Raw genomic sequence first — 57,671 nt, forward strand, 5'->3', positions numbered from 1 at the left:
TTGCGCTCCACCAATCTACTTCGAAGCATATCCTCATCTGCGGAAATGAAAATAGTGTAGTCTGCCATACTTGAAATGTCCTTCCAACCATCTTCATCCAAAAGCAGATAATTGCCTTCCAGAAGCACTATATCTGAGTCAATCTGGATTGTGTCTTCCACGGGATTGTGGAGATTTCTGTCGTAGGTTGGCCAGCCGCATTTTTCGCCACTGGCTACTAGCTGTACGCGCCTTGAAAGAGCATCCAAATCGAAGGTAATTGGCGCGCCCTTTATCTCCACCATTTTGATTGTCTTTCCATCTCTGACAGTTTCATGACTAAGTAAGTAGTCCTGATAATGATGAAATCCATCCATTCCAATTGTCTGGATTTCCTTCACCCCATCTGTATTCTTAGACAAATACTCCAGAAAATCAAGAAGCGTACTCTTGCCGGCACCAGGAGGCGCTGCAAGCATCACAAGTATCCTCCGCCCCTTCTCCTGCTGCATAGCCGTGAGACGTTTTAATAGTGGCACAAATATTTTGTCTATATTCTCTTCACTATAATACGCCTCCACATCATACCCGTTTATATTTGCTGAATAAATCATAGGCGTTATTTAAATAAAGGTTTTAAAGCTTCAGCAAGCTTGTCCTTCATTGCCTGTGCTTCAGCGAGGTCTTTTCCTTTTGTGGTGAAGTAAGTCTTGATCTTTGGCTCTGTACCTGAAGGACGTACAACAACTGTGCATCCATTCTCAAGGCCGTAGATAAGAACATTTGAAGAAGGAAGTCCTGTCTCTGCTGTGTTCTTGTAATCTGTAACCTTTGTAACAGCGATACCTGCAATATCCTTTGGTGGATTCTCACGAAGTGATGTCATGATACCAGCCATTGTGTCCATACCTGAAAGGCCTGGGAACTCAAATGAATCTACCTTGTTGAGATAACGGCCATACTCAGCATAAATCTCCTCAAGACGCTGCTTGATAGAGCTGCCGATGCTGCGATAGTAAGCAGCCATTTCGCAGATAAGCATTGAACCGATAACTGCATCCTTATCACGAACATAAGGACCTGCAAGGTATCCATATGACTCCTCGAATCCAAAGATAAATCTATCTACTTCTCCATCAGCCTCAAGACCGGCAATCTGATCACCAATCCACTTGAAACCTGTAAGAACTGAGCGAAGCTCTACACCATAGTGCTCTGCAACTGCATCAGCAAGTGGTGTTGAAACAATAGACTTAACTGCTACAGGATTCTTTGGCATTGTGCCCTTTTCGATACGTCCTGCTGCAATGTAGTCAAGAAGAAGTACACCAACTTCATTACCAGAAACAAGCTCATAGCTTCCATCTGGGCACTTCATAGCAATACCAACACGGTCTGCATCTGGATCAGTAGCAAGCATTAAATCTGCTCCCTCTTTCTTTGCAAGCTCAAGACCAAGCTCAAGTGCTTCAAAGATTTCTGGGTTTGGATAGCTGCATGTTGTGAAGTATCCATTTGGATATTCCTGCTCTGGAACGATTGTGATATCTGTGATACCGATATCGTTAAGTACGCGTGTAACTGGAACTAAGCCAGAGCCATTAAGTGGGCTGTAAACAAGCTTGAGGCCAGCTGTCTTGCAAAGACCTGGACGAACCTGTCTGTCTTCGATTGCTGCATAAAAAGCATCCTTGCAGTCATCACCTACGAATTTAATAAGTCCCTTCTCAACGCCCTCTGCAAATGACATGTATTTAACGCCATTAAGAATATCTGTCTTTTGAATCTCTGCATAAACGATAGCTGCTGCATCGTCTGTCATCTGGCATCCATCTGGACCGTATGCCTTGTATCCATTGTATTTAGCAGGGTTATGAGATGCTGTAACCATAATACCTGCATTGCATTTATAGTAACGTGTAGCAAATGAAAGTGCAGGAACTGGCATAAGTGCATCGTAAATACGAACATTAATACCATTAGCTGCAAGAACACCTGCTGCAGTCTTTGCAAAAACATCACTCTTGATACGAGAGTCATAACTAATTGCTACTGTCTGGTTGCCGCCCTGAGTCTTAACCCAGTTTGCAAGTCCCTGTGTAGCCTGACGAACTACGTATACGTTCATGCGGTTTGTACCTGCTCCAAGTACACCACGAAGTCCTGCTGTACCAAAGGCGAGTGCTACTGCAAATCTGTCTTTGATTTCTTCGTCATTCCCCTCAATCTTTAATAATTCTGGCTTTAAATCTGGATCATCAAGATCAGCTGCAAGCCAACGCTTATATTCATCATTGTACATAATTATTTCTCCTCCATATGTCCTTAACTGTTATAATTTTAAGTTTTCCGGTTAGTGGTGTCAACCTAACCTTAGGCTTTGTCATATAGGGATATTAGATATAAAGAGCCTGCTAAGCATACAACATCAGACTGCTTTTTTATATCTTCAATGGTAGATTTTGAATCTAGAGGCTCAGCTTCAATTCCTCTTTCTTTTAACATCCCCGCCAACGCCTGTGGCTTCATTGTCCTTGGATTTGGCACAGCCACTGTGTAGCACTTCTTCATGATTGGAACCAGTGTATCTATTATCACATCCACTTCTTTGTCAGCAAGGATTCCTAGTACAAAAGTAACCTTTTTACCTGGAAAATAAGTTTCCAAGGATTCTCGCAAAACCTTTGCTCCCTGGCGATTATGCCCGCCATCAATCACCACAGGCGGGTTGTCTGATAGCAATGTAAAACGGCCAAACCACTTCGTATTTGCGATACCTTTTCTTATGGACTCCTCAGTAATATGGTATCCCTTCTCCATAAGCTTTCTTGCTGCTGCCATAGCCACCGCAGCATTATCTATCTGATATGTCCCAAGCATTGTAGTTTCATATTGGAGCCCCTCTGATACACCAAAGCTCTGGCCATGGATATCTCTTGAAATAATCTGCGCTTGTTCTACAAAGTCCAACGGTGAATTTACTGATTGGCAGGTATCTCTTAGCACCTTCTGAACCTCTGGCTCCTGGGTAGCACTTACAACTGCTGTACCAGGCTTTATGATTCCAGCTTTTTCAGTAGCTATTTCCGTTAGCGTATTTCCAAGTATAGTCATATGGTCGTAGCTGATAGGGGTGATGATAGAAACAAGTGGAGCCGGTATTACATTTGTTGTATCCATTCTGCCACCCATACTTACTTCTAAGAGCACAATCTCACAACCCTTTTTCAGGAAATACATAAATGCCATAACAGTCAGAAATTCGTATTCGCTAACAAAGACTCCATCTGCTGCAAGTTCATCGTAAGCTGGCTTTACCTCTGAGAACACCTTAGCAAATTCTTCATCAGAAATATCGATGCCATTTACCTTAAACATTTCGTTGTATCTATATAAAAATGGTGAAGTAAAGGCACCCGTAACAACGGATGCCTCATTTAAAATACTTGCTAAATATGATGTTGTGGAACCTTTACCATTTGTTCCAGCTATATGGACATATTTCAGTTTATTCTGAGGCTTGTCTAATTTTTCCAAAAGCATTAATTCTGCATCTAAAGAGAAATAATCCTTCTTGGCTCCTCCACCCTTTGGTGGAATAAAATGGGGCATGTTTTTGAAAAAATCTACGGCCTGAGAATAACTATATTCTATCATTATCTTGCGAACTCTCCTATTCTTGTTCTGCCAAATGCTTTGACGATTGAATAATAAATCACTGACATGATAGGAATCATGATAAGTTCCTTTGGAAGTCGTGCCATGATTGTTGCAAAATAACCGTTCTGGAAATATAAAACGTCCAGCCAGTAGCTGTTTAATATAATTCCAACTACTATAGTGTAAACAACCTGAGTTGCCAACACTCTTGCAAATGTAATCTTTTTGTTGTGTAGCATTAGTCCAAAGATAATACCACCAACAATACTACTAAATGTGAATCCTGGGAAGAATGGACCTGTTGGCTTAACTAGGTAGCCACCGATATCTGTGATTCCTCCTACAACTCCTGCTACAGCAGGTCCAAAAAGCTGACCTGCCATCTCAATTGGCAAAGCGCCAAATCTGATTTCTATCAGCTGATTGATTGGTATTTTGAAAAATCCCAGTACAATTCCAAGTGCTGATAACATGGCTGCAGCTGTAAGTGTTTTTGTGTTAGTTAGTTTCTTCATAAAAAATACACCTCCTTTGCAGTCTCCTTTTGTCTACAATGAAGGTGTAATAAACCTCGTATGTAGCAGCGGGATGCGACCATAAAACCGCGGATAATCCTTCGTCCATCTGCCAACTCCCTGTGCAAACGGCACTTAACGCTTTACAGTCTACTCTGCATTTCTTGTTAATAGTTGCCTAGATTATATGTGTATTCCACATAAATAGCAATACCTATTACAGAAAAAATCTCCTTCCCGTAATAGGTATAAATTATAGCCAATATTATTTAAGTTTCTCAATTACATCCAAAACGATTGCAATTGACTGCTCTGCAGCCTTACCTGCGAATGTGTTGTAATCCATTGCACTTCCATCTGCATCTGAAATAGAACGGATAAGTGTAAATGGCACTTTGTTTACGTAGCATGTTTGAGCAATGCTTGCGCCTTCCATATCTGCTGCGATTGCATCGAATCTGTTTCTGATTGTCTCACGCTGCTTGTTTGTATCTACAAATAAATCGCCTGATGCGATAACACCAACCTCGTAATTGATGCCTCTTGCAGAAAGTACATCTGTAACATTCTTTCTAAGATCGGCATCTGCTTCAAAGTTGATTACATTGATACCAGAGATAAGTCCTAATGGATCACCTACTGCTGTTGTGTTCATATCATGCTGAACAGCTGACTCTGCAACTGCCACATCAAGCACCTTAAGTGTAGGTACAAGTGAACCTGCTACTCCGATATTGATTACATGGTCTACTCCAAAATGAAGCACCATAATTTCTGTACAAATAGCAGCGAATACCTTACCGATTCCGCTAACTGCTGCAACTACAGGCACGCCGTTAACTTCACCTTCAATAAAGTTTACACCACTGATTGTTGATGTCTTATGATTCTTAATGCTTGGCTTGAGATTCTCTATCTCAATCTGCATAGCACCGATAATTCCTAATTTCATATAATCCTCCTAGTTTATTTCTCGGAAGTTACATACACAAGCCTTAGTATTTCTCCACTCGACTACATGTCTCGCTTGAGAAATCTAAGAGCTTGTGTATTACTTCCTAATCTTAATCTGGATAAGTGAATTCCATATTTGACCACGCATTAAGTACGTCTAGATATCGCTGGCACTCTGTTTTAGCGAGCTGAATATCCAGGTTCTCATAGTGGCCACACTCAATTGCACTCTTTCCGAATACGTCTCCCTCGTGGTCTACTGTCTGCTTGAAAACTTTTTTAACTACTTCGAATGTCTTTTTAGAATCTACTCCCTTAATTACAAGATAGAATCCGGTCTGGCATCCCATTGGTCCAAAGTAAATTACATGGTCCGCGATTTCTGAGTTACGCATATATGTTGCAATCATATGCTCCACTGAATGCATAGTCGCATTATCCATATAATCACCTGCGTTTGGCTTACGAGTACGTAAATCGTATGTGATTATATCTCCATCATCTACACGAGAAATGTAGAATCCAGGAGTGAGTACATTATGGTTAATTGTAAAACTTTTAATCTTTTCCATTTTAAACCTCGTTTTAATTATTATACACAATAGCCTGTGCTAGCTTATTTGCAACATCCTCACCCTTGAATGTCTTTACAATCTCAAGTGCGAATGGAATTGCTGTTCCCATACCACGGCTGGTAATGATGTGACCATCGTGGCAAACACTGTCAGTTGAAACATTTGCTCCCAGCAAATCTCCTTCCATTCCTGGATAGCATGTGGCTTTCTTTCCTTCAAGAAGTCCTGCCTTTCCAAAAACTGTTGGCGCTGCGCAAATAGCTGCAAGCCCCTTCTTTGAAGTGTTAAATCCATGTATCTGATCCATGAGAGGCTCACAAAGCCCAAGATTTAATGTACCTGGCATTCCGCCTGGAAGCACTATCATATCTGCTTTTTCAAAGTCAGTATTTTCTATCAGCTTATCACAGTATGTTGTGATTCCATGAGCTCCAGGAACCTTTTTGTTGCCTGTGATAGAAACCATGTCTATTTCAATATCAGCACGTCTCAGAATATCAACAACTGTAAGTGCTTCTATTTCCTCGTGACCTTCCGCCATAAATATAAGAACTTTGCTCATATCCGTTACCTCCCTGCTATTATCATATCAACTAAAATCTATGATAACACAAAAGAAGCCGAATTTCTCGGCTTCTTTTATCATCTACTTAATATTAAATTTATGCGTATGCATCAAATCGGCTTCCCGCCATTCCATAGCTAGCGCCTACACCTTTCATACTGTAGCTAGTATTGTTTGATGAGAACTGCATTGCTATGTTATTAAATTCATTTGAAACCTGAAGGGTTTTCTTTTGTCTCTCCAGTGGATCAATCTGAATCGCCTGGTCGTCTACATCCTGTACCTGGGCATTAGGGTACTGAACAGGAGATGCCCCATTCACCACTCCACTTTGCTTGGTAGACTCAGTATTGTAAACATCGGAAAAATCTGCATCATTATCAACTGCATAATTCATTGGCTGAACTGATGCTACATTTCCATATGAACCTATTCCCATAATTGGTGAAATCGCCATACTCATTCCCTCCGTGCTTTTTCATAATATCATGATTATGATTTTCAAAACCAAAAAACACAATCTTTATAAAGTAAAATCACAGAGAATTCATTGATACACATGATGCCAAAATATGTAGCTGGAAGTATCTACTTTCCGCTTTTATCTAAGGAATCCTGCCACAATTTGTTCTTCTGCCTCTTCTTCTGTAAGTCCTAGTGACATAAGCTTAATAAGCTGGTCGCCAGCAATCTTTCCGATGGCTGCCTCATGGATAAGTGCAGCATCCACATTCTTTGCATCAAGACGTGGAATAGCAACTACATGTGCATTCCCCATGATGATAGCATCGCAAGCTGCGTGTCCATTACAAGCAGTGTTACCTTCGATTGCTACTTCAAAAATCTGCTCAGAATCATCCTTTGCAACAGAACGAGAAACAACGTCTGCGCTTGAACCCTCTCCGTTAAGAGCAACCTTGTAATCTGATGTAGCTTTCTGTGTGCCATGTGTCATAAGAGCTTCATGGATAAGAAGTGTCGCTCCTTCTGCAAGCTCAGCAACATTTGTACGGACTGTAGAATCAACACCCTTAATCTGAACCATCTCCATCTCTACATAGCTGCCTTCTTCCTGATATACATTAGTTACAGGATTGAGGATTCTGGCACCTTTGCCATCGCCCTCGCCATAATGCTTTTCTACGTATTTAACCTTAGCATTCTTGCCAACGTGGAATGTGTGAATACCATCGTGCTGTGAGTCCTGGTCTCCGCAGTTGGAAATACCGCATCCTGCTACGATAGTAACATCTGCTCCTTCTCCAACATAAAAATCGTTGTATACCATATCCTTAAGTCCACTCTCTGTAAGAACTACAGGGATGTGAACGCTTTCGCCCTTTGTACCTGGCTTGATAATAATATCAATACCTGGCTTATCTTCTTTTGTAACGATGTCGATATTTGCTGTTGTATTTCTACCTGCGCTTGTACCGTTTGCACGGATATTGTATGCGCCCTGTGGAATACCATCTAAATCAGCGACCTCATGTAAAATGTTCTTTTGAATTGCATCTAAAGCCATTACTGGTCACCTCCTAACTTTTCGCAAGCAATATTCGCTGCTGCAGATGTACCTAAAAGTTCAGGAAGGATTTCATCCTTTGGTCCCTGCTTCTTAACCTTACCATTTTCGATAACAACGATTTCATCGGCGATATTTAAGATACGCTCCTGATGAGAAATAACAATGATTGTTCCGTTGATTGTCTTACGCATGTTCTCGAAAACCTTGATAAGGTTCTGGAAACTCCATAAATCGATACCAGCCTCTGGCTCATCGAAAATTGAAAGCTTTGTACCACGTGCAAGAACTGTGGCGATTTCGATACGCTTAAGCTCTCCACCTGAAAGTGAGCCATTAACCTCGCGCTCAACATAGTCCTTTGCGCAAAGGCCTACTCGTGAAAGATATTCACAAGCTGCAGCAACTGAAATGTTTTCTCCTGCTGCAAGACGTAATAAATCAATTACTCTAATTCCTTTGAAATGAACAGGTGCCTGGAATGCAAAACTAATTCCACGCTTTGCTCTTTCAGTAATATTCTTCTGTGAAATGTCCTCACCATCAAGAATAATCTGTCCTGATGTAAGTTGGTTTACACCCATAATAAGCTTTGCAAGTGTTGACTTACCACCACCGTTTGGTCCTGTGATAACGATAAACTTTCCATCCTCTACTGTGAGGTTAAGATTATCAATGATTTCTTTGGTAGTGTCACCCTCATCTTCAACCTTGTAACACAGGTTTTTGATTTCTAGCATATTTCTACTCCTAACTCTATAAAACTCTCCCTAACTACTATGCCAGTAGCAGTTAGGCACAACTAATTCGATTGCACAAAATTAATCGAGCTTTATTATATTACCACGTTTTGCTCTGTTTTTTTATTAAAAATTTATTAATAAAGGGCTACTGAGAAACATTCTCAGTAGCCCTACATTTTCATTAACTAATTAATTGTTCGCTTTTTCCTTTTTAGCAATCATTGGTAAGATTACGCCAAGTGCTGCAAGCACGATTGGTGTAAGGATGTTAAGGAATGTGTTGAATAAATCTCCCTCAACATACATACCAAGTAAGCAGCTAGCTGCTGTTACGAAGAAGCACCAGCATCCAGCGAAGATTGCAATACCCTGATTCTTAACAAACTTGTACTCAGGATTGAATTTCTCACCAGCCTTACGGAGCATGATGTATGCGAAGAATACCCAAAGGTAACGAAGTGGCATACATACTGAGTTAAGCTTTGTAAGCTGCTTAAGAACTACTGCTGCACCAGGAACGAATGACTGGATAAGGATGATAGCACCTGAAAGAACTGCAACCATCTTGATACCATTTACATAAGCACCTGCATCGTTCTTCTTGAGAAGCTTAGATGGGATGAACTCTCTAGCATCCTCATTGTCAAGAAGCATACGAAGTGGAGCATCAATTGAAATAACAAGTGTTGAAAGCTGACCGATAGCATTGCAAAGTGCATATATAATCATGATTGAATTTCCAACATGATAGTACTGACCAAGCTTCTGGAATGCCCAGTAAGAACCATTTGAATTGTATGCATCAAAGTTTGCATTGATTTCAGCTGGATCAAACATCATTCCCATAGCGATAGTACCAAGAATAGCACATACCATAACCATGACAGCAAGTGTAATCATTGCCTTAGGGAATCCCTTTGAAGGGTTCTCTACCTTGTTAACATATGGGGAAATCTTCTCACATCCACCTACTGCAAATACAAGGATTGAAAGTGATGTGAAGTACTTAACATTAAACTGTGGAATAAGTGTCTGTCTTGTAAATTCCATTGATACATAATCAGCATGAGGATTGATTGCAGGTGCTGCAAACATCATGATGATGTAAAGAATAGACATAACAAACATTGATGTACCTGCGATTGTAGCAAGCTTCTTAAGTGGGTTAAGACCACGAGATGCTACGTAGCAGAATAAAATCAAAATAGCGAATGTAACAAGCTGAACTGCAAGAGTTGGGAAGCTATCGTAAGTTTCACCATTTCTGAAGATTGCCCAGCTAAGAGCCTTTAAGCCACCTGATGACTTAGAAGCGATGTAAGTGATGTGGCATGCCCAGTATGTCCAACCTGCATAGTAAGCTGCCTTTGCACCAGTTGTTCCGAAGATCCATGAGCTGACACCTCCGCCTGATGTCTTGAATGCTGAACCAAGCTCACCTACCATAAGTGCGTATGGCACGAAGTAGAGTGCAAACATAAGAATCCAGCTAAAGATGCTCTGGATGCCGTTAAAGTAGATAAATCCGTTTAAAACGTTTCCGAATCCCCATACAGTGGAAAACGCCATAAACGCAAGTGTAGACCACTTGATTTTTTTTGAATCCATTAATTAAATGTCCTCCCTTTTTTCTTTATCGGTTTAAAGCGAATATCAGTATTATACAGCATCTCTTTAAAGAATTAAATCAAGAATTAAATATTCAGACAATTCGCTTTAGCACTTTAAACGGCTCATCTATTTATTAAATTGTAATTATATAGTTTTTGTAGTCCACTGACTGCAATCCCAAACGTCAGTGGCAAGGCCCTCATAAAACTCCGGCTCATGGCAAACCATAAGGATACTTCCGTTGTATTCCCTAAGGGCACGCTTTAATTCATCCTTTGCATCTACATCCAAATGGTTTGTAGGCTCGTCCAAAAGAAGAAGATTTGTCTCACGATTTAAAAGCTTGCAAAGACGAACCTTTGCCTGCTCTCCTCCTGAAAGGACTCTACACAAACTTTCAATGTGCTTTGTTGTAAGACCACATTTTGCAAGTGCCGAACGAACTTCATTTTGATTGTAAGATGGGAACTCATTCCAGATTTCCTCTATACATGTTGTGGAAATGTGCTGATCCATCTCCTGCTCAAAATATCCAATCTCCAAAAACTCTCCCTGATAAACTGTTCCAGAAAGAGGTGGAATAAGACCAAGAATACTTTTTAACAGAGTGGTTTTTCCTATACCATTTGCACCGGTAAGTACAATCTTTTGCTTGCGCTGCATTTCCAGATTAAGAGGCTTTGAAAGTGGTTCATTTTTATCGTAGCCAATAATCAAATCCTTTGTAGAGAAGATTACACGGCTTGGTGTTCTTGCCTCTTTAAAATAAAACTCTGGCTTTGGCTTTTCTGCTGCAAGCTCAATGACATCCATCTTATCAAGCTTCTTCTGACGTGACATAGCCATATTTCTTGTGGCAACATTTGCTTTATTTCTTGCAACGAAATCCTTAAGCTCTGCTATTTCCTTTTGCTGACGGTTGTAAGCAGCCTGAAGCTGACTTTGCTTCATAGCATAAACTTCCTGGAATTTATCGTAATCACCAACATAACGGTTAAGCTGCTTGTTATCCATATGATAAATAAGATTGATTACAGAGTTAAGGAATGGCACATCATGGGAGATAAGAATAAATGCATTCTCATAGTCGTTCAAATATCTCTTTAACCACTCAATATGCTCCACATCTAAATAGTTTGTAGGCTCGTCCAAAAGAAGGATGTCTGGCTTCTCCAAAAGAAGCTTTGCCATAAGCACCTTTGTACGCTGTCCACCTGAAAGTTCTGTAACATCTTTATCAAGACCTAGCTCCAAAACTCCAAGGGCTCTTGCAACCTCTTCAACCTTTGAATCGATCATGTAAAAGTCATGCATAGTAAGAAGATCAGCAATGGTTCCTGCCTCTTCCATGCGCTTATTCATCTCGTCATCGTCTGTGACCTCACCAAGACTAGCGTAGATATCATTCATCTCCTGTTCCATCTCGTAAAGGAAGTCAAATGCTGAGTGAAGCACGCTGCCAATTGTCATGCCCTTTTCAAGTACTGTGTGCTGGTCCAAATATCCAACACGAACCTTTTTTGGCCATTCAATCTTGCCTTCGTCAGGCTGAAGCTTTCCTGTGATGATGTTCATGAATGTAGACTTACCTTCACCGTTTGCACCAACAAGACCGATATGCTCGCCCTTCAATAATCTAAATGAAACATCTTCAAAAATGGCTCTATCTCCAAAACCATGGGATAAGTGTTCAACGTTTAAAATACTCATATATTACCTTTCTATCTCTAACTCTGCTTACGCATTCTACTTAAATATGATGAGGCGGCTGCCGTATAAGAAACGGCGGGCGCTTTTACCTCTGCCTTTATTGTTTCTTCTTTTTGTGGCCTCAGCTCATTTATAAATACTGATTGCTTATCAGTGTATTTGAAGATTGTAAGCTTTTCTTTTGCTCTTGTTATTCCTACATAAAAGATCCTACGCTCTTCTTCAAAGTTTTTCTTGTCTTGAGCTGTTGCCCTTGAATTAGCCCTAATAACCTTATTAGGAAAGACTCCATTTATTGCATCTATTAGAATAACATTCTCATATTCCAAACCTTTGCTGGAATGAATAGTTGAAAGAATGAATTTAGCACCTGGTGTATATTGTTTTTCCTGAAGAATCATTCTGAGCTCATTCAGTCTATTCAGGAATGATGGAATATCCTTTTCCTGCTTTGCTATCATCTTTAATATAAAGACTTTGTTGTTATCTATGTTGTTGGAAATTAGATATTCCCCGTAGCCCATAAACTTTTCGATTCGATTTATGGCCTTATATGGGTTCTCACTGGCCATGTTCTTAAAATGAGTTCTAAGGGATCTGCAATTTCCAAGCACATGTCCATTAAGATTTAGAAGCTCTGCTGCATCTAGTATTCCTGAATGATTTCTCTCTGCAAGCTGACACATTTCAATTGCATCTTTCTTACTAAGGTAAGTCTGGAATTTGAAATATATCTTCATAAATATTTCTTCATCCATAGGAACAAATGCAAAGCGAAGCATGTTTACTATATCTATAACCACTCTGTTTGTGAAGAAGGCCATATCTGCATTTTTTATGTTGTATGGAACACCTTCTCTTTCCAACAGATCTACAAGTGGCAAAACACTTTCATTATCTCTGTATAAAACAGCTGTCTTTCGATTTATTTCTTTCGCTAAGCCCAGTAAATAAGAATACTGCTTCTCACGTCCAAGCTTTACGAACTCAATATCTGTTGATGCCGCTTTAGTTGCACAGATGTGCTTTTTATGTCTGTCTTTGTTGTGCTGGATGAAAATATCCGCCGCCTCTACAATCCTTGCGTTAGAACGATAATTCTTATCCATCACAAGCACCTTTGCTCCTGGATGCTCATTTTCAAAGTTAAGAAGTGCATCAGGGTAGGCTGCTCTGAATCCATAGATACTTTGATCCTCATCGCCTACCATGAAAAGATTGCCCTTAGCACCTGCCAAAAGTGCAATAATCATATGCTGAATTTTGGAGGTATCCTGAGCTTCATCTACACAAATGTATTTGTAGATTTCTTGAAAATGATTAAGTACTACTGGCGAGTTCTTAAGCATTCTATATGCGTACATCATCTGGTCATCATAATCCATCATGTTGCGCTGCTTAAGCTCATTATTGTAGGTCTTGTAAATCTTTATTAAATCAATCCCTTCATCCTTGCCTAGCTTCTTAATCTCATCATCGGAAAGGTACATATTTTTGCAATATGTAATAAGCGTCCTAACTCCTTTGATATCACTATCTGTAGGGTATTCTCCAACTACATTTACATATATATTTGTCAGAAGCTGTCCTGTAAACTTTTCATCGGTACACAATTCAAATGGGTCTTTTCCAATCATTCGACCATAATATGCAATTATCTTTGCACATATCCCATTGATTGTTCTAAACTCCAGCCTATCAGCAAGCTCTGGCCCGAATATACTTATAAATCTTTCAGACATATCCTTTGTGGCTGCCACCGTGTAGGTAAGGATCAATATGTTTTCCGGTGCAATATCCATGCAATAAATCATATACCCTAGTCTGTTTACCAGCACTGTGGTCTTACCACTTCCTGGCACAGCAAGAAGCAGCACAGGCCCTTCTACTGTCTGTACTGCTTCTAATTGTGCAGGATTTAATTGTTTTGTATATCTATCTAAAAACTCTTTTTCTGTCATATTACTCAAAATAAAAATCTATTGTTCCCATGCCATTGTCTACATTGGCTGTAACAAGTGGCAATGATGTATCATTAGAACATTCTCCATGCATATTAATCTTGCCCATGCCATTATCACAATTGAAACTTACTCTAAAGTCCTTTGGCATGTATATTGTAAGGGCGCCTAAGCCATTATCGATATTAAGTATTGCTCCTTCTGGATCAATTGTACAGTTATTGAGATATACTGTGAGCTGTCCAAGAGCATTGTCAATATTACCGCATTTAAGATTTTGAACATTTACATACTGACTCTTTGACCCCATATTGTTATCCAAATCAAATGTGCCGTCGCCTTCTGAATATTCATCACTCATAGAACCATCTACGGCTTCATGGCACTTATCTTTAATAACACTAATCTTTGGCTTTTTATCGAATATCATAGAAAAACCGATACCAATCAAAACAAATGCTAAAATAATGACAATATAACTAACATTTTCAAGGCCAAGCTCTTTTTGGAATAAACATGCTGCTATACCCATTGGGAAGAATACACCAAAGAAGCTTTTTTCCATAAGTGCTTCGATAACAACTAGTGCAAGTATAATGCACATTCCTATTTTAACCAGTGGAAACGCTGTAAACGCTCCTGTTTTGCTAAGTAATAAACAAACAGCAAATGCAATTATTGCAAGACCTCTTGCTATAGCTTTAATTCTATAATCTTTCATCTTTTTATCCTCTTTTCATCCATGATTTCTAACAGTGCTTTAATGTAGTTTCTTGATGCATAAGCTTTTTTAGTGGCATTTCTAAATGAAATCTCACTTGCTCCGGTGATATTCTTCTTAATTGATGAAATCAACTCCGTATTTACGATAGTTGATTTAGACACCCTTAAAAAATATCTCGGGAGCATTTCTTCAAGCTCATATAGTTTTTGTCTAATCCTGTAGATGGATTTCCCCGTGTGGATTGATATGTAGTTGCCATCAGCCTCCATGAATAATATTGTTTTGACTTCCACATAATACTCCGTGTCATCAATATAGGCTGATATTTTCTGGCCCCAAGTCTGCTTGTTTGACAACAGTCGCTGCAGCTCTAATATCTCATCTGTTATCTCACGGCAGTGAATGGTTATCATATCCTGCTGTAAAGAATCATCTACGTCAATATTTATCTTCATAACTATTGGCGCCTCCTATGGTTTATATTCTACATATCTGATACTTCAAAACAACAATTTGGGATAAGAGGTGAAATATTATTTATGACGAGTTAAAAATCTTCGAGATTTGTAACCTCATCAATAAATATCTCATTATTTTCGATTGGTTTCTTTTTAGTTTTCTTTGGTTTTCTTTTGCTAAAATAAGCCTCTACCACGAAGTGCAAAATAAAGATTGCGACTATAATGTATAGGTGGCAGAAGAAGATATTTGTAATAACGCCATTATGCTTTAACAAATAAGCTGATGAATATCCCCTTAGGCAAAGTAGTCCGAGGAATGTAAGCCCCATAATCATGATGGGTATATTCTTAGCAGCATCTTTTATGCAATTCAAAAAATCTTTGAAGCTGGCATCAAAATATACAAATCGGCCTATCATCAAGGTTAAGAAATAGGTTATGAACATATCATAATTATTATCTTCATATATAAACTTAATATAGCAGAAGATGATAATCATATAGAGCATTCCTGTAAGTCGAATAGAGGCCATCTCACTTTTATTAAGACGTTTCAGCTTCACCAAGACATGGTCGCAAAATGTATTCAAAAGGATTGATATTATCATGAAAACTAACAATAAATAATCCTTATAGCTAGACCAAAATACAAAAAAAGGTCCTGCGGTTACGAATCTATTGATAAGATAATATGCGGCCATAAATCCTATAATGCTTCCGCCTGAAAAAATCAGCTCATAGAATCTTTCTGTCAAAGAGAAAAACTCATGCTGCATCTTACGAGGATTTTTGAAGCGACCCTTTGAGTAAATATAAAATACAGCATAAACAACTGCTAGTAATACCAATGCTAATACTAAGAAAATAATACAATCTGGTAATGTAAAATAATGCTTTACATATTCTGCGTAACTCATATTCAGCCTCCATTATTTACAAATAACTCATATTACGTTTCAAACATTTTAAATTTTATCAAACCTCTCCCTATTTTTAAATGTTACTTATTGTTAGAAATAATTCAATTTATGCTTTATTTTTTTATACTCTATTTACTTTAACGAGTTAAAGCGTTAAAATATCACTTAATTAATGCCTTGGTATAAGGTAAATAAACTAATAGGGAGTTCTTATATGAAACTAGTAAAAGCGTATAATAGCGTAAGTCTTATTATTAGGATTTTATGCGGATTATTGATTGGTGCAGTCCTCGGACTACTTTTTGATAATCTCCAGGTTGTTTCACTTTTAGGTACTATTTTTGTTGGCGCTTTGAAGGCTGTTGCACCTGTACTTGTATTCGTGCTTGTTGTATCTGCCCTCGCTCAGGGAAATGACAAGCTTGATAGAAGATTCGGTCTTGTTATCATCCTTTACATGGTCAGCACATTTTTAGCATCAGTGGTTGCTGTTGTAGGAAGCTATGTTTTCCCACAGACAATCATGCTTAGTGAAGCTGCCGAAGCAGACACTGTTCCTACTGGTGTAGGTGAGGTTCTTTCAAATCTTCTCGTAAACATGGTTGGCAATCCTATCGGCGCTATTGTAGATGGTCGTTATATCGGTATCCTTTTCTGGGCTGTTGTTCTTGGCCTTGCCTCTAAAAGAGTTGCTAGTGACAACACAAAGAAGGTAATGGAAGATTTTGCAAACATCGTTTCACTTGCTGTTAAATGGATTATCAATCTTGCTCCATTTGGTATCATGGGACTTGTTTATTCAAATGTTTCAACAAATGGACTTGCAATCTTTACTGACTACGGAAAGCTATTAGCTCTTTTAGTTGGATGCATGCTTGTTGTTGCACTTGTAATTGATCCACTTCTTGCAGCTATCGTACTTCGCACAAATCCTTATCCACTTGTATTCAGATGCCTTAAGGAATCAGGTGTGACCGCGTTCTTTACTAGAAGCTCTGCTGCAAACATTCCTGTAAATATGGAGCTTTGCGAAGCACTTGGCATGGACAAAGAAATGTATGCTGTATCAATTCCTCTTGGCGCTACAATCAACATGGACGGTGCAGCTATCACTATCGCTGTTATGTCCCTTGCTGCTGCCAATACTGTTGGTATCCACGTATCATTTGCAACAGCTCTTATCCTTGCATTCATTGCTACTCTTGCAGCTTGCGGTGCCTCTGGTGTTGCTGGTGGTTCATTGCTCCTTATCCCAATGGCATGCTCATTGTTCGGAGTTAACGCAGATGTTGCTATGCAGGTTGTTGCCGTAGGCTTCATCATTGGTGTAGTTCAGGATTCTGTTGAGACCGCTCTTAACTCTTCAGGCGATGTAATGTTTGCCGCTACTGCAGAATACTCACAGTGGAAGCGTGATGGTAAATCTCTTCCAACATTCCTTGGTGGAACTACTAAAGTTGATATCTAATTCTGTCTAGATATATTAAAAGCTCACCCCTTTATGAGGTGAGCTTTTTGCTTTTAGAATAAATCTAATGAGCTGTCTAAATAGATTTCTTCTCTGACTATAAGCTGATATTCTGGCTTAACCATGTAGTAGAGAATGAATTCTAATACTATCGCACTTCCCAGACTACGTCCTTCTATTTTGAAATTAGAAAATCCCATTGGCATGTATGTGTTTTGAATATCATCAATACTAATGAAACCCGGATTGTTCATTGCATCTGAGAATCGGTATCCTCTTTTAGCCTGAGGAGATTGACATATGTGATCCTCGCAATCCTCGCCAAGGCTTTTACGGCTAACATTCTCATAGCATTCTTTTCTATCTGTGCAGCCAAATGAGCAACATTCATTGCACAGAAATTCCACTTTGTCTTTCTGAATTGTGGATAACTGCCCCAGTTTATCAAGGGACTTGTTCAAACGAAAGTCCGGAACTACATATTTGAAATCTTCTCTATTAAGTTCTGCCTCTAAGTCTTTAAAATCTGTAAGGACCTTTGTGGTTGATGACACAAAGTAATACTCTGGATAGTTTTGCTTTATGTAATCCATAAGTAAGTCGGAGTATATGATAATACCGTTTTGGGTACCAGTCTTTTCAAATAACTCACACAGCCTGTTGCATCGCTTATCTGTTAGATGCTCTTCTCTGATTAATGAATTACTAAATGTAAGTCTAGCGGATATGTCGTATTCTCTCAGTAACTTGATTACATCAGTGGCCTGTTCGTCTCCAAATCCAACACGGCCGCCGCCCCACAAGCAATCTGCTGGAGCACCATAGATTGAGCCTATTTCACACCAGTCATAAAAATACTCTCTGTGGTCCCTGAATAACGGTAATAGAACTTTATAAAACTCATAAAATTCAAATAGCCCTGGTAAATGATAATATGCTTTCATTCTTGCTCCTAACAATTTTTTCTATGGCAATTATAGCATTTATTTAGCTTATTCTTGTGTAGTATTTTGTATCATCTTCATGATGAATATACGCTCCGTTTGCAAGCTGCGCTTTGAGACTTGGGGTGTTGTCTTTGTTTACTGATAAATAAACCTCTTGTATATCCTTCTTTCTAGCTTCCTCAAGGGCTAGCTTTAATCCCTTTGTAGCATATCCCTTGCCTCTATATGCTCTTCCTACACCATAACCTATGTGTCCTGAGCCTTCCCTAAGAGCATCGTTCAAACAGTGTCTCAGGTTAAAGATTGCCACATACTTATCCTCATCCACTAAAACAAAAGTAGTATCTGGCACAAATCCTTCAGGAAGATTCTTTCCCATGGACCAGTCTCTTTTTATCTCTATCCATTCAAGGAATTTGTCATAATCGTAGCCATATACCGGATTCAAGAAGCCATTCTCATCTGCCTCAAATGTCATAAACAACTCGTAAGACTTTTTGTAGTCTGAATCCTGTACTCTAATTAGTTCCATAAGTGTATCCTCCTGTTGCAAATATAGTTTTGTCATATCAAATGATATGAAATAAAGGTGTCCGCTTTATTAGCAGACACCTTTATTATTTTGTGGAAGTATACATCTATATCCTTGAATAGTCAAGCTTTTTCCTAATATTTATAGATAGTCTTTTGCATTCGATGCATCAACACTTTCAAATGGAACCCAAAGATGTAATTTATCACTTGAAATAGATTCAAAATCACTTATGGATCCGCCATTTGCAAGTTCTATTGCTGCCTTTGCAGCCTCCGCTCCCTGAGGTGCTGCTGGCTGATATACTGTAAATACCATCTCTCCTGCCAAAATAGCCTCGCAACCATCCTGTGTAGCATCAACACCTAAAATTGGCATATCACTAAGATTAATATTATTATCCTGGCACGCTTGGATTGCACCTCTTGCCATGGCATCATTATTGCAAACTATTATGTCAAATTTTATGCCTTTGCTTACTGCAAAGTTTACATATTTTCTTGCAGTATCTGTATCAAAATCAGCAAAGTCTTCGAATACATAGTTTATCTTTTTACCACTGGCATTAAGACCTTCCTTTAATGTTTTAGTTCTTCCTACTGTTGCCGAATGTCCATCAATGCCCTTCAATAATAATACATTGATTTCATCCTTTGATGAAAACATGTTCAAAATGTATTCTGCCTGAAGCTGTCCAGCAACACCTTCATCTGATGCACAGTAAATATATTTATCCTCTTTTAAAGTGGCATCATCAGGTGCATTATTACAGAAGATGATAGGTAAGTCCCCAGCTGCTGCCTCTAATTGTCTAGCAGTAGTCGCATCCTCCGCTATACACATTATTGCATCATAACCATTGCTTTGGGCTGACTTTATAGATTCTATCTGCTTCTCCAGAGAATTCTCTGCATAATCACACTCTACTACGGCACCTACACTTTCTGCATATTCCTGTGCCCCCTCAGCTAATGTATCTCTAAATGCATTTCCTTCTTCCTGCGAATATGTAAACAGTATTTTTACACCACCACCGCCAGATGAGCTGCCTTTTGAAGAAGATAATCCACAACCAGAGATGCATACTGTAACTAACAAAATTAGTGATAATATTTTCTTTCTCATCTCGATTACCTCCATTAAATCTTAAACTGGTGTACTTGTTTGTCTAATTCAACTGAGGTTGATGCTAACATCTCAGATTCCTTAGCGACCTTCTCACTGTTGCTTGTCAGCTTAGATGACTGTTTAACAATTTCTTCTGATGTAGATAGGATAATATCGGCACTTGCTGCCTGCTCCTCTGAAATTGCAGCTACATCAGTTGCTACTGCATCTACTTCACCTACTTTCTCTATCATGTCAGCAACCATTTCATTAGTCTGCTGAATGTTCTGGTAAATTAATGAGAATGTATCAACTGCATTGTTGATGTATTCGCTACTCTCATCAATACTCTTAACACTTTCTTCTGCCTTCTTTTCAGCATCTTTTACAAGATTATCAATTCCGTAAACAAGTTCTGTAATCTGCTGAACTGAATTTGTACTTGTCTGAGCTAGCTTACCAATCTCGTTAGCTACAACTGCAAATCCCTTTCCTGTTTCACCAGCTCTAGCTGCTTCAATAGATGCGTTTAATGAAAGAAGATTTGTCTCTTCCGCAATACTACCAATCAACTTAACAATTTCTGTAATTTCATTTGATGCTGTTCCTACGTCGTTAATAGCATTCTGCAAGTCATTAATTGATGAAATGATATTGCTCATTGCATCACTGACTTTTTCCATGTCCTTCTGACCCTTGTTTGCTACAGATACAGTTTCTGTCATTTGCTCGCTTACGCTTTCGCCATTTGTTCTAGTATCGGTAACAACCATCGCTAGTGTTGTTGCGCTATTTGCAATTTCATTGATTGAGCTTGCTAATCCATCTACTGTTTCATTTAAGCCCTGCATAGATGTTTCTTGCATTTTGGAAGCATCATACATTTCTCTTGATACTGAATTACTTTCATCAGCCTGATTATTCAGGTTCACAGCAATATTTCCAATCTTGCTTATCAGACCCTGCATAGTGCCAGCGAAATCTCTGATTCCCTCTGACATAGAAGTAATTTCGTTATTTCCTTTGACTTCTACTTCCATTGTGAAGTCGCCATTTGTCATTGTATTGATTACTCCTGAAAGCTTATTTACAGGATTAATTAAGATATGTACTGTTCTCTCGATTAATACAATCAATACAATTATTCCAACAGCTGCCAGAACTGCAAGTATTTTTCCTAATGTTCTAACATCGTTCAGAATAATATTTGAAGGAACAAAGGAAACAAGAATCCAATCTGTACCACTTACCTCGCAAAATGCTGTCATATTTCCATTGATTTCTTTTGTAGATAAATCAGCAGAATTAATCGATTCAGCCACACCACTATAGAACTTATCTGAGCTATAGTCTGCGATATTTGCGCCTACCTTTGCAGAATCTCTATTACTGATAATTGTTCCAGTTGTGGCTTCTACGAGAAATGTTTCAGCATTTTCCATTTCAACGTTGGAATTTACAATAACTGTTATTCTATCCAATGTTACATCAGCGCCAAGTACACTTATGCCTTCTCCAAAATTAAGCATACCCGTAGCACTTATTACATTTACGCCATCATTATTAACATATGGTTCGCCATATGCCATGTTGATTCGCGTAGAACCTTCCTTGTACCAGTTAGATTCTCTGACGTTACTTTCTGTCTTTGATGAGCCGGCACCAGTGATTAAACGGCCATCGCTTGTTCCAATATATAATCCGTCAGCAAAAGTACTGTTATAGCCCACTGTACCATCCAATATCAGTTTTAAGCTTTCCTCATCTGGAGTAGTACTTTCTATTGTGTTTTTAAAAATTTTGAAAGAATCCAAATTATCCTTCATCCATGACTCTATGTCATTTTTTTGACTTCTAATAGATGTCTGAAGTAATTCTTCCGCTTCTTTTCTTAAACTATTAGAAGAAATCTGATATGAGATTAACACTAAGCCAATCATCATAATCGCTACTATTGGAATAATAATAACTAGAAGATTAAACTTGATGGAACCTCTTCGTTTTGTTTTTTTAAGCCCTTCCATTGCACCCTCCTTCAAAATTATTCTTATATCACAATATATTTAATAATGATATTGCATATTCTTTGATACTAGTTCTTATGATACAAAAAGATTATTAATTTTCTGTGTCTCTTTGGTGTAAATATGTATATTTATCAATAAAAAAAAGCCCTCCGAGGAAAAATCCTCGAAGGGCATAATTTTATAATTTGGGTTGGGCTGTTCGCTCTCGATTATTCGATGATTGTAGCAACACGACCAGAACCTACTGTTCTACCACCCTCACGGATAGCAAATGTAAGACCCTGCTCCATAGCGATTGGGTGGATGAGCTCGATTGTCATCTCTACGTTATCGCCAGGCATGCACATCTCTGTACCTGCTGGAAGCTCGCAAACACCTGTAACGTCTGTTGTTCTGAAGTAGAACTGTGGACGATAGTTGTTGAAGAATGGAGTATGACGACCACCTTCATCCTTTGTAAGAACGTAAACCTGAGCTGTAAACTTTGTGTGGCATGTTACAGTACCTGGCTTAGCAAGTACCTGTCCACGCTGGATCTGGTCACGGTTAACACCACGAAGAAGTGCACCGATGTTATCACCAGCCTGAGCCTCATCAAGAAGCTTACGGAACATCTCGATACCAGTTACAACAGTCTTCTGTGTATCTTCCTTGATACCGATGATTTCAAGTTCGTCGTTAAGGTGAAGAACACCACGCTCTACTCTACCTGTAGCAACAGTACCACGACCTGTGATTGTGAATACGTCCTCTACTGGCATAAGGAATGGCTTATCTGTCTCACGCTGTGGATCTGGGATGTAAGAATCAACAGTATCCATAAGTTCCATGATCTTGTCGCCCCACTCGCCGTTTGGATCCTCAAGAGCCTTAAGAGCTGAACCCTTAATGATTGGGCAATCATTGAAGTCATACTCCTCAAGCTGCTCTGTAACTTCCATCTCTACGAGCTCGATAAGCTCCTCATCGTCAACCATATCACACTTGTTAAGGAATACAACGATGTAAGGTACACCTACCTGACGAGAAAGAAGGATGTGCTCCTTTGTCTGAGCCATAACACCGTCAGTTGCAGCTACTACAAGGATAGCGCCATCCATCTGAGCAGCACCAGTGATCATGTTCTTTACATAATCAGCATGGCCTGGGCAGTCAACGTGTGCGTAATGTCTCTTCTCTGTCTGATACTCAACGTGAGCTGTAGAAATTGTGATACCTCTTTCACGCTCTTCTGGAGCCTTATCGATGTTCTCGAAATCTACCTTAGCGTTACCAGCTACACGCTCAGCAAGTACCTTTGTGATAGCTGCTGTAAGAGTTGTTTTACCGTGATCTACGTGTCCGATAGTACCGATGTTACAATGTGGTTTGGTTCTGTCAAAATGCTCTTTTGCCATTTTTAAAAATCCTCCTTAATATACTGCCCCTATTTGGGCAAAGTTAGTTCTATACTCTCAGTATCTCGATTATATCGAAAATACTGAGAGTTTTCAACTATTTATGATTTATTTTGCGTGGTTAGAGATGATCTGCTCCTGAACGTTCTTTGGTACTGGCTCATACTTCTCGAAGAACATTGAGTAGTTACCACGTCCCTGTGTAGATGAACGAAGCTCTGTTGAGTATCCGAACATCTCTGCAAGTGGAACAAGTGCTCTAACAATCTTGCCGCCGCCAAGGTCATCCATTGACTGGATCTGACCACGCTTTGCGTTAAGTGATCCGATTACATCACCCATGTATTCCTCAGGCATTGTTACTTCAACCTTCATGATTGGCTCAAGAAGAACTGGAGCTGCCTTAGCCATAGCTTCCTTGAAGCACATTGAACCTGCAATGTGGAATGCCATTTCTGATGAATCGACTTCATGGTAAGAACCATCGTAAACGTCTGCTTCTACACCAAGAACAGGGAATCCGCAAAGGATACCAGCCTTAGCTGCTTCCTCGATACCCTCACCAACAGATGGGATGTATTCCTTAGGAATAGCACCACCAACTACTGAAGACTTAAATCTGAATGTCTCTTCAGCGTTAGCATCCATTGGAGTAAATCTAACCTTACAATGACCGTACTGACCACGTCCACCAGACTGCTTAGCATACTTGTATTCCTGATCAACTGCCTTTGTAAATGTTTCCTTGTATGCAACCTGAGGTGCACCAACGTTAGCCTCAACCTTGAACTCTCTAAGAAGACGATCAACAATGATCTCAAGGTGAAGCTCACCCATACCAGCGATGATTGTCTGGCCTGTCTCCTGATCAGTATGCTGACGGAATGTAGGATCCTCTTCAGCAAGCTTTGCAAGAGCTTCGCCCATCTTCTGCTGTCCAGCCTTAGTCTTAGGCTCGATAGCAAGCTCGATAACTGGCTCTGGGAATTCCATAGACTCAAGGATTACTGGATGCTGCTCATCGCAGATTGTATCACCAGTTGTTGTAAACTTAAGACCTACAACAGCTGCGATATCACCAGAGTAAACCTTGTCTAACTCTGTACGCTTGTTAGCGTGCATCTGAAGAATACGACCAACACGCTCCTTCTTATCCTTTGTAGCGTTAAGGCAGTATGAACCTGAGTTCAATGTACCTGAGTATACACGGATAAATGCGAGCTTTCCAACGAATGGATCAGCCATAATCTTGAAAGCTAAAGCTGCGAATGGCTCATCATCTGATGAGTGCTTCTCAACTGGGTTACCATCTAAGTCTGTACCCTGAATAGCTGGTACGTCTGTAGGAGCTGGCATAAACTCAAGGATAGCATCAAGAAGCTTCTGAACACCCTTGTTTCTATATGCAGATCCACAGCATACTGGGATAGCCTTACATTCGCAAGTTGCCTTACGAAGTACAGCCTTAAGCTCATCGATAGAAGGCTCCTCACCCTCAAGATAAGCCATCATAAGATCATCATCTAACTCACAGATCTTCTCAACGAGTTCTGTGTGATAAAGCTCAGCATCATCAGCCATATCAGCTGGGATGTCTGTGATAGAAATATCATCACCCTTATCATCGTTATAGATGTATGCTTTCATCTCGAAAAGGTCGATAATTCCCTTGAAATCATCTTCCTTACCGATTGGAAGCTGAAGAACGATAGCGTTCTTCTTAAGTCTATCACGGATCTGATCAACAGCTCCGTAGAAGTTTGCACCAAGGATATCCATCTTATTGATGAAAGCCATTCTTGGTACGTTATATGTGTCAGCCTGTCTCCAAACATTCTCTGACTGTGGCTCAACGCCACCCTTTGCACAGAAGACACCAACGGCGCCATCAAGTACACGAAGGGAACGCTCAACCTCAACAGTAAAGTCTACGTGGCCTGGTGTATCAATGATGTTGATACGGTGCTCAAGAGCACCCTTCTTAGGCTTGCAGTTTTCCTGCTCAGTCCAGTGACATGTTGTAGCAGCTGAAGTAATTGTGATACCTCTCTCAGCTTCCTGCTCCATCCAGTCCATGGTTGCAGTACCTTCGTGAGTATCACCGATCTTGTAGTTAACACCAGTATAGTAAAGAATACGCTCTGTAAGTGTAGTCTTTCCGGCATCGATATGAGCCATAATACCAATATTTCTGGTACGCTCAAGTGGATATTCTCTTCCTGCCACTGTTTGTCCCTCCTATTAGAATCTGTAATGAGCAAATGCCTTATTAGCTTCTGCCATTCTATGCATTTCTTCTTTTCTCTTAACAGCTGAACCTGTGTTTCCAGCTGCATCCATGATCTCGTTTGCAAGACGCTCTTCCATTGTCTTCTCTGTACGTGTACGTGAGAACATTGTGAGCCATCTAAGGCCAAGGGCCTGACGACGATCTGGTCTTACTTCGATAGGTACCTGATATGTAGCACCACCGATACGTCTAGCCTTTACCTCAAGTACAGGCATAACGTTGTTCATAGCTTCCTCGAAAACCTCAAGTGCAGGTCTTCCAGTCTTTTCCTCGACTTTGCCAAATGCACCATATACAATCTTCTGAGCTACACCCTTCTTACCATCAAGCATGATGTTGTTGATAAGCTTTGTAACTACTTTGCTATTGTATATAGGATCTGCCAAAACGTCTCTTTTTTGAGTATGTCCTTTTCTTGGCACGATACTTCCCTCCTTAACTAAAATTTGTTAGATCAACGGTACTCACAAATTTACTTGTGTTCATGCATTATTTATTCTATAGAGAAAAAATAACAACATTAACCAAATTTTTGTGATATACAATAAATTTCCTAAGCCTTTACGCTATTTTACTTAGCATCCTTAGGTCTCTTAGCGCCGTACTTTGAACGTCCCTGCTTGCGGTTTGCAACGCCGGCTGTATCAAGAGTACCTCTGATTACGTGATAACGTGTACCAGGTAAATCCTTAACACGACCACCACGAATCAAAACAACGCTATGCTCCTGAAGATTGTGACCTTCGCCTGGAATGTATGATGTTACTTCGATTCCGTTTGAAAGACGAACTCTGGCAATCTTACGAAGAGCTGAGTTAGGCTTCTTAGGTGTAGCTGTCTTAACAGCTGTACATACACCACGCTTCTGTGGAGAAGAAGTGTTAGTAGGCTTCTTCTTAAGAGAGTTATAACCTCTCTGAAGTGCTGGTGCTGTAGACTTCTTTACAGATGTCTGACGACCTTTTCTAACTAGCTGGTTGAATGTTGGCATTCTTTTTTACCTCCTAATTTATTTCTTTACGCAAAAATAGGCATAAATATCCTATTAGCGCATGCTAGAACATTATATTTCCTTAATTTCATTATGTCAAGGTTAAAAATGTGAAAAAAAGACCCTGGCAATGCCAAGGTCTTTTATATATTTTGATTATTCTACATCTACAAGCTCATCTGAAAGTGCTTCTGCACCATTAGCTTCGCCTTCGAACTCTTCTGTAGACATTGCTGCATCTGCAAGCTGATTGTCTGTTGAAAGAGGAATGTTTGAATATCTCTTCATACCTGTACCAGCAGGGATTAAGCGACCGATGATAACGTTCTCTTTAAGTCCGTTAAGTGGATCAACCTTACCCTTAATAGCTGCATCAGTAAGAACCTTTGTTGTCTCCTGGAATGAAGCTGCTGAAAGGAATGAGTTAGTAGCAAGGGCTGCCTTTGTGATACCAAGGAGTTCCTGTGTACCAGTAGCAACTTCCTTACCTTCTGCCTCCATCTGCTCGTTAGCTTCTTCAAAGTCAAGCCAGTCTACAAGTGAACCAGGCATAAATCCTGTATCACCAGCCTCGTCAACTCTGATACGCTTTAACATCTGACGGCAAAGAACTTCGATATGCTTATCGTTGATATCAACACCCTGTAAACGGTAAACACGCTGTACTTCACGGATGAGGTAATCCTGAACAGCTGACTTACCCTTGATTGTAAGGATATCATGTGGGTTTACAGAACCTTCTGTAAGCTCATCACCAGCTTCAAGTTCCTGACCTGAAATAACCTTGATACGTGATCCATAAGGAATTAAGTACTTCTCTACATCACCTGTTTCAGAGTTTGTAACAACAACTTCTCTCTTCTTTGTCTTAGAATCTTCTTCGATAGAAACTGTACCAGCAATCTCTGTGATGATTGCAAGTCCCTTAGGCTTTCTAGCCTCGAAAAGCTCCTCGACACGAGGAAGACCCTGTGTAATATCGTTACCAGCAACACCACCAGTATGGAATGTTCTCATAGTAAGCTGTGTACCTGGCTCACCGATTGACTGAGCAGCGATGATACCGATTGCTTCACCAACCTGTACAGCACGTCCTGATGCCATGTTAGCGCCGTAGCACTTAGCACAAACACCAACGTGTGAACGACAGTTAAGTACGTTTCTGATCTTAACTTTCTTGATTGGGTTGCCCTTATCATCAACACCCTTTTCGATGATTGCAGCTGCACGCTTAGGTGTGATCATGTGGTTAGCCTTAACGATAACCTCACCCTTAGCATCGCAGATTGTGTAGCATGAGAATCTACCAGTAATACGATCCTTAAGTGACTCGATTTCTTCACGACCATCCATGAATGCGTATACCCACATACCTGGAATCTCGCGATTTGTACCAGCAACACAGTCAGATTCACGAACAATAAGTTCCTGAGCAACGTCAACCATTCGACGTGTCAAGTATCCTGAATCGGCTGTACGAAGAGCTGTATCAGAAAGACCCTTACGAGCACCGTGAGCTGACATGAAGTACTCAAGTACATCAAGACCTTCACGGAAGTTTGACTTAATAGGAAGCTCGATAGTCTTACCTGTTGTATCAGCCATCAAACCACGCATACCAGCAAGCTGCTTGATCTGCTTTTCAGAACCACGGGCACCTGAATCAGCCATCATGAAGATGTTGTTGTACTTATCAAGACCATCAAGAAGGTCCTTAGTAAGCTCATCATCAGTCTCTTTCCAAGTATCTACTACTTCACGATAACGCTCTTCTTCTGTGATAAGACCACGCTTATACTGACGTGTAATCCTATCAACTGTCTCCTCAGCCTTAGCAATAAGCTCTGGCTTCTGAGCAGGTACTGTCATATCTGAAATTGAAACTGTCATGGCAGCAATTGTTGAGTAGTGGTAACCCATTGCCTTGATATCATCAAGAACTTCTGCTGTCTTTGTAGCTCCATGTGTATTAATAACTTTTTCAAGAATCTGCTTTAACTGCTTCTTACCAACGTGGAAGTCTACCTCTGGTACGAGCTCGTTCTCAGGATTTGTTCTATCTACATAGCCAAGATCCTGTGGAATAATCTCGTTGAAGAGAAGTCTACCAAGTGTTGATGAAACATTACCTGTAACAACAGTTCCGTCAGCATGCTGCTTTGAAACACGAACTGTGATACGTGCATGCATTGTTAATGCATCGTTTTCGTATGCAAGAATTGCCTCGCTAAGGTTCTTGAAGATTTTGCCTTCGCCAAGCTCTTCTCTAGTATCACCTACAGACTTACCACGCTCCTGTGTGAGGTAGTAAATACCAAGTACCATATCCTGTGAAGGAACGGCAACAGGACCACCATCTGAAGGCTTCAAGAGGTTGTTAGGTGAAAGAAGCATAAATCTACATTCAGCCTGTGCCTCCTGAGTAAGTGGAAGATGAACAGCCATCTGGTCACCATCGAAATCGGCGTTGAAAGCTGTACATACAAGTGGATGAAGCTTGATAGCTCTACCTTCTACAAGGATTGGCTCGAAAGCCTGAATACCAAGTCTATGAAGTGTAGGAGCACGGTTAAGCATAACTGGATGCTCTTTAATGACATCTTCAAGGATGTCCCAAACCTCTGGCTCAAACTTCTCTACCATCTTCTTAGCATATTTAATGTTGTGAGCCATTCCATTACCAACAAGCTCCTTCATAACGAAAGGCTTGAAGAGCTCAAGCGCCATCTCCTTTGGAAGACCACACTGGTAAATCTTAAGCTCTGGTCCTACGACGATAACTGAACGACCTGAGTAGTCAACACGCTTACCAAGAAGGTTCTGTCTGAATCGACCAGACTTACCCTTAAGCATGTCTGAAAGTGACTTAAGAGGTCTGTTACCAGGACCTGTAACAGGACGACCACGACGACCGTTATCGATAAGAGCATCAACAGCTTCCTGAAGCATACGCTTTTCGTTACGTACGATGATATCAGGAGCACCAAGCTCTAAGAGTCGACGAAGTCGGTTATTTCTATTGATAATACGACGGTATAAGTCGTTAAGATCAGATGTAGCGAAACGGCCACCATCAAGCTGTACCATAGGACGAAGATCTGGTGGAATAACAGGGATAACTGTCATAATCATCCATTCAGGTCTGTTTCCTGACTCGCGGAATGCCTCAACAACCTCAAGTCTCTTGATGATACGTGAACGCTTCTGGCCTGTAGCGTTATCTAATTCAATCTGAAGCTTTGTAGCCTCTTCATCAAGGTCAATGTCCTTGAGAAGCTCCTGAATAGCTTCAGCACCCATTCCTACTCTGAAGCCGTTACCATACTGCTCTCTAGCTTCCTGGTACTCAGCTTCTGTAAGAACCTGCTTATACATGAGAGCTGTCTCTCCTGCATCAAGAACGATGTATGATGCAAAGTAGAGAACCTTCTCAAGTGTCTTTGGTGAAAGATCAAGAATAAGTCCCATACGTGAAGGAATACCCTTGAAATACCAAATATGTGAAACTGGTGCAGCAAGTTCAATGTGACCCATACGCTCACGACGAACGCTTGCCTTTGTGATTTCAACACCACAACGATCACAAACTACACCCTTATAACGAATCTTCTTGTACTTTCCGCAGTGACATTCCCAGTCCTTGCTAGGTCCAAAAATCTTTTCGCAGAAAAGACCATCCTTTTCAGGCTTCAGTGTACGATAGTTGATTGTCTCTGGCTTTTTAACTTCGCCACGAGACCACTGTCTGATCTTTTCAGGTGAAGCCAATCCAATCTGTATTGCGTCAAATGCTATTGGTTGATATGTCGCTTCTTTATTCTCTGGCATTTTCTAGCTCCCTTCCTATTTATTCCTCATCAAAATCATCTGCTACATCTGCAAAATCATCATCTTCTTCAAATGCTGCATCATCTTCATCATCAACAAGATCTCCATCAGAATCAAACTTCTTTGTAGAGAATCCTGCCTGTGCAAATGAATTATCATCCTCGAAGGCAAAGTTTCTATCGCTTCCAGCGATGATTGCATTGAGGTCTGTATTTCCATATTCACTTGTTTCCATAAGTTCAACTTCTTCACGATTTTCATCGAGAACACGAACATCAAGACCAAGTGACTGTAATTCCTTAAGTAATACCTTGAATGACTCAGGGATACCTGGCTCAGGGATGTTTTCGCCCTTGATGATAGCTTCGTATGTCTTAACACGACCGATAACATCATCAGACTTCATTGTAAGGATTTCCTGAAGTGTGTATGATGCACCATAAGCCTCAAGAGCCCAAACTTCCATCTCACCGAAACGCTGTCCACCGAACTGTGCTTTACCACCGAGTGGCTGCTGTGTAACAAGTGAGTAAGGACCAGTTGAACGAGCATGGATCTTATCATCAACAAGGTGGTGAAGCTTAAGGTAATGCATGTGTCCGATTGTTACAGGACCATCAAATGGCTCACCTGTACGACCGTCGCGAAGCTGTACTTTACCATCACGAGAGATTGGAACACCCTTCCAAAGTGCACGGTGTGCACGGTTTGTTGAAAGATACTCCATAACATCGTCACGAAGAATATCAACGTACTTGTCGTAGAATGTCTCTTCGCCGTTTGTAGCTTCTTCCTTGTCAAATGGCATATTTACATAGTCATTTGCAAGCTCAAGTGTATCCTGGATATCAATTTCCTTTGCACCATCAAATACTGGTGTCTCAATGTCAAATCCAAGTGCCTTTGCAGCAAGTGAAAGGTGAATCTCAAGGACCTGACCGATATTCATACGTGAAGGAACGCCCAATGGGTTAAGTACGATATCAAGTGGACGACCGTTTGGAAGATATGGCATATCTTCTACTGGAAGTACGCGGGAAACTACACCCTTGTTACCATGACGACCAGCCATCTTATCACCTACACCGATTTTTCTCTTCTGAGCGATGTAGATACGTACTGATTTATTAACACCTGGAGAAAGCTCATCACCGTTCTCACGAGTAAATACCTTTGCGTCAACAACGATACCATAAGCACCGTGTGGAACACGAAGTGATGTATCACGAACCTCTCTTGCCTTCTCACCGAAGATTGCAAGAAGAAGTCTTTCTTCTGGAGTACGCTCTGTCTCTCCCTTAGGTGTAACCTTACCAACAAGGATATCACCTGCACGAACCTCAGCACCGATACGGATAATACCGCTCTCATCAAGATCCTTAAGTGCGTCATCACCTACACCAGCAACATCACGTGTGATTTCCTCTGGTCCAAGCTTTGTATCACGAGCATCGATTTCGTACTCTTCAATATGAATAGATGTATAAACATCATCCTGTACAAGTCTCTCTGAAAGGAGAACCGCATCCTCGTAGTTGTAACCTTCCCATGTCATGAAACCGATAAGAGGGTTCTTACCAAGGGCAAGCTCACCATTCTTTGTAGAAGGACCATCAGCAATAACCTCGCCTGCTTCTACATGGTCACCCTTAAATACGATTGGACGCTGATTATAGCAGTTAGACTGGTTTGAACGTGTGAACTTAAGAAGATCATACTCATCTCTTGTTCCGTCTTCGTCAGCCTTGATGATAATACGCTTTGTCTCTGACATCTCTACGATACCAGCACGCTTAGCAACTACGCAGACTCCTGAATCGACAGCTGTCTTTGGTTCCATACCTGTACCAACAACTGGAGCCTCTGTAGTAAGAAGAGGTACTGCCTGACGCTGCATGTTTGATCCCATGAGGGCACGTGTAGGGTCATCGTTCTGAAGGAATGGAATAAGGGCTGTAGCAACTGAGAATACCATCTTAGGAGATACGTCCATGTAATCAAACATAGTCTTATCGTACTCCTGTGTCTCCTCACGGAAACGACCAGATACGTTCTTTCTCATGAAGTGGCCTTCTTCGTCAAGCTTGACGTTAGCCTGTGCTACATGATAGTTATCCTCTTCGTCTGCTGTCATATAGATAACCTCGTCTGTTACGCGAGGATTCTCTGGGTCTGTTTTATCAATACGTCTGTATGGCGCCTCAATAAAACCATACTCATTGATACGAGCATAGCTTGCAAGAGAGTTGATAAGACCGATGTTTGGTCCTTCAGGTGTCTCGATAGGGCACATACGTCCATAGTGAGAGTAGTGTACGTCTCGAACCTCGAATCCGGCACGGTCTCTTGAAAGACCACCAGGACCAAGGGCAGAAAGACGTCTCTTATGTGTCAACTCACCAAGTGGGTTGTTCTGATCCATGAACTGTGACAACTGTGATGAACCAAAGAACTCTTTGATTGCAGCTGTAACAGGCTTGATGTTGATGAGGTTCTGTGGAGAAATATCCTCAAGGTCACGAGTTGTCATACGCTCACGTACAACCTTCTCGAGACGTGATAAACCAATTCTGTACTGGTTCTGTAAAAGCTCACCAACAGCACGAATACGACGGTTACCAAGGTGATCGATATCGTCATCCTTACCAATGCCGTACTCAAGATGCATATTGTAGTTGATTGATGCAAATACATCCTCAACTGTAATGTGCTTTGGAATCAAATCAGCTACTGAACGCTCAATAGCATCCTCAATATCTTCTTTTGTTGTGTTTTCTGAAAGAATTCTCTCTAATACTGGATAGTATACAAGCTCAGTAATACCAAGAGCTTCTGCATCGATATCAACAAACTTTGTGATATCAACCATCATGTTTGAAAGAACCTTTACATTGCGTGTCTCAGTCTGGATGAATACATGAGTAACAGCTGCATTCTGGATCTCATCAGCCTTCTCGAGTGTAATCTTATCTCCAGCCTTTGCAATAATCTCGCCAGTTGTAGTGTCAACTACATCCTCTGCAAGAATCTGACCTGCAATACGATTGCGAAGCATAAGCTTCTTATTGAATTTATAACGTCCTACCTTTGCAAGATCGTAACGTCTTGGGTCAAAGAACATACCGTGAATTAATGACTCGGCGCTATCCTTTGCAAGTGGCTCGCCTGGACGGAGCTTACGATATAACTCAAGTAAGCCTCCTTCGTAGCTACCCTGAGGATTCTTCTCAGTAATAGAAGGATCCTTTGCGAATGTAGCAAGAATCTTTGGCTCTTCGCCAAATACATCAATAATTTCCTGGTTTGTACCTAAACCAAGAGCACGAATAAGTACTGTAACAGGTACTTTTCTGTTGCGGTCTACACGAACATAGAAAACGTCATTGGAATCTGTCTCATACTCTAACCATGCACCTCGGTTAGGTATTACTGTACATGAATAGAGCTCCTTACCAATCTTGTCGTGACCGATAGCATAGTAGATACCTGGTGAACGAACAAGCTGACTGACGATAACACGCTCTGCTCCATTAATAACGAATGTGCCAGTCTCTGTCATAAGTGGTAAATCACCCATGAAAATTTCATGCTCCTGCATGTCTCCGGACTCCTTGTTTACAAGGCGTACCTTTACTTTCAAAGGTGCTGCGTATGTTGCATCTCTTTCCTTGCACTGTGGGATGGTGTACTTAACTTCATCCTTGCACAATGTAAAGTCAACAAAGTGCAACTCAAGCTGATTACCCCTATCCTGAATAGGAGAGATATCAGCAAATGCTTCTTTTAATCCGTCCTTAACGAACCAGTCATAACTGTTCTTCTGGACCTCGATTAAATTAGGCATTTCAAGTACCTCTTTTTGTCTCGAGTAACTCATACGCAAGTTCTTTCCAGCTTTCACTGGACGTATTCTGTTTTTCTCCATTGACGTTCCACCTCTCATAATATTTAAATTTGGATAAATCTTATCAAATAAAATGTGTGAAAATCCGTGCATAAAAATAAGCATAGAAATACACACTGCACCACAATAGTGCAAACTACATTCTATGCCAAAGTCAATAACAAAGTCAAGTATTAAATTAGATATTTTCAAAAAAATTTAGCAGGTTCGTATGAACCTGCTAAATATAAAACAATCGAGTTTGAATTACTTAAGAGTAACCTTTGCACCGATCTCCTCAAGCTGAGCCTTGATTGACTCTGCTGTAGCCTTGTCAGCTGCTTCCTTGATAACCTTTGGTGCGCCATCAACGAGTTCCTTAGCTTCCTTAAGTCCAAGACCAGTAGCCTCACGAACAACCTTGATAACCTTAACCTTCTCAGAACCTACTTCTGTAAGCTCTACGTCGAACTCGTCCTTCTCCTCAGCTGCTGCTGCATCGCCAGCTGCTGCTGCAACTACAACGCCTGCTGCTGCAGAAACGCCGAACTCTTCCTCACATGCCTTTACAAGGTCATTTAACTCTAATACGCTAAGCTCTTTGATAGCTGCGATAAACTCTTCTGTTGTCATCTTTGCCATGATTATTTTCCTCCATTAAATAATAATAAAAATCAATTAAATTACTCTGCTTCTGTTGCAGGTGCTTCCTCTGCTGGAGCCTCTGCCTCTGCAGCTGGTGCCTCTGTAGATGCACCACCCTGCTCTGCGATCTGGTTGAGAACGCGAGCGAAGTTTGTGATTGGTGACTGTAAGCTTCCAAGTAACTTTGAAAGAAGTTCCTCTCTGCTTGGTACAGCTGCAACTGCTGACATACCATTAGCATCATAGAATGTACCTTCTACGACACCAGCCTTAATCTCAAGGTTTGTAGCTGTCTTAGCAAATTTAGCAAGAATTCTTGCTGGAGCTGTAGCATCATCCTTTGAAACAGCGATTGCACTTGGTCCTTCAAGAACATCATCAAGTGATGCAAAATCTGTTCCCTCGAAAGCACGCTTCATAAGTGTGTTCTTGTATACCTTGTAAGTAACACCAGCCTCGCGAAGCTGCTTACGTAACTGTGTGTCTTCTGCAACTGTAAGTCCACGAGCGTCTACAACTACAACTGAAGCTGCATCCTTAATCTGCTCTGAGATCTCGTCAACTATTGGCTGCTTTAATTCAACTTTTGCCACGAATTTTTCCTCCTTATAATATTTGTTTGTTGCTTATATGAGGATAAAGTAAAACCCTCTATGTCAAAGACATAGAGGGTGATTAATCGATAAATACTTAATCGTCCTCGGCTGGTAGATAAAATCTTTACGGCTAACGCCACCTGCTGTCTTCGGCAACAACTTTATGCATTATATCATCATGTATATTGGGCTGTCAACAATTAGTTAGAAACCTTTGCAACATTAAGCTTAACGCCAGGTCCCATTGTAGGAGCAAGTGAAATGCTCTTAATGTACTGACCCTTTAAGCTTGCTGGCTTAGCCTTGTTGATAGCGTCCATAAGAGTCTGGAAGTTGTCCGCTAACTGCTCCTCTGTGAAAGAAGCCTTTCCGATAGGTACATGGATAATGTTTGTCTTATCAAGTCTATACTCAATCTTACCAGCTTTGATTTCTTCAACAGCCTTAGCAACATCCATTGTTACTGTACCAGCCTTAGGGTTTGGCATAAGTCCTCTAGGTCCAAGTACACGACCAAGACGGCCAACAACACCCATCATGTCTGGAGTAGCAACTACTGAATCGAACTCTGCCCAACCTTCGTTCTGAATCTTAGGGATGAGTTCCTCGCCGCCTACGAAATCAGCGCCTGCAGCCTGTGCCTCATCAAGCTTAGCACCCTTAGCGAATACTAAAACTCGAACAGTCTTACCTGTACCGTGTGGAAGTACTACAGCACCACGAATCTGCTGCTCAGCGTGACGTCCGTCACAACCAGTTCTGATATGAGCTTCAATTGTCTCATCAAATTTTGCAGTAGCATTCTTCTTTACCTGTGCGATTGCTTCTGCTGGATCGAATGCAGCTGACTTATCGTATGAGCTAACAGCTGCAACGTATTTCTTTCCTCTTTTCATGTTTACCTCCTGTGGTTTATCGAGCTAATGCTCTCCCACTCAAATCTTTAATAGTAAGAACGTTGTTTTCGCTAAGCTGTGAATTATTCAACAACCTCAACGCCCATTGATCTACATGTTCCTTCGATCATGCTCATAGCAGCCTCAAGTGATGCTGCGTTAAGGTCAGGCATCTTTGTCTCTGCGATTTCCTGAACCTGAGCCTTTGTAATCTTTGCAACCTTTGTCTTGTTAGGTGTGCCTGAAGCCTTCTGAAGCTTGCAAGCCTTCTTAATAAGAACTGCTGCTGGTGGAGTCTTTGTGATGAAGCTGAAGCTTCTATCTGCATAAACAGTGATAATTGTAGGAACAATTGTATCTCCCATATCTGCTGTCTTTGCGTTAAACTGCTTTGTAAACTCCACGATGTTTACACCATGCTGACCAAGTGCTGGACCAACTGGTGGGGCTGGTGTAGCCTTGCCTGCTGGAATCTGCAACTTGATATAGCCTTCAATTTTCTTTGCCATGATATTCCTCCTAATCCATCTTGCGTACGTCTGTGAAATCAATTTCTACTGGTGTTTCACGTCCGAACATTTCAACGCTGATGGTTACTGTCTGCTTCTTAGCATTGATAGACTTAACAACGCCCACAGTATCTTTCCAGGTACCGTCTACGACACTAAGAGTATCTCCGACTTCGAAGTCAACCTCAACGTTGACTCTTTCAGTGCTTTCGCCTAGTAAGTATGCTTTAACTTCAGCCTCTGACAATGGCACTGGTTTACTTCCTGGTCCAACGAAGCCTGTAACACCTCTAGTATTTCTGACAACGTACCAGGTCTCGTCATTCATAATCATCTCAATAAGAACGTAACCAGGGTACATCTTCTTTGAAACTTGTTTCTTGACGCCGTCCCTAGTTTCGGTAACCTCAACCATTGGTACTCTAACATCAAGAATCTGCTCCTCGAGATGTTGTGTCTCGATAGCCTTTTCAATGTTTGTCTTGACTTTGTTCTCATAGCCTGAGTAAGTATGAACTACATACCACTTTGCCTCTGCCATATGCGATGCCTCCATTATAAATTAACTAGGATATTTACACCCTTGTTGATCACTGCATCTAAAACGATGATGATCACTGCTACAACTACTGACACAGCAACAACTGCTGTTGTCTGTTTTGACACGTCCTTTGGATCTGCCCAGACAATCTTTCCGAATTCTGTCTTAAGACCCGCAAAACGTCCTGACTTGGTTTTCTTTTCCTCTGCCATTTTGCACCTCCCGGATGACTATTTAGTCTCTTTGTGCATTGTGTGCTTCTTGCAGAATCTGCAATACTTCTTTGTTTCCATTCTGTCAGGGTGTGTCTTCTTGTCTTTTGTCATGTTGTAATTACGCTGCTGGCACTCTGTGCAAGCTAATGTTATCTTTGTGCGCACAACTTCCACCTCCGTTAAATTTCTACTTTGGTCTACTTATACTCACTTGTCATAGCGAACAATTTGACAAGGCGAAAAAAGAGCATAAAAAAAAGACCTGCTTTTCTTAGTCGCTAGCTAAATTTAGCACACGACGCAAGAACTGTCAAGTCTTTTTCATTATTATGTTTAGCCCTTTACACCACCAAGTGTAACGCCACCTACAATATATCTAGAAAGTATTAGGTATACAATTATAACAGGGAAGATTGAGAATGCAATCATAATATAAACCTGTCCCATGTCAAACTTTAACCAGTCTGCATTACGAAGCTGAGCAATTAAAATAGGAAGTGTCTTCTTTGTATCATCGTGAAGAACAAGAGCTGGAGTGAAGTAATTATTCCAGCTACCTACAAAGCTGAATATTGCCTGTACAGCAATTGCTGGCTTCATAAGGGGTACTACAATCTGGTTAAATGTTCTAAATTCGCCAGAACCATCAATTCTGGCAGCCTCGATTAAGGAAAGAGGTAATGTAGAATCCATGTATTGCTTCATATAAAAGAATACAGCAGGAGATGCAATCGCAGGAATAATAAGTGGGATAGCACTATTATCCAAATGCATCTTGTCAATGAGCTGCAAGAAACCAAGTACAGTTACCTGTGTTGGAATCATCATAATCATTAATATGAAGGTAAACATAAACTTCTTTAATTTGAAGTCATATGCATGGATAGCATAAGCTGTCATTGTTGAAAAATATGTTGCAAGTGTAGCTGTAAGTACAGCGATTAAAAGTGAGTTAATCATACCACTTACAATAGGTAATGTTCCGTTTTTCAAGTTTGTCCAGTTCTCAATAAGATGGACACTTGGAAATGGAGTGAAACCTGCGCTCAATTCCGAATTACTTCTAGTAGAATTGATAAACAATACGTAGAACCAGAATAAGCACAAGAACGAAATTAAAATCAATACTATATAAGAAACTATTCTTCTAGCATGGACTCCGCCGCCCTGACTATTACTTGTGTTATTTGCCATTTTTATTCTCCTCATCTATTTTACTTAATCTCAACGATTTTATTTCTGTTCCTGAACATTAGTAAACTTATAAACTATCAAGCTTAAAATGGCTGTAATTACAAACATAAATACTGAAAGTGCACCTGCAAGTCCAAAGTTCTTACTATATAAATGCTTGTTCAAGTACATAATCAATGTCATAGATGAACGCATTGGATTACCAGTACCATTTGTTAAGATCTGAGGTACATCAAACATCTGCAAACCACCAATAAGAGATGTAATCATAACAAATACAAGAATTGGTCGAAGTAAAGGTAATGTTATTTTATAGAAAATCTGATTAGCAGTTGCACCATCAACCTGAGCAGCCTCAAAAAGAGATGGATCAATTCCAAGCATACCTGCCATCAGAAGAATTGTCGTATTTCCAAACCACATAAGGCAGTTCATTGTAGCTACCAATCCACGAACACTTGCCGCATGATCCATAAATGAGAATGCTTCCTTGAATACACCCAACTGGATAAGCAATGAGTTTATTGGTCCGCTATCTGCAAACAATGTAAAGAACAGCATAGCAAAAGCTGATGCCATAATTAAGTTTGGTAAATAAATTACCGTTTTAAAGAATGTTTGTCCTTTTAATCTAAGAGATGGATCTGTAAACCATGCTCCTAATAATAATGAAAGAATAATCTGTGGTATAAAGCCTAAAACCCACATAATCATTGTATTCTTGAAATACATTGGCAAATCACCGTTAGTTATGATTGTCGCATAGTTTGCAAGACCTACAAAATTAGGTCCAATTTGTGTAAGTCCTGAACGGTAATTTTCAAAGAATGAATTGTAAATAGTTGAAACTAGTGGGATCAACTGGAATATTAAAAATATTACTGTAAAAGGTATTAGAAAGATATAACCCCACTTATTATATCTAACAACTTTGCTCTTCTTGTTCATAAATGCTCCCTTTTAGTTCTTTTAAATAGGGCGCACAGGGCCAATCCCCATGCGCCCCAAATCATTTCACAGATTAGTTGCAGCTAGAATTAGTCTACTGAAACATCTGGATACTTCTCATGAACAGCTGTCTTGAACATATCAAGAGCTTCGTCTTTTGTTGCATTTCCTGTGAAGTAGTTCTTCATTGCCTTCTGGAACTCTTCTGTACATCCCTGATCGTACTTAGAAAGGTTTGAAAGATCTACTGTCTCAGCGCCTGCTGCAAGCTGCTCGTATGGATTCTGTCCACCGAGAAGGTCAAGGTTACCTTCGTCTGATGATGCAAGTTCTGCAAGAACTTCCTTGCTGTTTACGCAGTCAGCGTATGTTGTAGCAATATCCTTAAGAACTCCCTTATCTGTTGTCATTGTTACAATGATATCTTTTACAAGGTTAGCGTTGTCTGTACCTGTTGCAGCACATACCCATGTACCACCCCAGTAGTAAGACTGAGGACCTTCGCAATATCCCCAACCACCCTGGTTAGCGATTGTGCCATCCTGATCTGCATCAAGACAGAAGTTGAAGAACCAAGCTGGTCCAAAGTAGCAGAATACCTTTCCTTCTGGTCTCTTACCCTTTGCCCAGTCATCGCTCCAAAGATCATCTGTATCTTCAGCGCCTGCTTCAATAAGTGCCATAGAATCATCTACCCACTTATCAACGTTAGGATCAATTACAAGCTTGCCATCCTGTACCCACTGTCCAGATACGTTGTTAGCATATGTTCTGTATGTGTCGTTTACTGAGCACATTGTGTAACCAGCATCAGCTACCTTCTTAGCTGTCTCATTGTACTTATCCCAATCAGCTACTGCTGCCTGAACTTCTGCTGGATCATCTGTTCCAAGAACTTCCTTTGCAGCTTCTCTGTTGTAGATAAGACCAGCTGAGCATGCCTGCCACGAAGAGCCTTTGATACGTCCTGTGCTATCTGTTACGATGCTCTGTGTATATGAGTACTGATCTGAAAGAACATCAGATGTAATTCCAAGATCTGAAAGTGGAATAGTTACATCCTCGTCAACATACTTAAGAGCGTAATCAGCTTCTACCAAGAATAAATCTACCTTATCATCTGCAGCTGCGTCTGGCTGAGCGATAAGAGCCTCATCAAGGTTGTTCTGATATGCATTGTCTGTAGATGGTGTAATGTTCCAAACTACTTCAACATCACCAATCTTACCGTGAGTAGCATCTACTTCTTCGTATCCTGGATAGAAATCCTTTACACGTGTCTGCCACTCATCATTCCAACAATAAATGTTAAGAACTTTACCTGTGTCTTCAGGAAGTTCTACTGCTGCTGCCTCTGCATCAATCTCCTCTGTTGATGCTGGAGCTGCTGCTTCTTCTGTAGAAGCTGTTTCTGAGCTTCCACATCCAGCAAACATAGTTGCTGTCATTGTTGCCATTGCAAGCAAACTTACTAATCTTTTTTTCATTGTGTGTTCCTCCCAAAATATTTTTCCTGGACTTTTCGCCCCTCGATACTGATAGCCCCTCTGCATATCAGCATCATATTTACATTAATTTGTTCGCATTTATATAAGTTGATTTCTCAACCAAATGCCTAATTCAGTTTCTTTAGGGTATCCCCTTCAAGCAATCTTCCCTTTACTACAACTCGTTGTACTAATGTAGTTTTTGGTCTTTCAATTAAATCGATAAGATTCTTTCCTGCTTGTCTTCCTAACTCTTCTGTATCCTGTCTATATGTAGTAAGACGTGGTCTAATATGTCTTGCTACTTTAATTCCATCAAATCCAACAACTGATACATCATCAGGAACCTTTAACCCTTTTTCTGATATTGCCCTCATACCGCCATAAGCTGCGTAATCATCTGGATAGAAAATGCAGGTTGGTCTGTTTTCTAATTCCAACAGCTTCAATGTGCATTCATAAGCACCATGAGTATCTCTATATGGAGATTCCATTAAGTATTCATCTGGAGTTTCTATTCCATATTCTTCCATCTTTTTATGGAAAGTAACCAATCTTGTATGTGTTACTGAAGAATCAGCGCCGTGTATGTACGCGATTTTTCTATGGCCAGAACCTACTGCAAAATCAACTAGCTCAGTCATACCTCCAACATTATCTGAAAGGATTGTTGTTGTATCATTATAAATATGATCAATTGTTACAACTGGTATATCACTTTTTACTAGTTCAACTACTTCAGGATCTCCGAAGTGAACATTTGCAATAATTACACCATCGAATCTTCTATATCTTGCATGTGTAAGATAAGAATCTCTTCCAGGCCTTGATCTGTCATTTGAAATAAAGGTTATATCATATCCCTCTTTTTCAACTTCTCTTTTAAAGCCTTCAAGAACACTTGCGAAAAAGTCATGTTGCAAACCACTGTTGGCATCATCCATGAAAAGGACTCCTATATTATGAGTACGATTAGTTTTCATGGATTTCGCTGCCGCATTAGGAACATATCCTAATTCATTAGCAACTTTTCTAATTCTTTCCTTTGTTTCTGCGCCAATATCGCTGTGATCATTCAGCGCTTTACTAACTGTAGCTACTGATACACCGCATTGGCCGGCAATATCTTTTAATGAAACCATTACTCTCTCCCTGGTCTTTTAAACATTTGCTTAATCGTTTTCGTAACTTCAATATAGCTCCTTTTTACGAAATGTACAATACCTTTTCGAAAATTTGTCTTTTCGTTACAGTTTCGTAACCTGTTTTAGTGAAATATCGCCAAATATTTAACAACCTAATTGCTTTTTAGGATAATTATGGTATTCTAATGCCGAGAAATTATATCTTTTAACTTAAACGTTTACGCTTCGTTTTCTTTAAATGAACCGCTTTTCTCTCAAATTATTCACTTAATCGTTTTCTGTATGAATAATTGTTTCTTAGTTTTAGGGAGGAATATATGAAGTTCGGACATTTCGACGATCAAAACAAAGAATATGTAATCACAACTCCAAAAACTCCATTACCATGGATTAACTACTTGGGTTGTACCGATTTCTTTTCTTTAATGTCAAACACATGCGGCGGCTATACTTTCTATAAAGATGCAAAGCTTTTACGCATGACACGTTATCGCTATAACGACACAACTCCAGATACAAATGGTAAGTATTTCTATATTAAGGATGGAGATACAATTTGGAATCCTGGCTGGCAGCCAACAAAGACTGAATTAGACTCCTACGAATGTCGTCATGGTATTGGCTACAGCAAGTTTACTGGTGTTAAAAATGATGTAAAAGCAGAACTTATTACTTTTGTTCCAATTGGTGATCCAGTTGAATTAACAAAGGTAACAATTACAAATAACAGCTCAGCTCACAAAGATATTCAACTTTTCTCATATGTAGAATGGTGTCTATGGAATGCTGATGATGATATGAAGAATTATCAGCGTAACCTTTCAATCGGTGAGGTTGAAGTTATTGATTCTACTATTTATCACAAGACAGAATATCGCGAGCGCCGTAATCACTACGCTGTATATTCAGTTAATACTAAGATTGATGGTTTCGAGACAAGCCGAGATGAATTTAGAGGCGCTTACAATGGTCCAGATAGACCTGCAGCTGTAATTGAAGGAAAGCTTCACAATACTATCGCTTCAGGATGGTATCCAATCGCTTCACATCAGATTAACCTTTCACTTGATGCTGGAGAGTGCAAAACTTTCGTATTCGCTTTAGGATATGTGGAAAACCCTGAAGATGAAAAGTGGGAAAAGCCAGGTATCATTAATAAGAAGAGAGCTAATGCCCTTCTTGCTAAGTATCAGACTACAGAAGATTTTGACAACGCACTTGCAAAGCTTAATACATACTGGGATGGACTTCTCAGCAAGTTCCATGTTGAATCAAATGATGAGCATGTAAACCGTATGGTAAATATCTGGAACCAGTATCAGTGTATGGTTACATTCAACATGTCTCGTTCAGCTTCTTACTATGAGACAGGTATTGGCCGTGGAATGGGATTCAGAGATTCTTGTCAGGATTTACTTGGATTCGTACATCTGATTCCAGACAGAGCTCGTGAAAGAATCATTGATATTGCTTCAACTCAGTTCCAGGATGGTTCAGCATATCACCAGTATCAGCCTCTTACAAAGAAGGGTAATTCAGATATTGGTTCTGGCTTTAATGATGATCCACTTTGGCTCATCGCTGGAACAAGCGCATACATCCGCGAAACAGGAGACACATCAATTCTTAAGGAAATGGTTCCTTACGATAATGATATGTCAGTTGCTACAACACTTATGGAGCACTTAAAGCGCTCATTTGATTACATTGTAAATCACAAGGGGCCACACGATCTTCCACTTATTGGTCGTGCTGACTGGAACGACTGTCTCAACCTTAACTGCTTCTCAGAGCATCCAGGCGAAAGCTTCCAGTGCTTCGGACCTAGTGAAGGACCTGTTGCAGAATCAGTATTTATTGCTGGTATGTTTGTAAAATATGGTCGTGAATATGCCGCTCTTGCAAAGCTTATGGGAGACACTGCTGAAGAAGCTCGTGTTCTTGCAGAAGTTGATAAGATGACTGCTGCAATCGAAAAAGATGGTTGGGACGGCGATTGGTTTGTAAGAGCTTACGACGCTTACAGCCACAAAGTTGGTTCAAAGGAATGTGATGAGGGACAGATCTACATCGAGCCACAAGGTATGTGCGTAATGGCCGGTGTAGGCGTTGATGATGGTAACGCAAAGAAAGCCCTTGATTCTGTAAAAGAAAAGCTTGATACAAAGTACGGCGTAATGATTTTACAGCCTGCTTACACAAGATATCATCTTGAACTTGGTGAGATTACATCATATCCACCAGGATACAAAGAGAATGCTGGTATCTTCTGTCACAACAATCCATGGATTTCAATTGCTGAAACATGCATCGGCCGTGGTGACAGAGCATTTGAAGTTTACAAAAAGACCTGTCCTTCATATATCGAGGACATTTCAGAAATTCATAGAACTGAGCCATACGTTTACTCACAGATGGTTGCTGGCGCAGATGCCAGATTCCACGGTGAGGCTAAGAACAGCTGGCTCACAGGTACCGCTGCTTGGACATTTACAAATATTTCCCAGTATATCTTAGGAATCTACCCAACCTTAGAGGGATTATCTGTAAATCCATGTACACCTGCTGCATTTGGTGATTTCAAAATCACTCGTGAATACAGAGGTGTAATATACAACATCGAAATTAAGAATCCTAACCAGGTTCAAAAAGGTGTTGCAAGCCTTACTGTTGATGGCAAGGAAATCGAAGGAAACGTTATCCCATTCGATTCTTCTAAAAAAACAGTTAGCGTGGTTGCTACAATGAAGTAAAAGAGTAATAGCTTTACTTTCTTCATTTAACCAATTCTCCTTCTTCAATAAGAGCTCATACGCCCCAGTATGAGCTCTTTATTTTTGACTTTTTGTCTATATACAGATAAATTATAGCTATGAACAGAACATTAACTTATGAAATCAATTCTGAATATGCAGGGTATTCTATTGACAAATATCTAAAATCCCAGGGCTATTCCAGCGCCAATATCACCGCAATCAAAAAGATGCCTAATAATGTGGTTATCGATGGTGAGTGGGTACATATGAATCGCAAACTCCAAGCCGGCGAGATTTTAACCGTAAATATCTCCGAGGATAATTCATCAGAAAAGATACCACCAGTAAAAATGGATTTGGATATCGTTTATGAGGATGAGGATATAATCGTCATTAATAAGCCTGCTGGGCTCCCTATACACCCTAGCTTAAATCACTACGAAGATTCCTTAGCAAACGGTCTAGCATATTATTATGAGACTCAGGACAAGCCTTTTATATTTAGATGTGCCAATCGACTAGATAAGAACACCTCTGGACTTACTGTCATTGCCAAGCATTTAGTTTCTGGCAATATCTTATCTACAATGGTGAAAAACCGTGAATTTCACAGAGAATACTATGCCATCGTCCGCGGTCATCTTGATAAGCCTGAAGGCACAATAGATGCGCCTATAGGTCGAGTAGACGATTCTATCATTACAAGACAGGTCGATTATAAAAATGGTGAGCGCGCAGTCACTCACTATAAAGTGATAGACGAGAAAAAAGGGCACAGCCTAATCTCAATCCATCTTGAGACAGGCCGCACCCATCAAATTCGTGTCCATTTTAAATATATTGGCCATCCATTGATTGGAGACCATTTGTACAATCCTGATTTTGAATATATGACAAGACAAGCATTGCATTCCCACAAAATCAGTTTTGTTCACCCTATAACAAAAAAGGCAATGGAGTTTATCGCCCCATTGCCTGATGATATGAATTTCATTTACATCTGATTTTTGAGATCTTCGTATTCACGATTTATCTCTGCCACAGTAGCTGTGTCGCCAGATTCTCCATCAGGATGGTAAATCTTAATAAGGTCCTTATAACGCTTTTTAAGGGCCTTTGGTGTGGTGACACCAGAAAAGAACATCTCCCCGTGGACGATGTTATCCTCAGCTACGTAAGGCTCCACAGAATGAGCCTGTACTTGATCAAAGAATTTCTTCTTTCTCTCAAATTGTAATTTATCCTCAGCAAGCTTTTGAGTCTCCTGGATTAACAAGTCCCATTTCAACTCAAACTGTTTTTCCTGCTGCTCTAGAGTATGAATCCTTGCTTCAAACTCTCTTCTTTCTTTTAGCAAATCATTCCATGCTTTTTCTAACTCTTTATGTCGGTCCTCAAGTGCTTGCATGTCGATCTTGCCTTGACATGTGAGATCCTTTGCCATAATAACTCTCCCGTATAGTATTACATTCTAGGTATTGTGGAACTTCCCCAAAACTTGTAATGATTATACTATATGTTGTGCATGCTTGTAAAATAAAATATCCATTCTATCTTTTGTACACTATGCCGGTATATGGTTGAAGGCTGACGTGAAGGTTTCCTCCTTCAACAATTATATCGGTAGGCATGATAGAATAACCAACCTCATTGGTCATAATTACTCTTTCCAAGTTGCAATTTAGTGGAACGCCAGCTATCCAAACTGGTATATCCACTTCTATGCCATTTCCATTGCTATTGATAATCACAATAACTTGCTCATTAGCTGTAAATCTAGCATAGCTAATAAATCCCTGGCCACAGTTTAGGAATCTAAATGAGCCCTGCTTAATAGCTGGACTTAGTTTATGAACCATAATCATATCCCTTGTGTAATCGATAAGATCATAGTTGCAGTGGCCCCATGGATATGTTCTACGGCTATCTGGGTCCGTAAATCCACATACGCCAGCTTCATCGCCGTAATACAATGTTGGCGCACCCGGCCAAGTCATCTGTACCATTTCAGCTAGCTTCATAACAGGAATACTTACACCATCCTCAGCAGCCTTAGCCCCTTTTGTAGCGAGTCTTCCTACCGTATGGTTTGTTCTTGTCAAAAATCTGGAATGATCATGGTTGGACAGCTGATTCATTGCGCAATACAGTGATGGAGTTTTCAGCCTTGCCATGAAGTGCAGCATTGTGTTTTTGAATCTTTCACCATCGCCAATAGCACTAGGCTGAAATTCATCAGAATGCTTCTCCATTCCTGTCAAAAAGAAGGTAAGTGGCTCCATAAAAGCATCATAGTTCATAACCGTATCCCACTGGTCACCAGCCAGCCAGGCAGTTGGATTACCATAATGCTCTGCAAGTATAATTGCGTTCGGATTTGCCGATTTTACTGCATCTCTAAAATCATGCCAGAATTTGTGATTAAACTCTTCTGAATGACCTAAATCGGCAGCTACGTCAAGTCTCCATCCATCGCAATTATATGGCTCACTAACCCATTTTTTGCCTATATTGAGGACATACTGACACAACTCAGGTGACTCCTCATAATTTAGCTTCGGCAACGTATCGTGACTCCACCAGCCATCATATGATTTGTTGTCTGGCCATGTATCCTCATAAAAGTAAAAGAAATTGTGATATGGGCTGTCCTTACTTTCGTAAGCTCCAGGAGCATATCCCTCTTCCTTTGAATAAATCTTTTCTCTGTTGAGCCATTTGTTGAAAGAACCGCAGTGATTAAATACACCATCAATAATCACTCGTATTCCCTTCTCATGAGCCTCTCTAACAAAGTCTGCAAAGAATTGGTTACTTGCCTCGAGGTTTTCCTTATTGGTCACTCTAAGCTTGTATTTAGTGGCGTGGGAATTGTCATAATCCCCGTCCTTTAAACACTCTCCCCCATCCTTTTTAATTACGGTGAGGTGAGGGTCTATATAGTCATAATCAGAGGTATCGTATTTATGGTTAGAAGGGGAAACAAACAACGGATTGAAATATATTACTTCAACCCCCAAGCTTCTGAGATAATGGAGCTTCTGTCTGACTCCCTCTAGGTCTCCGCCGTAGAATCTTCCTATATCAAGATTTGCAGGTATAGCATCCCAGTTCTCAACACGCTCAACTGGTGCTCCTACATAATGATATTCATTTGTTTCTACATCTGTGCTTGGGTCGCCCTTACAGAATCTATCCACTAGGATTTGGTACATAACCGCACCCTTCGACCAGGAAGGTGTGGAAAAACCTGGCATAATAGAAAACTCATAATGTTCTCTATGATCACGCCAAAGACCTACTCTATCGTAATAATAAAGGCCATAGTCGCCGACTATTTCAAAGTGATATCTAAACTCTTTATCTTCGAGCTTAACGTCGCATGAATAGTAATCAAACTCTCCACGAGCTCTCTCTAGATGCATTCTTATATTCTTATCACCAGATACTAAAAAGGCCTCCAGGTCTTCCTGATGGTAAACGCGCAGTCTGATAGTTACTAAGTCAAAAGGCTCCGGTTCCATAGGAGTTCTATATTCAGCTGTACCGTCCGAGTAAATAGCTTGGATGTTCATTCCAACTCCCCTTAGATATTTTTAGATAGTAAAAAAGACAGCAACGATCGCTGTCTTTTTAGGAGAAGGTATTTTTACTATGGGGTTAGTAAAAATTATATAATGTATTGGGGGGTTTTTACGATGTTTATTATATGACCTCACAATACTTAAGTGTGCACAAATATAACAAATACCAACTAAGCTTTTTGTGCATGTTGCACTATTCTTCCCAGTTTATACCCTCTACAGCGGTCTCATTCGTACCTGAAGATTCAAATAGGGCCTCAAACTCGCTTCGTCCTATCTTTTCTTTTTCTAATAATAGATTAGCACATTTATGTAGTATCTGTTCGTTTTCTCGCAAAATTTTCACAGCTTTTTCATAACATTCATCAATGATGCGTTTAACTTCCTCATCGATAGCTTTAGCTGTTGCTTCTGAAAAGCCTTTTGTATGAGCCAAATCACGGCCGATGAATACTTCTTCATCGTCATCACCGTAGTGAATCATACCTATATTTTTTGAGAATCCATACTTTGTTACCATGTTTCTTGCCATCTTTGTAGCCTGCTTGATGTCATTAGAGGCACCAGTGGTAACATCGTCAAATATAAGTTCTTCGGCAACACGTCCACCCAAAGAAACGATAATATCCTGGGTCATCTTGCCTTTTGTATTAAAGATTTCGTCATTTTCATTTATAGGCATTGTATAGCCTGCTGCACTTGCACCTGTAGGAATGATTGACACTGAATATACAGGCCCTACATCTGGAAGTACATGGAAAAGAATTGCATGTCCAGCCTCGTGGTATGCTGTAATCTTCTTTTCTTTATCCGAAACAATCTTGCTCTTCTTTTCTTTACCAATTCCAACCTTTACGAAAGATCTTTTGATGTCTTCCTGAAGGATGTACTGTCTTTTTTCACCTGCTGCAAGAATAGCTGCTTCGTTGAGAAGATTCTCTAAATCTGCTCCTGTGAAACCAACTGTCGCCTGAGCAACCTGTTTCAAATCTACATCCTCTGCCAACGCCTTGTTGCTAGCGTGTACCTTGAGGATTTCCTCGCGGCCCTTTACATCAGGACTGCCAACATAAACCTTTCTATCAAAACGTCCTGGACGCATAATAGCCTGGTCTAAAATATCTACACGGTTTGTAGCCGCCATAACAATGATGCCTTCGTTAACACCAAAACCATCCATCTCTACAAGGAGCTGATTCAGTGTCTGCTCGCGCTCATCGTGGCCGCCGCCCATACCTGTACCACGGCGTCTAGCTACCGCATCAATCTCGTCAATAAAAACGATACATGGTGCATTCTGCTTTGCTTCCTGGAACAAATCACGGACACGGGAAGCACCAACACCAACAAACATCTCAACAAAATCCGAACCAGAGATTGAGAAGAATGGTACTCCTGCCTCTCCAGCGATAGCCTTTGCAAGGAGTGTCTTACCTGTTCCTGGAGGGCCTACTAAGATAACGCCCTTAGGGATTCTAGCGCCGATTTTTGTATATTTAGCAGGATCTTTTAAGAAATCAACAAGCTCTTCAACTTCTTCTTTTTCTTCTTTTAATCCAGCTACATTATCGAAAGTAGTGTGGATATCTTCTTTGTTTGTAAGCTTAGCTCTGCTTTTGCCAAAATTCATCATTTTAGCATTGGCACCGCCACCACCAGCGCCCTGCGCATTCATCATAATCATAAAGAGAATGAATACCGCACCTAAGACAATGAGCATTGGTAACAATTCAGAAATCCAGCTGTCATGTGGAATATCTGAAACAGTATAAGCAACCTTTGCTTCTTTTAATTCATCCTGAATCTCATTAACATCCGAAACATAAAGAGTAGCCTCTGTGCCATCAGTAAGAGTAATTTCTGCTGAGCCAGTTGGTACCTCTTCATTCTGAGTAATATTGACTGATTTTACCTCATCTCTTGCCAAGGCCTTGTCAAATTCTCTTCGGGTGTATGTGGTAGTTGATTTACCCATGCTTGTGTAAAGAATAGCTAACACAACAAAAACAAACAAAGCATAGATAATCATTCCTGAAGCTCTGTTTTTCTTCAAATCCGCCTCCTAGTCTAGCTCTACAACGCCAATGTATGGAAGGTTACGATACTTCTGGTCGTAATCAAGACCGTAACCAACTACGAACTGATCTGGAATAGTAAATCCAGTGTAATCAACATGCACATCTACCTCTCGACGATCTGGCTTATCAAGCATTGTAACCATGCGAACTGACTTAGCTCCACGATCTTTGAAAAGCTGACCAAGGTAGTTTAATGTGTTTCCACTATCGATGATATCTTCAACGATGATAACGTTCTGGCCTGTTGGATCTAAATCCAAATCCTTTTTAATCTTAACTACGCCAGAAGAAACTGTGCCACTACCGTAGCTTGATGTAGCCATAAAATCGATAATTACTGGAACTGTGATTCTTTTTGCCAACTCACAAGCAAAGAATGCTGCGCCCTTTAAGATGCAAACGAGAAATACTGATTCTCCTTCGTAATCCTTGCTGATTTGTGCTCCTAATTCTGAAATACGTGCTGCCAATTCTTCTTCAGGCAAAAGAACTCTGATGTTCTCACTCATTTTACTATTCCTCCGTATAACTAATCTCTAATACTCGAGTGGTATTTTTTGAAATTTTGTAATACTCGCTGACTCGGTGACCGACCACCCACATTACATGATTTCCATCACATACAAGTGGCACCTCATCTCTTAAATGTCGTGGAATTTTTTCATCTACAAAATAATCCTGTATAGATTTGCGATTTCCATCTGAATCGATGCATAGATAGTCACCCTCTGCACGGGTTCTTATTACAATATTAGCCCCTATTCTATCACAATCAAACCATTTCGTATAGGTTTCGGTAGGGTATTTCATGCCCTCTTCGTAATCAAATTCACGATAGTTAAAAGTAGGATTAATCTGTTTTTGATTATCCTCATTCGCTGTATCAATTACGTATATTTCTTCATAGGATATGATAAGAGTCTTTTTGTATGGAAGCTGGATTTGACGCTCTCCATCTTCGTTTAATAGGTCCAGGATAGAATCCACATGGACAGCAGCCACATCCTTCTGATATGGCATATACTTGCTTAAATAATCCTTTATTGCCTGGCTGGCGATTACACGTGGTGCAGTTGCAATAGTTCTTTTTCTAAGCTTATCGTCCTCAAGCTTAGCCATCTGAAGCAATCCGTTTGACTCCAGGCTGATATAATCCGCGATTTCAGATAGTCGCGCTGTCATATCTGAAATGTGCTCCAGGGCTCTATCATTTATTTTGGCTAATTCAGGCATGATGTTGTGTCTGATTCGATTGCGGTCGTAATCAGTTTCGGCATTTGTCCCATCAATGCAGTATGCCACTTCATTTTCATTGAGGAGTTCTAAAATATCCTTCTTGGGAACTGCAAGCAGTGGACGGATGATTTTATCACGCTTTGGTGCGATTCCGCAGACTCCATCCAGTCCTGTGCCTCGTGCCATGTGAAAGAGCACAGTTTCAGCATTGTCATCAGCATTATGGGCCACAGCAATCTTTGCTGGTATCCCTTGCTCCTCAAAAGCTGCTGCAGCTTCCTCAAAAGCGTCGTATCGGGCAATTCTAGCCTCTTCCTCAATGGAACGGCCTGATGACTTCGCAAGCGCAGGAATATCGATTCTAAGGGCATTTAAAGGAACATTAAATTCCTTGCATAAGCTTTCCACATATTCCTGATCCTCATCTGCATCCTTGCCTCTAATCATATGATTTATATGAACTGCTGATATAGTCAGATTGTATTCTTCTTTAAGTGCCAACAGTACAAAAAAAAGGCACACAGAGTCAGGTCCACCTGATAGACCTAGGACGACTCCATCGCCTTTGTTTAGCATATTATATTTTTCAATATATTCTTTAATCTTCTTTTTCTTTAAAAATAATCCAATTGTCATGTGTCAATCCAAGTTTCTGTGATGCTTCACTTTCTATATATTCGTCAGTACCAACGTATTCCTCGTATTCCTTTAACTGCTCACTTTTTTCGTTTGCTTCATCTACTTGGCTTTGGAGAGATTCCTCCTGCTTCTTTAAGTCCTGATTTTTATCGTATAAACGAACCATCTGGACAGTCATAACGCAAATCATGAACAGCATGATAACTGCAACATATATTCTACCTGTTGAGGTTTTCTTTCGTCTTTTAACTCTTCTAGGTCTTGCCATCAAATACCTCGATAACTGATATTAAATATACTTAAATAAGTCTGCTGCCGCATCCTTTTTTGTGGTGTCCTGAATATCTAAAACTTCCACTTTAACATTTTTGTTTCCAAATGCTATTTCTATTATATCACCAATTTTAACATCGGTGGACGCTTTCGCAATTTTTCCATTGATTTGAACTCTACCGCTGTCACATGCTTCATTGGCAACAGTGCGACGCTTTATAAGTCTACTAACTTTTAAATATTTATCAAGTCTCATTACATCACCTCATTAAAAAATAGGGCCCGGCATAACCGAACCCTAACCATCATCTAAATAAAATATACATTCAATTAGTTGATAGAATCCTTAAGAGCCTTACCAGCCTTAAACTTAGGAGCCTTAGATGCAGGAATCTTCATCTCTGCGCCTGTCTGTGGGTTTCTACCTGTACGAGCTGCTCTCTGAGATACTTCGAATGTACCAAAGCCTACAAGCTGAATCTTCTCCCCCTTCTTAAGCTCTTCAGCAACAACCTCTGTAAAAGCCTTTACAGAAGCCTCAGCGTCCTTCTTAGAAATGTTAGCCTTGCTAGCGATAGCTGCTACTAATTCTGTCTTGTTCATTACTATTCCTCCTCGAGAATTTGTATTGTATTATAGCGGGCTTCAGCGCCCTTAACTACAATATCCTTTATAATTCTTTTGCTTTACGCTGTCAACAATAAAACCCCAAAAATCCCCATTTTATAAGGTTTTTATGGATTATTACAAATTTTTTGCACATTTTTTAAACATTATTACTATTTACAAATCCTTGCATTTTAGAAAAGTTCACTTTTTTTTCACATATAGCTAATTTCCAAGCTTGCTTATAAGATCCGAAATAGTCGATAAATAGTCCACTTCGTAGTCGTAATCGTCTGATTTTTCCTTTGTTTCATTTCCATTTTCTGTAGATGATTCTTGACTATTTTCCTCTTCTGTGGACTCATTTTCCTGGACAACTTGTGAATCAGTGGTGCCTGATTCTGATTCCGTTTCTGCTTCCGTTTCTGATTCCATTTCAAGTGTAATTGTAGCTGTTTCGGAATTAACTACTAAAGTCTTGTTCCAAGCGGTGTATCCATCACACTGAACCACAAGTTTGTGGTTGCCATATTGAACATACTGTGGTTCTGCAGGATCTATCATTTGGCCATCTATGTATACATAGGTATCCGCAACTGTAACAATAAACGTAATCAAGCAGAAGGATGGGCCTTCGCCTTTCAAATCGTCCAAATTAACCTGCGTAGTTTCATTCCTGCTGACTGTGTATTCAGCACTACCTCCCCAGCCATTATTTGCAACTGTAATCTTGTATGTTCCTTCTGGTACCTCAATAATCTGATCTCCATTTACCATCGAAACTATCTTGTTGCCTATGAATATAAGACTATCGTCAAATAAGCTTGTATTTGTAAGATATATGTATCCGTGACCTGTTGTTACTGCAATAGATATAACCTGCTTGTCCTGGCCAATAACTGTGATTACATCATCTTCACTGATACTGGATAATAAAATCTTTTCAGTATCTGAATAGACCTTGGTTTTATCAGTAATCTTGTAATTAGTTCCATCGATAGTTATAAGATTTTTACCTGCATCAAGACTGTATTTAGATATATCCTCATATGCCCAAACATCATCTGATTTTTGTACCGATGAAAGAGCTCCAGACGCTGGTAACAAATCTCCAATCGTAACAACTGTGCCAGCTGTAAAGTTTGCCCACAATGTATTGCCCCCGAATTTATCAAGGAATTTTGTGGTCATATTATAATTGTAGCGCAGTTGCTTGTCCTCTTCTAAAGAATAGAGTGCGATGGTTTCTTCCATCATATCTATACTTTCTACGATATACAGTCCCTGTGGCTCTTCCTCCACAAGTGCTGTATCCTCCTCCACAGTCTCCTCCTGCTTTTTCAAGGCAGAGCCTGTGTGTTGAGTAACCGTAGCAGTATTAGGGTGACTTCCGCACCCCTCAAGCAAAGCTGCGCTCATGCATAATATCAATGTTAAGTTAATTAGTTTTTTTACAAAAATCCCATTCATACGATTATTGTAGCATATCTTTTACACGATTTAACAGATATTCTCTATCGTTCAAATCTGGTTGGTCCACAACTTCGTCGAAAACTGTTTTCAGAATCTGGCCTATTTTTTGACCCTGAGGCACGCCCATTCCGATTAAATCCTTACCATTTATCTTTAAATCCTTTATAGATAAGCAGTCCTCCTGCTCTAGGATTTGACGATACATAGCTTCGATTGAATCAATATATGCAAGCTTCTCATCACGACAGTACATGCTCTGTGCCATGGTATCTGCTCTTTTAACAGCTAGTAAATCTTCAAAGTTATCCTTACCAACTCTGATTATTAGCCTACGAATATTTCTAGGTGTAACCTCTGGTCTATCGTCATGATTTTTAATCAGATTGCAAACTGCATCAGTAGTTTCGTTGTCAAACTTCAAACGACGTAATATAGCTTTAGCCATCTTAGCCCCTTCTACCTGATGCATTTTGAAATGGTTTTGGCCTTCAGCATCAATTGTCTTGCAAGCTGGTTTTGCCACATCATGAAGAAGCATTGTAAGTCTGAGCACCTTATCTGCCTTTACATTGTTTAAAGCAACAATTGTATGCTCTCCCACTGTATACATGTGGTGTTTGTTTACCTGGTCGCAAGCCATCATATCATTGAACTCAGGGAAGAATACATCTGTAAGACCTGTCTCATAAACATTTCTTATCCTCTCAGGATGATCTGAAGTGATTAGTTTTACAAGCTCTACCTGGATTCTCTCGGCACTAATTCTATCCAAGGTTGGTGCCAAGGTCTTGATTGCCTCATACGTAGCTGGCTCTATTTCAAAACCAAGCTGTGCTGAAAATCTAAGGGCGCGAAGCATACGAAGAGCATCCTCTGTAAAACGCTCTGTAGGATTACCTACAGCCTTGATGATGCCATTCTCTAAATCCTGCTCTCCACCAAACAAATCCACCAATCCTCTGGTGTCGTTGTAGGCCATAGCGTTGATAGTAAAATCGCGACGCTTAAGATCCTCCTCAAGAGAAGCTGTGAATGTAACTTCCTTAGGATGACGGCCGTCCTCGTATTTGCCATCTACTCTGTAGGTGGTGACCTCGTATCCTTCACCATGAAGCAATACAGTCACAGTACCATGCTCAATGCCTGTATCAAATGTGCGCTCGAACAAAGCCTTCACCTGCTCTGGCAAGGCCGATGTGGTAATATCCCAATCGTGAGGAATTTTCCCTAGAATGCAGTCACGGACACAGCCGCCTACTGCATAGGCTTCGTGTCCGTTAGATTCTAAAATATTTATTATTTTTGAAACGTCTGCTGGTAAATTCATATTAATAAGCTTTACCCCAATATACTAATTTCTTAGCTGGCTTGCCGCAGCATGCGCATACATCAGAAATGTGCTCCTGATCATTAAATGGCATACAACGTGAAGTTACAGCTAAATCTTCTTTTATCTTATTCTCGCACTCAACATCGCCGCACCACATTGCACGAATGAAGCCTGGCTTGTTGTTAGCGATTTCTGTGAACTCTGCATAGTTGTGAGCATCCCAGATATGGCTATCACGGTGAGCCTTTGCACGCTCGAACATATCCTTCTGGATAGTCTCAAGAAGCTCTGCCACCTTTGCCTCTACCTGATCAAGTGGGCATTCAATCTTTTCACGTGTATCACGGCGAACAAGCACGCACTTGCCTGCCTCGATATCCTTTGGTCCAAGCTCTACACGGACAGGGATACCACGCATCTCTGCCTCAGAGAACTTCCAACCTGGTGACTTATCTGAATCATCAAGCTTAGCACGCATTGTCTTACCAAGGCGCTCGCATACCTCTCCTGCCTTTTCAAGTACGCCTTCCTTCTTCTGCTGAATAGGAATAACAACTACCTGTGTAGGTGCGATACGTGGTGGAAGTACAAGACCTGAATCATCACCGTGTACCATAATGATAGCACCAATAAGACGAGTAGTCATGCCCCATGATGTCTGGTGAACATACTGAAGCTGATTATTTTTATCTGTGTACTGAATGCCGAAAGGCTTAGAGAAGTTCTGGCCAAAGTTGTGTGATGTACCAGACTGTAAAGCCTTACCATCGTGCATAAGAGCCTCGATTGTGTATGTAGCCTCAGCACCTGCAAATTTTTCTTTATCTGTCTTCTGTCCGCGAACTACTGGCATAGCAAGTACTTCCTCGCAGAAATCAGCATAGAGGTTAAGCATCTGAACTGTACGCTCCTCAGCCTCCTCAGCTGTTGCATGAGCTGTATGGCCTTCCTGCCATAAAAACTCACGTGAACGAAGGAATGGACGTGTCTCCTTTTCCCAACGAACTACAGAGCACCACTGGTTATATACCTTTGGTAAATCTCTGTGAGAGTGAATAATATCTTTATAGAAATCACAGAAAAGAGTTTCTGAAGTCGGACGAACGCAAAGACGCTCCTGAAGCGGGTTAAGACCACCATGTGTAAC

General features: G+C 40.3%; 51 protein-coding genes, 1 riboswitch and 1 other annotated feature (2 of these 53 cut by a window edge). Of the genes, 3 read left to right on the plus strand and 48 right to left on the minus strand.

The annotated features are described in order from the left end of the window. The 16 genes from CRN97_RS03810 to CRN97_RS03885 form a co-directional block, all read right to left on the minus strand. Positions 1-593, minus strand: partial view of a nucleoside/nucleotide kinase family protein gene (locus tag CRN97_RS03810; RefSeq protein ID WP_097075932.1) — the 5' portion only. Its footprint begins 142 nt before the window's first position; 593 of the gene's 735 nt are visible here — the first part of the coding sequence; the start codon lies at positions 591-593; its stop codon lies off the left edge, out of view. Between the two features lie 5 nt (positions 594-598). Further along, complete coding sequence (locus tag CRN97_RS03815; RefSeq protein WP_090394786.1) at positions 599-2,281, minus strand: phospho-sugar mutase; 1,683 nt, start codon at positions 2,279-2,281, stop codon at positions 599-601. Between the two features lie 71 nt (positions 2,282-2,352). Then, the gene (locus CRN97_RS03820) at positions 2,353-3,636 is read right to left on the minus strand and encodes a bifunctional folylpolyglutamate synthase/dihydrofolate synthase (protein ID WP_097075933.1); all 1,284 of its coding nucleotides are present in this window, start codon (positions 3,634-3,636) and stop codon (positions 2,353-2,355) included. Then, positions 3,636-4,154, minus strand: a complete 519-nt coding sequence (locus CRN97_RS03825) for a folate family ECF transporter S component (protein WP_033152900.1) — start codon at positions 4,152-4,154, stop codon at positions 3,636-3,638. Before CRN97_RS03825 ends, CRN97_RS03820 begins: the two co-directional genes overlap by 1 nt. Positions 4,155-4,218: 64 nt before the next feature. Next, a riboswitch (THF riboswitch) is annotated at positions 4,219-4,314 on the minus strand. A gap of 105 nt (positions 4,315-4,419) precedes the next feature. Next, the gene (locus CRN97_RS03830) at positions 4,420-5,106 is read right to left on the minus strand and encodes a 5'-methylthioadenosine/adenosylhomocysteine nucleosidase (protein WP_097075934.1); all 687 of its coding nucleotides are present in this window, start codon (positions 5,104-5,106) and stop codon (positions 4,420-4,422) included. A gap of 112 nt (positions 5,107-5,218) precedes the next feature. Beyond that, positions 5,219-5,680 (minus strand): S-ribosylhomocysteine lyase, encoded by a 462-nt coding sequence (locus tag CRN97_RS03835; protein ID WP_097075935.1) that lies wholly within the window; start codon positions 5,678-5,680, stop codon positions 5,219-5,221. A gap of 13 nt (positions 5,681-5,693) precedes the next feature. Further along, positions 5,694-6,245: a DJ-1 family glyoxalase III gene (locus CRN97_RS03840; RefSeq protein ID WP_044936349.1), complete on the minus strand. Its 552-nt coding sequence runs from the start codon at positions 6,243-6,245 to the stop codon at positions 5,694-5,696. A 100-nt stretch (positions 6,246-6,345) separates the two neighbouring features. Further along, on the minus strand, positions 6,346-6,705 hold the full coding sequence (locus tag CRN97_RS03845) for a hypothetical protein (RefSeq protein ID WP_044936351.1): 360 nt from the start codon (positions 6,703-6,705) through the stop codon (positions 6,346-6,348). A gap of 144 nt (positions 6,706-6,849) precedes the next feature. Beyond that, positions 6,850-7,773: a SufB/SufD family protein gene (locus CRN97_RS03850; RefSeq protein ID WP_044936353.1), complete on the minus strand. Its 924-nt coding sequence runs from the start codon at positions 7,771-7,773 to the stop codon at positions 6,850-6,852. Continuing rightward, positions 7,773-8,513, minus strand: coding sequence for an ABC transporter ATP-binding protein (locus CRN97_RS03855; protein WP_097075936.1), 741 nt, complete (start codon positions 8,511-8,513; stop codon positions 7,773-7,775). Before CRN97_RS03855 ends, CRN97_RS03850 begins: the two co-directional genes overlap by 1 nt. Before the next feature lie 192 nt (positions 8,514-8,705). Continuing rightward, the gene (locus CRN97_RS03860) at positions 8,706-10,124 is read right to left on the minus strand and encodes an amino acid permease (RefSeq protein ID WP_074790923.1); all 1,419 of its coding nucleotides are present in this window, start codon (positions 10,122-10,124) and stop codon (positions 8,706-8,708) included. Positions 10,125-10,271: 147 nt separating this feature from the next. After that, positions 10,272-11,837: an ABC-F family ATP-binding cassette domain-containing protein gene (locus CRN97_RS03865; protein ID WP_097075937.1), complete on the minus strand. Its 1,566-nt coding sequence runs from the start codon at positions 11,835-11,837 to the stop codon at positions 10,272-10,274. A 17-nt stretch (positions 11,838-11,854) separates the two neighbouring features. Beyond that, positions 11,855-13,798: an ATP-dependent helicase gene (locus CRN97_RS03870; protein WP_097075938.1), complete on the minus strand. Its 1,944-nt coding sequence runs from the start codon at positions 13,796-13,798 to the stop codon at positions 11,855-11,857. A 1-nt stretch (position 13,799) separates the two neighbouring features. After that, positions 13,800-14,519 (minus strand): LiaF transmembrane domain-containing protein, encoded by a 720-nt coding sequence (locus tag CRN97_RS03875; RefSeq protein WP_097075939.1) that lies wholly within the window; start codon positions 14,517-14,519, stop codon positions 13,800-13,802. Next, positions 14,516-14,977 (minus strand): LytTR family DNA-binding domain-containing protein, encoded by a 462-nt coding sequence (locus CRN97_RS03880; protein ID WP_097075940.1) that lies wholly within the window; start codon positions 14,975-14,977, stop codon positions 14,516-14,518. Before CRN97_RS03880 ends, CRN97_RS03875 begins: the two co-directional genes overlap by 4 nt. A 92-nt stretch (positions 14,978-15,069) precedes the next feature. Next, complete coding sequence (locus CRN97_RS03885) at positions 15,070-15,900, minus strand: hypothetical protein (protein WP_097075941.1); 831 nt, start codon at positions 15,898-15,900, stop codon at positions 15,070-15,072. A gap of 217 nt (positions 15,901-16,117) precedes the next feature. Between CRN97_RS03885 and sstT the strand changes: the two genes are divergently transcribed. Then, complete coding sequence (gene sstT / locus CRN97_RS03890; protein WP_097075942.1) at positions 16,118-17,371, plus strand: serine/threonine transporter SstT; 1,254 nt, start codon at positions 16,118-16,120, stop codon at positions 17,369-17,371. 53 nt (positions 17,372-17,424) lie between these two features. On the opposite strand, the gene CRN97_RS03895 is transcribed toward sstT, so the two are convergent. The 21 genes from CRN97_RS03895 to CRN97_RS03995 all read right to left on the minus strand — a co-directional run bounded on the left by CRN97_RS03895 (position 17,425) and on the right by CRN97_RS03995 (position 42,546). Beyond that, positions 17,425-18,315: a hypothetical protein gene (locus CRN97_RS03895; RefSeq protein WP_097075943.1), complete on the minus strand. Its 891-nt coding sequence runs from the start codon at positions 18,313-18,315 to the stop codon at positions 17,425-17,427. A 43-nt stretch (positions 18,316-18,358) separates the two neighbouring features. After that, positions 18,359-18,850 (minus strand): GNAT family N-acetyltransferase, encoded by a 492-nt coding sequence (locus CRN97_RS03900; protein ID WP_097075944.1) that lies wholly within the window; start codon positions 18,848-18,850, stop codon positions 18,359-18,361. A 141-nt stretch (positions 18,851-18,991) separates the two neighbouring features. Then, complete coding sequence (locus CRN97_RS03905; RefSeq protein WP_097075945.1) at positions 18,992-19,975, minus strand: sugar ABC transporter substrate-binding protein; 984 nt, start codon at positions 19,973-19,975, stop codon at positions 18,992-18,994. Between the two features lie 14 nt (positions 19,976-19,989). After that, positions 19,990-21,981, minus strand: coding sequence for a methyl-accepting chemotaxis protein (locus tag CRN97_RS03910; RefSeq protein ID WP_097075946.1), 1,992 nt, complete (start codon positions 21,979-21,981; stop codon positions 19,990-19,992). A gap of 212 nt (positions 21,982-22,193) precedes the next feature. Beyond that, positions 22,194-23,381, minus strand: a complete 1,188-nt coding sequence (gene tuf, locus CRN97_RS03915; protein ID WP_015548549.1) for an elongation factor Tu — start codon at positions 23,379-23,381, stop codon at positions 22,194-22,196. Positions 23,382-23,489: 108 nt separating this feature from the next. After that, the gene (fusA, locus tag CRN97_RS03920; RefSeq protein ID WP_044936376.1) at positions 23,490-25,607 is read right to left on the minus strand and encodes an elongation factor G; all 2,118 of its coding nucleotides are present in this window, start codon (positions 25,605-25,607) and stop codon (positions 23,490-23,492) included. Positions 25,608-25,622: 15 nt separating this feature from the next. Continuing rightward, positions 25,623-26,093: a 30S ribosomal protein S7 gene (rpsG, locus tag CRN97_RS03925; protein ID WP_033152875.1), complete on the minus strand. Its 471-nt coding sequence runs from the start codon at positions 26,091-26,093 to the stop codon at positions 25,623-25,625. Between the two features lie 149 nt (positions 26,094-26,242). Next, the gene (rpsL, locus tag CRN97_RS03930) at positions 26,243-26,662 is read right to left on the minus strand and encodes a 30S ribosomal protein S12 (protein WP_028234583.1); all 420 of its coding nucleotides are present in this window, start codon (positions 26,660-26,662) and stop codon (positions 26,243-26,245) included. A 156-nt stretch (positions 26,663-26,818) separates the two neighbouring features. Next, the gene (gene rpoC / locus CRN97_RS03935) at positions 26,819-30,490 is read right to left on the minus strand and encodes a DNA-directed RNA polymerase subunit beta' (RefSeq protein ID WP_097075947.1); all 3,672 of its coding nucleotides are present in this window, start codon (positions 30,488-30,490) and stop codon (positions 26,819-26,821) included. Between the two features lie 19 nt (positions 30,491-30,509). Further along, a complete protein-coding gene (gene rpoB, locus CRN97_RS03940) occupies positions 30,510-34,415 on the minus strand; it encodes a DNA-directed RNA polymerase subunit beta (protein ID WP_074790896.1) in 3,906 nt (1,301 codons plus the stop codon). A gap of 225 nt (positions 34,416-34,640) precedes the next feature. After that, a complete protein-coding gene (rplL, locus tag CRN97_RS03945) occupies positions 34,641-35,015 on the minus strand; it encodes a 50S ribosomal protein L7/L12 (RefSeq protein WP_028234586.1) in 375 nt (124 codons plus the stop codon). 41 nt (positions 35,016-35,056) lie between these two features. Next, entirely contained in the window at positions 35,057-35,611 is a 555-nt protein-coding gene (rplJ, locus tag CRN97_RS03950) for a 50S ribosomal protein L10 (RefSeq protein ID WP_044936382.1), read from the minus strand. A gap of 39 nt (positions 35,612-35,650) precedes the next feature. Next, positions 35,651-35,785, minus strand: a sequence feature (ribosomal protein L10 leader region). Positions 35,786-35,814: 29 nt separating this feature from the next. Further along, the gene (gene rplA / locus CRN97_RS03955; RefSeq protein ID WP_044936385.1) at positions 35,815-36,510 is read right to left on the minus strand and encodes a 50S ribosomal protein L1; all 696 of its coding nucleotides are present in this window, start codon (positions 36,508-36,510) and stop codon (positions 35,815-35,817) included. An 83-nt stretch (positions 36,511-36,593) separates the two neighbouring features. Next, entirely contained in the window at positions 36,594-37,019 is a 426-nt protein-coding gene (gene rplK, locus CRN97_RS03960; protein WP_028234589.1) for a 50S ribosomal protein L11, read from the minus strand. Between the two features lie 10 nt (positions 37,020-37,029). Further along, entirely contained in the window at positions 37,030-37,560 is a 531-nt protein-coding gene (gene nusG, locus CRN97_RS03965; protein ID WP_033152865.1) for a transcription termination/antitermination protein NusG, read from the minus strand. Positions 37,561-37,574: 14 nt separating this feature from the next. Then, the gene (gene secE, locus CRN97_RS03970; protein ID WP_033152863.1) at positions 37,575-37,772 is read right to left on the minus strand and encodes a preprotein translocase subunit SecE; all 198 of its coding nucleotides are present in this window, start codon (positions 37,770-37,772) and stop codon (positions 37,575-37,577) included. Between the two features lie 18 nt (positions 37,773-37,790). Further along, the gene (rpmG, locus tag CRN97_RS03975; protein WP_028234592.1) at positions 37,791-37,940 is read right to left on the minus strand and encodes a 50S ribosomal protein L33; all 150 of its coding nucleotides are present in this window, start codon (positions 37,938-37,940) and stop codon (positions 37,791-37,793) included. A 168-nt stretch (positions 37,941-38,108) separates the two neighbouring features. Next, a complete protein-coding gene (locus tag CRN97_RS03980; protein WP_074790894.1) occupies positions 38,109-38,969 on the minus strand; it encodes a carbohydrate ABC transporter permease in 861 nt (286 codons plus the stop codon). A 39-nt stretch (positions 38,970-39,008) separates the two neighbouring features. Beyond that, positions 39,009-39,917: a carbohydrate ABC transporter permease gene (locus CRN97_RS03985; RefSeq protein ID WP_097075948.1), complete on the minus strand. Its 909-nt coding sequence runs from the start codon at positions 39,915-39,917 to the stop codon at positions 39,009-39,011. An 89-nt stretch (positions 39,918-40,006) separates the two neighbouring features. Beyond that, the gene (locus CRN97_RS03990) at positions 40,007-41,404 is read right to left on the minus strand and encodes an ABC transporter substrate-binding protein (protein ID WP_097075949.1); all 1,398 of its coding nucleotides are present in this window, start codon (positions 41,402-41,404) and stop codon (positions 40,007-40,009) included. Between the two features lie 128 nt (positions 41,405-41,532). Continuing rightward, positions 41,533-42,546: a LacI family DNA-binding transcriptional regulator gene (locus CRN97_RS03995; protein ID WP_097075950.1), complete on the minus strand. Its 1,014-nt coding sequence runs from the start codon at positions 42,544-42,546 to the stop codon at positions 41,533-41,535. Between the two features lie 320 nt (positions 42,547-42,866). Here CRN97_RS03995 and CRN97_RS04000 point away from each other — a divergent pair, with 320 nt between their 5' ends. Together CRN97_RS04000 and CRN97_RS04005 are read left to right on the plus strand one after the other, a co-directional pair. Further along, positions 42,867-45,302, plus strand: coding sequence for a GH36-type glycosyl hydrolase domain-containing protein (locus CRN97_RS04000; protein WP_097075951.1), 2,436 nt, complete (start codon positions 42,867-42,869; stop codon positions 45,300-45,302). A 119-nt stretch (positions 45,303-45,421) separates the two neighbouring features. After that, positions 45,422-46,309: an RluA family pseudouridine synthase gene (locus tag CRN97_RS04005; RefSeq protein WP_097075952.1), complete on the plus strand. Its 888-nt coding sequence runs from the start codon at positions 45,422-45,424 to the stop codon at positions 46,307-46,309. Here CRN97_RS04005 and CRN97_RS04010 read toward each other — a convergent pair. The 11 genes from CRN97_RS04010 to proS all read right to left on the minus strand — a co-directional run. Next, entirely contained in the window at positions 46,300-46,749 is a 450-nt protein-coding gene (locus tag CRN97_RS04010) for a J domain-containing protein (RefSeq protein WP_097075953.1), read from the minus strand. The two genes, CRN97_RS04005 and CRN97_RS04010, sit on opposite strands and share 10 nt — an antisense overlap. A gap of 106 nt (positions 46,750-46,855) precedes the next feature. After that, positions 46,856-48,880: a glycoside hydrolase family 13 protein gene (locus tag CRN97_RS04015; protein ID WP_097075954.1), complete on the minus strand. Its 2,025-nt coding sequence runs from the start codon at positions 48,878-48,880 to the stop codon at positions 46,856-46,858. Positions 48,881-49,082: 202 nt separating this feature from the next. Then, positions 49,083-50,918, minus strand: a complete 1,836-nt coding sequence (gene ftsH, locus CRN97_RS04020) for an ATP-dependent zinc metalloprotease FtsH (RefSeq protein ID WP_097076083.1) — start codon at positions 50,916-50,918, stop codon at positions 49,083-49,085. 33 nt (positions 50,919-50,951) lie between these two features. After that, complete coding sequence (gene hpt / locus CRN97_RS04025; RefSeq protein ID WP_044936405.1) at positions 50,952-51,476, minus strand: hypoxanthine phosphoribosyltransferase; 525 nt, start codon at positions 51,474-51,476, stop codon at positions 50,952-50,954. A 4-nt stretch (positions 51,477-51,480) separates the two neighbouring features. Next, positions 51,481-52,839, minus strand: a complete 1,359-nt coding sequence (gene tilS, locus CRN97_RS04030; RefSeq protein ID WP_097075955.1) for a tRNA lysidine(34) synthetase TilS — start codon at positions 52,837-52,839, stop codon at positions 51,481-51,483. After that, on the minus strand, positions 52,802-53,110 hold the full coding sequence (locus CRN97_RS04035) for a septum formation initiator family protein (protein ID WP_097075956.1): 309 nt from the start codon (positions 53,108-53,110) through the stop codon (positions 52,802-52,804). The genes tilS and CRN97_RS04035 overlap by 38 nt, the downstream gene beginning before the upstream one ends. Positions 53,111-53,131: 21 nt before the next feature. After that, a complete protein-coding gene (locus CRN97_RS04040; protein ID WP_033152845.1) occupies positions 53,132-53,371 on the minus strand; it encodes an RNA-binding S4 domain-containing protein in 240 nt (79 codons plus the stop codon). Between the two features lie 74 nt (positions 53,372-53,445). Next, the gene (locus tag CRN97_RS04045; RefSeq protein ID WP_044936413.1) at positions 53,446-53,718 is read right to left on the minus strand and encodes an HU family DNA-binding protein; all 273 of its coding nucleotides are present in this window, start codon (positions 53,716-53,718) and stop codon (positions 53,446-53,448) included. A 228-nt stretch (positions 53,719-53,946) separates the two neighbouring features. Continuing rightward, the gene (locus tag CRN97_RS04050; RefSeq protein WP_179670670.1) at positions 53,947-55,140 is read right to left on the minus strand and encodes a hypothetical protein; all 1,194 of its coding nucleotides are present in this window, start codon (positions 55,138-55,140) and stop codon (positions 53,947-53,949) included. A gap of 55 nt (positions 55,141-55,195) precedes the next feature. After that, positions 55,196-56,527 carry a CCA tRNA nucleotidyltransferase gene (locus CRN97_RS04055; protein ID WP_408633909.1) on the minus strand — a complete coding sequence of 444 codons (1,332 nt, stop codon included), beginning with the start codon at positions 56,525-56,527 and terminating at the stop codon, positions 55,196-55,198. Continuing rightward, positions 56,523-57,671 carry the 3' portion of a proline--tRNA ligase gene (gene proS, locus CRN97_RS04060; RefSeq protein WP_044936417.1) on the minus strand. Its footprint extends 291 nt past the window's final position, so the window shows 1,149 of its 1,440 coding nt (coding positions 292-1,440); the start codon falls outside the window, past its right edge; its stop codon occupies positions 56,523-56,525. The genes CRN97_RS04055 and proS overlap by 5 nt, the downstream gene beginning before the upstream one ends.

Source organism: Pseudobutyrivibrio ruminis DSM 9787 (assembly GCF_900218035.1).
GTDB lineage: Bacteria > Bacillota > Clostridia > Lachnospirales > Lachnospiraceae > Pseudobutyrivibrio > Pseudobutyrivibrio ruminis.

Coding starts and splice junctions, on each gene's coding strand:
- CRN97_RS03815 (WP_090394786.1), bottom strand. CDS start 2,281: ATGTACAATGATGAATATAAGCGTTGGCTTGCAGCTGATCTTGATGAT.
- CRN97_RS03820 (WP_097075933.1), bottom strand. CDS start 3,636: ATGATAGAATATAGTTATTCTCAGGCCGTAGATTTTTTCAAAAACATG.
- CRN97_RS03825 (WP_033152900.1), bottom strand. CDS start 4,154: ATGAAGAAACTAACTAACACAAAAACACTTACAGCTGCAGCCATGTTA.
- CRN97_RS03830 (WP_097075934.1), bottom strand. CDS start 5,106: ATGAAATTAGGAATTATCGGTGCTATGCAGATTGAGATAGAGAATCTC.
- CRN97_RS03835 (WP_097075935.1), bottom strand. CDS start 5,680: ATGGAAAAGATTAAAAGTTTTACAATTAACCATAATGTACTCACTCCT.
- CRN97_RS03840 (WP_044936349.1), bottom strand. CDS start 6,245: ATGAGCAAAGTTCTTATATTTATGGCGGAAGGTCACGAGGAAATAGAA.
- CRN97_RS03845 (WP_044936351.1), bottom strand. CDS start 6,705: ATGGCGATTTCACCAATTATGGGAATAGGTTCATATGGAAATGTAGCA.
- CRN97_RS03850 (WP_044936353.1), bottom strand. CDS start 7,773: ATGGCTTTAGATGCAATTCAAAAGAACATTTTACATGAGGTCGCTGAT.
- CRN97_RS03855 (WP_097075936.1), bottom strand. CDS start 8,513: ATGCTAGAAATCAAAAACCTGTGTTACAAGGTTGAAGATGAGGGTGAC.
- CRN97_RS03860 (WP_074790923.1), bottom strand. CDS start 10,124: ATGGATTCAAAAAAAATCAAGTGGTCTACACTTGCGTTTATGGCGTTT.
- CRN97_RS03865 (WP_097075937.1), bottom strand. CDS start 11,837: ATGAGTATTTTAAACGTTGAACACTTATCCCATGGTTTTGGAGATAGA.
- CRN97_RS03870 (WP_097075938.1), bottom strand. CDS start 13,798: ATGACAGAAAAAGAGTTTTTAGATAGATATACAAAACAATTAAATCCT.
- CRN97_RS03875 (WP_097075939.1), bottom strand. CDS start 14,519: ATGAAAGATTATAGAATTAAAGCTATAGCAAGAGGTCTTGCAATAATT.
- CRN97_RS03880 (WP_097075940.1), bottom strand. CDS start 14,977: ATGAAGATAAATATTGACGTAGATGATTCTTTACAGCAGGATATGATA.
- CRN97_RS03885 (WP_097075941.1), bottom strand. CDS start 15,900: ATGAGTTACGCAGAATATGTAAAGCATTATTTTACATTACCAGATTGT.
- sstT (WP_097075942.1), top strand. CDS start 16,118: ATGAAACTAGTAAAAGCGTATAATAGCGTAAGTCTTATTATTAGGATT.
- CRN97_RS03895 (WP_097075943.1), bottom strand. CDS start 18,315: ATGAAAGCATATTATCATTTACCAGGGCTATTTGAATTTTATGAGTTT.
- CRN97_RS03900 (WP_097075944.1), bottom strand. CDS start 18,850: ATGGAACTAATTAGAGTACAGGATTCAGACTACAAAAAGTCTTACGAG.
- CRN97_RS03905 (WP_097075945.1), bottom strand. CDS start 19,975: ATGAGAAAGAAAATATTATCACTAATTTTGTTAGTTACAGTATGCATC.
- CRN97_RS03910 (WP_097075946.1), bottom strand. CDS start 21,981: ATGGAAGGGCTTAAAAAAACAAAACGAAGAGGTTCCATCAAGTTTAAT.
- tuf (WP_015548549.1), bottom strand. CDS start 23,381: ATGGCAAAAGAGCATTTTGACAGAACCAAACCACATTGTAACATCGGT.
- rpsL (WP_028234583.1), bottom strand. CDS start 26,662: ATGCCAACATTCAACCAGCTAGTTAGAAAAGGTCGTCAGACATCTGTA.
- rpoC (WP_097075947.1), bottom strand. CDS start 30,490: ATGCCAGAGAATAAAGAAGCGACATATCAACCAATAGCATTTGACGCA.
- rpoB (WP_074790896.1), bottom strand. CDS start 34,415: ATGGAGAAAAACAGAATACGTCCAGTGAAAGCTGGAAAGAACTTGCGT.
- rplL (WP_028234586.1), bottom strand. CDS start 35,015: ATGGCAAAGATGACAACAGAAGAGTTTATCGCAGCTATCAAAGAGCTT.
- rplA (WP_044936385.1), bottom strand. CDS start 36,510: ATGAAAAGAGGAAAGAAATACGTTGCAGCTGTTAGCTCATACGATAAG.
- rplK (WP_028234589.1), bottom strand. CDS start 37,019: ATGGCAAAGAAAATTGAAGGCTATATCAAGTTGCAGATTCCAGCAGGC.
- nusG (WP_033152865.1), bottom strand. CDS start 37,560: ATGGCAGAGGCAAAGTGGTATGTAGTTCATACTTACTCAGGCTATGAG.
- secE (WP_033152863.1), bottom strand. CDS start 37,772: ATGGCAGAGGAAAAGAAAACCAAGTCAGGACGTTTTGCGGGTCTTAAG.
- CRN97_RS03980 (WP_074790894.1), bottom strand. CDS start 38,969: ATGGCAAATAACACAAGTAATAGTCAGGGCGGCGGAGTCCATGCTAGA.
- CRN97_RS03985 (WP_097075948.1), bottom strand. CDS start 39,917: ATGAACAAGAAGAGCAAAGTTGTTAGATATAATAAGTGGGGTTATATC.
- CRN97_RS03990 (WP_097075949.1), bottom strand. CDS start 41,404: ATGAAAAAAAGATTAGTAAGTTTGCTTGCAATGGCAACAATGACAGCA.
- CRN97_RS03995 (WP_097075950.1), bottom strand. CDS start 42,546: ATGGTTTCATTAAAAGATATTGCCGGCCAATGCGGTGTATCAGTAGCT.
- CRN97_RS04000 (WP_097075951.1), top strand. CDS start 42,867: ATGAAGTTCGGACATTTCGACGATCAAAACAAAGAATATGTAATCACA.
- CRN97_RS04005 (WP_097075952.1), top strand. CDS start 45,422: ATGAACAGAACATTAACTTATGAAATCAATTCTGAATATGCAGGGTAT.
- CRN97_RS04010 (WP_097075953.1), bottom strand. CDS start 46,749: ATGGCAAAGGATCTCACATGTCAAGGCAAGATCGACATGCAAGCACTT.
- CRN97_RS04015 (WP_097075954.1), bottom strand. CDS start 48,880: ATGAACATCCAAGCTATTTACTCGGACGGTACAGCTGAATATAGAACT.
- ftsH (WP_097076083.1), bottom strand. CDS start 50,918: ATGATTATCTATGCTTTGTTTGTTTTTGTTGTGTTAGCTATTCTTTAC.
- hpt (WP_044936405.1), bottom strand. CDS start 51,476: ATGAGTGAGAACATCAGAGTTCTTTTGCCTGAAGAAGAATTGGCAGCA.
- tilS (WP_097075955.1), bottom strand. CDS start 52,839: ATGACAATTGGATTATTTTTAAAGAAAAAGAAGATTAAAGAATATATT.
- CRN97_RS04035 (WP_097075956.1), bottom strand. CDS start 53,110: ATGGCAAGACCTAGAAGAGTTAAAAGACGAAAGAAAACCTCAACAGGT.
- CRN97_RS04040 (WP_033152845.1), bottom strand. CDS start 53,371: ATGAGACTTGATAAATATTTAAAAGTTAGTAGACTTATAAAGCGTCGC.
- CRN97_RS04045 (WP_044936413.1), bottom strand. CDS start 53,718: ATGAACAAGACAGAATTAGTAGCAGCTATCGCTAGCAAGGCTAACATT.
- CRN97_RS04050 (WP_179670670.1), bottom strand. CDS start 55,140: ATGAGCGCAGCTTTGCTTGAGGGGTGCGGAAGTCACCCTAATACTGCT.